The following is a 57671-nucleotide window of genomic DNA, read 5'->3' on the forward strand; positions in this document are numbered from 1 at the left end:
TTGTGACGCACCAGTAACAGGAGCCCGCTATGGGAATGGAAAACTACAATCCGCCGCAGGATCCGTGGCTGGTGATTCTCTATCAGGACGAGCACATTATGGTGGTCAACAAGCCGAGCGGCTTGTTGTCCGTGCCAGGCCGTCAGGAAGAGCATAAAGATAGCGTGATGCTGCGTGTGCAGCGCGACTATCCGCAGGCCGAATCCGTCCATCGCCTGGATATGGCGACCAGCGGTGTGATTGTGGTGGCCCTGACCAAAGCGGCTGAGCGCGAGCTTAAACGTCAGTTCCGCGAACGCGAACCGAAAAAACAGTACGTGGCGCGCGTTTGGGGGCACCCAAAACCGGCAGAGGGTCTGGTGGATTTACCGCTGATTTGCGACTGGCCGAACCGACCTAAGCAGAAAGTGTGTTACGAAACCGGCAAAGCGGCGCAGACGGAGTATGAAGTGCTGGAGTACGCGGATGATAACACCGCCCGCGTGTTGCTAAAGCCGATTACCGGGCGCTCGCACCAGTTGCGCGTGCACATGCTGGCGTTAGGGCATCCGATTCTGGGCGATCGCTTTTACGCGACGCCCGAAGCGCTGGCGATGGCCCCGCGTCTGCTGCTGCACGCGCAGACGCTGACCATCACGCATCCGGAGTTTGGCAACAGTATGACGTTTAAAGCACCGGTGGATTTTTGAAGCCTCTGCGGCCTGATGCCCTCACCCCGGCCTTCTCCCACAGGGAGAGGGAGCAAACAGCACCGTCTGTCCCCTCTCCCTGTGGGAGAGGGTTAGGGTGAGGGGCCCCACAGTACAATCCTACTTAAACCCTTTCTGTTCCTTAATCAGCTCGTACGCACGCTGAATTTCCTGCGCCTTCTGCTTCGCCATCTCCATCATTTCAGGTGGTAAACCTTTTGCCACCAGCTTATCCGGGTGATGTTCGCTCATCAGCTTGCGGTACGCGCGTTTGATTGTTGTCGCATCGTCGGTGCTTTTCACGCCGAGCACGTTGCAGGCATCTTCCAGCGTCGGGCCGCGCTGCGCCTGTTGCCAGCCGCCTGCGCCTTGCGACTGCTGCTGATAACCGCCGCCAAATTGCGCCCCGCCCTGCATCATGCGCAGGAACTGATCGAACTGTGCGCGTGAAATCCCGAGTTCTTCGGCAATCACATACAGCACGTCACGTTCATTCGGATGCAGTGAACCGTCCGCAAACGCCGCCTGAATCTGAATTTCAAGAAACATCCTAATCAGATCAAAACGACCAAAGCAGACGCTACGGAACAGACGCATTTTTTCACGCAGCGGATAGTTATCTGATTTGCCCACGCGAAACGCCTGCTGCGCCGCAGTGCGAGAAGCGCCGTGCAGGTTCATTCGGTCCATTAACAGACTGGCGATATGAATATCCGCTTCCGTGACACGCCCTTTCGATTTGGTCAGGTGTCCCATGACTTCAAAGGTGGTGGCAAAAAAGAGAGACTGACGCTCCTGTTGATTCGCAAACCAGTTCATCCGGCGGCTGCGCGCCTTGTCAAACATGTGGCCCACGAGCAATCCGAGGACCACGCCCCAGAACCCGCCACCCATCATTAAGGCGATGGCCACACCAATCACTTTTCCCCAATACTGCATATACTCCCCAAATCGTCATGCCAGCGGCTAAAATATGCATTATCATACCCGTCATTCAATGCCGTGCCTAACACCTCTGGCCGGGACGGGCAGGATAAATACTAGCGTCAAGCCGTTGAGTACGTTAGTCTCTGACCGTTTGCAAGCCGCAATGCTATAGATGACGGAACAACAAATACAACGTATGAAAAAACGTATTCCCACCCTCCTGGCGACTATGATTGCCAGTGCCTTGTACAGCCAGCAGGGCATGGCTGCCGATCTCGCTTCGCAATGTATGCTGGGCGTGCCGAGCTACGACCGTCCTTTAGTGAAAGGCGAGACCAACGAGCTGCCTGTCACGATTAACGCCGATCACGCAAAAGGGAACTACCCTGATGACGCGGTGTTTACCGGCAATGTCGATATCAACCAGGGAAATAGCCGCTTGCAGGCCGATGAAGTTCAGCTTCATCAAAAACAGCCTGAAGGCCAGACTGCGCCCGTGCGCACGGTTGATGCCCTCGGTAATGTACACTATGACGATAACCAGGTGATCCTGAAAGGTCCGAAAGCCTGGTCGAATCTCAATACGAAAGATACCAACGTCTGGGAAGGTGATTACCAGATGGTGGGTCGTCAGGGCCGCGGGACGGCGGATCTGATGAAACAGCGTGGCGAAAACCGTTATACCATTCTGGAAAACGGCACCTTCACGTCGTGTCTGCCGGGTTCAAACACCTGGAGCGTTGTCGGTTCTGAAGTTATCCAGGACCGTGAAGAAGAAGTCGCGGAAATCTGGAACGCCCGTTTTAAAGTGGGTCCGGTTCCGGTCTTTTATAGCCCTTATTTACAGTTACCGATCGGCGATAAGCGTCGGTCTGGTTTCCTGATCCCCAATGCCCGGTACAGCACCAAGAACTATTTTGAGTTCTATTTGCCTTACTACTGGAACATCGCGCCAAACATGGATGCGACCATCACGCCGCACTATATGCACCGACGTGGCGGCATTATGTGGGAGAACGAATTCCGTTACCTGACCAAAGCGGGCGCAGGTTTAATGGAACTCGATTACCTGCCATCGGATAAAGTCTATAGCGATGAGCACCCGGATGACGATAACAGCCGTCGCTGGATGTTCTACTGGCGTCATGCGGGCGTGCTGGATCAGGTGTGGCGCTTCAACGTCGACTACACCAAAGTCAGCGACCCGAACTACTTCAACGACTTTGACTCCAAATACGGTTCCAGTACCGACGGCTACGCCACGCAAAAATTCAGCGTCGGCTATGCGGTGCAGAACTTCGATGCCACCGTGTCAACGAAACAGTTCCAGGTCTTCGACCGTAGCAACAGTAACTCCTACTCTGCCGAACCGCAGTTGGATGTGAACTTCTATCAGAACGATGTTGGGCCGTTCGATACCCGTATCTACGGCCAGGCGGTGAATTTTGTTAACACCAACAGCGATCGTCCTGAAGCGACGCGTCTGCACCTTGAGCCGACAATCAACCTGCCGCTCTCTAACGGCTGGGGGAGTCTGAACACTGAAGCGAAGCTGTTAGCGACGCACTATCAGCAGAAGAACGTTGAAAATACCCGGTACGATGACTCGGTCAACCGCACGATGCCGCAGTTTAAAGTCGACGGTAAGATGGTGTTTGAGCGCGATATGGACTGGTCCGCGGGCTATACCCAGACGCTGGAGCCGCGCGCGCAGTACCTGTACGTGCCTTATCGCGATCAGAGCAACATCTACAACTACGACTCCTCACTGCTGCAATCTGACTACAGCGGGCTGTTCCGTGACCGTACCTACGGCGGCCTTGACCGCATTGCGTCAGCCAACCAGGTAACGACCGGCCTCACATCTCGTGTATATGATGAATCGGCGATTGAACGTTTTAACGTTTCTATTGGTCAAATCTACTATTTCACCGAGTCTCGTACCGGTGATGATACAACGACCTGGCAAAATGATGACAACACCGGTTCGTTGGTGTGGGCGGGAGACACCTATTTACGTCTGACCGACCGTTGGGGCCTGCGTGGCGGCATCCAGTACGATAAACGTCTGGATAACATCTCCACCAGTAGCACCACCCTTGAGTATCGCCGTGACCAGGACCGTTTAGTCCAGTTGAGTTACCGTTACGCCAGCCCGGAATATATCCAGGCGACATTGCCGTCTAACTACTCGACATCAGAGCAGTATAAGAACGGGATTTCGCAGGTGGGCGGCGTAGCGAGTTGGCCTATTGCCGATCGCTGGTCTGTTGTTGGCGCATACTACTTCGACACCAACAGCCATAAACCGGCCGATCAAATGCTGGGCGTGCAGTATAACTCCTGCTGCTATGCCATCCGTGTCGGCTACGAACGTAAGCTGAATGGCTGGGATAACGAAGGGGCGAAAGATCACGCCGTCTACGATAACGTAATCGGCTTTAATATTGAGCTTCGTGGATTGAGTTCGAACTATGGTCTGGGTACCCAGCAAATGCTGCGTTCGAACATACTGCCGTACCAGAACTCATTGTAACGACACTGACAGAAACTTAAGCCGCCGAGCGGTTTGTTAATTGAAATGGAAAAAGTATGAAGAACTGGAAAACGCTGCTTCTTGGTATCGCGTTAGTCGCGAATACCAGTTTCGCCGCCCCACAGGTTGTCGATAAAGTAGCAGCCGTCGTAAACAATGGTGTCGTACTTGAGAGCGACGTCAACGGTCTGATGCAATCCGTCAAGCTCAACGCGGGCCAGGCGGGGCAACAACTGCCGGACGACGCGACTCTGCGCCACCAGATTCTGGAACGTCTGATCATGGACCAGATCCTGCTGCAGATGGGTCAGAAAATGGGCGTCAAAATCTCTGACGATCAACTGGATCAGGCTATCGCGAATATCGCGAAGCAGAACAACATGACGCTGGATCAAATGCGCAGCCGTCTGGCTTACGATGGTCTGAACTACAGCACCTATCGCAGCCAGATCCGCAAAGAGATGATCATCTCTGAAGTGCGTAACAACGAAGTGCGTCGTCGCGTTTCCGTCCTGCCGCAGGAAGTGGACGCACTGGCAAGCCAGATTGGCGACCAGAACGATGCCAGCACCGAACTGAATCTGAGCCACATCCTGATTCCGCTGCCGGAAAACCCGTCTTCTGACCAGGTGAACGAAGCGCAGAGCCAGGCGGAGTCTATCGTTGAGCAGGCGCGCGGCGGGGCTGACTTTGGCAAACTCGCTATTTCCTACTCTGCTGACCAGCAGGCGCTGAAAGGCGGCCAGATGGGCTGGGGCCGTATTCAGGAACTGCCGGGCATCTTTGCGCAGGCGCTGACGACCGCCAAAAAAGGCGATATCGTTGGCCCGATCCGCTCCGGTGTCGGCTTCCATATCCTGAAAATCAACGATATGCGCGGCGGCTCTCAGAGCATCTCCGTGACCGAAGTTCACTCTCGCCACATTCTGCTGAAACCGTCGCCGATCATGACCGACGAGCAGGCGCGCGTGAAGCTTGAGCAGGTTGCTGCGGATATTCGTAGCGGTAAAACCACCTTCGATAAAGCAGCAAGAGAGCTCTCTCAGGACCCAGGTTCTGCTAACCAGGGCGGTGATTTAGGTTGGGCAACGCCGGATATGTACGATCCTGCGTTCCGCGATGCGCTGATGAAACTGAACAAAGGTCAGATGAGCGCCCCGGTTCACTCTTCCTTCGGCTGGCACCTGATCGAGCTGCTGGATACCCGCAAGGTTGACCGCACCGATGCAGCGCAGAAAGACAAAGCCTACCGCATGCTGATGAACCGTAAGTTCTCTGAAGAAGCGGCAACCTGGATGCAGGAACAACGCGCCAGCGCTTATGTCAAAATTCTGAGCAACTAATGACAACAACCCATCGTGTGGTGATCACGCCCGGCGAACCCGCCGGGATTGGTCCGGATCTGGTTATCCAGTTCGCCCAGCGCGATTGGCCCGTTGAACTGGTGGTGTGCGCCGATGGCGCACTCCTCAGTGAGCGAGCCACGCTCCTCGGCCTTCCGCTTTCTCTCCTGCCCTACTCCCCTGACGAATCCGCCCTACCGCAACGCGCCGGTACGCTCACCCTGCTCTCTGTGCCGCTACGCGCGCCAGTGACGCCAGGCGAGCTTAACACGCTGAATGGTCACTATGTGGTAGATACGCTGGCACGTGCCTGTGACGGCTGTCTGAGTGGCGAATTTGCCGCCCTGATTACCGGGCCGGTGCACAAGGGCATCATTAACGACGCAGGCGTGCCCTTTACCGGGCATACGGAGTTCTTTGAAGAGCGCTCGCACGCGGCGAAAGTGGTGATGATGCTGGCGACGGAAGAACTGCGCGTGGCGCTGGCGACGACGCATTTGCCGTTAAAGGACGTGAGCGATGCAATCACGGTCGAATTACTCGACGAAGTGATCACCATCCTGCATCACGATCTGCAAACCAAATTTGGTATCGCCCAACCGCATATTCTGGTGTGTGGCCTCAACCCGCACGCGGGCGAAGGCGGCCATATGGGCACGGAAGAGATCGACACCATTATTCCGGTGCTGAATACGCTGCGCGCGAAAGGAATGAATTTGAGCGGGCCGCTGCCTGCCGATACCCTTTTCCAGCCTAAGTATCTCGATAATGCCGATGCGGTGCTCGCAATGTACCACGATCAGGGCCTACCCGTGCTAAAATACCAGGGCTTTGGCCGTGGCGTGAATATCACCCTCGGTTTACCCTTTATTCGAACCTCTGTTGATCACGGCACTGCCCTTGAACTGGCTGGTCACGGAAAAGCAGAGGTCGGCAGTTTTATTACGGCGCTTAATCTCGCCATCAAAATGATTGTTAACTCTAAATGAATAATCGAGTCCATCAGGGCCACTTAGCCCGTAAACGTTTCGGGCAAAACTTCCTTAACGATCAGTTCGTTATTGACAGCATCGTTTCGGCGATCAATCCGCAGAAAGGCCAGGCGATGGTTGAAATCGGCCCGGGTCTTGCCGCATTGACCGAGCCGGTTGGCGAACGTCTTGACGAACTGACCGTCATCGAACTTGACCGTGACCTCGCCGCACGTCTGAAAACGCACCCGTTCCTGGGGCCGAAGCTGACCATTTATCAGCAGGACGCCATGACCATGAACTTTGGTGAGCTTTCGCAAACGCTGGGCCAGCCGCTGCGCGTATTCGGCAACCTGCCGTATAACATCTCGACGCCGCTGATGTTCCATCTGTTTAGCTATACTAATGCGATCGCCGACATGCACTTCATGTTGCAAAAAGAGGTGGTTAACCGTCTGGTTGCAGGTCCGAACAGCAAGGCGTATGGTCGTTTAACGGTGATGGCGCAGTATTACTGCCAGGTTATCCCGGTACTCGAAGTGCCGCCGAGCGCCTTTACGCCACCGCCAAAAGTCGATTCCGCCGTCGTGCGTCTGGTGCCGCACAGCACCATGCCGTATCCGGTGAAAGACGTGCGCGTGCTGAGCCGCATCACCACAGAGGCGTTTAACCAGCGTCGTAAAACGATCCGCAACAGTCTCGGCAACCTGTTCAGCGTTGAAGTTCTGACAGAACTTGGCGTTGACCCGACGATGCGGGCAGAAAATATCTCTGTTGCGCAGTACTGCAAGATGGCCAACTATCTGGCAGAGAATGCGCCGCCGAAGGAGAGCTAGACCATGATTGATTCGCCGCGAGTTTGCGTCCAGGTTCAAAGTGTCTACATTGAATCGCAGTCTCTACCGGACGAAGAGCGTTATGTCTTCGCCTACACGGTAACCATCCGCAATCTCGGGCGAACTCAGGTTCAGCTACTGGGCCGCTACTGGCTCATCACCAACGGCCATGGTCGTGAAACCGAAGTACAGGGCGAGGGCGTCGTTGGCGTCCAGCCGCATATCGCACCCGGTGACGAATATCAGTACACCAGCGGTGCGGTGCTCGAAACCCCGCTTGGCACCATGCAGGGCCGCTATGAAATGGTCGATATCGACGGCAAACCGTTCTCTGTCGACATTCCCGTATTCCGTCTCTTTGTCCCGACACTAATCCATTAAAAACACATGGCTACATACCTTATTGGCGACATTCACGGTTGCTTTGATGAGTTGATCGCATTGCTCGATCAGGTGGAGTTTACCCCAGGGACAGACACGTTGTGGCTGACCGGCGACCTGGTCGCGCGCGGCCCTGGCTCTCTGGACGTGCTGCGCTATGTTAAATCGATGGGCGACGACGTGCGTATCGTCCTCGGTAACCACGATCTGCATTTGCTGGCAGTCTTTGCCGGGATCAGCCGTAATAAACCCAAAGACCGGCTAAACGCGCTGCTGGAAGCCCCGGACGCCGACGAACTCCTGAACTGGTTGCGTCGTCAGCCTCTGATGCAGGTGGATGAAGAGAAAAAGCTGGTGATGGCCCACGCAGGGATTACCCCGCAATGGGACATGGAAACAGCAAAACAGTGCGCACGCGACGTTGAAGCGGTGCTGTCGAGCGACTCCTATCCCTTTTTCCTGGACGCCATGTATGGCGATATGCCGAATAACTGGTCGCCGCAGTTAACGGGCCTGGCACGTCTGCGTTTTATCACTAACGCGTTCACCCGCATGCGCTACTGTTTCCCAAACGGGCAACTGGATATGTACACCAAAGAAGCGCCGGAAAACGCTCCTGCGCCGCTGAAACCGTGGTTTGCCATCCCCGGTCCGGTAACGGATGAGTACAGCGTAGTGTTTGGCCACTGGGCGTCTCTGGAAGGTCGCGGTACGCCAGAAGGCGTGTACGCGCTGGATACGGGCTGCTGCTGGGGCGGAGAGTTAACCTGCCTGCGCTGGGAAGATAAGCAGTATTTCACTCAGGCTTCGAATCGACATATCGATCCCGGAATGGGTGAGGCTGTGGCGTCGTAACGCCCCCTCACCCTAACCCTCTCCCACAGGGAGAGGGAAACGTCTCTGCTCAATATTGAACCCGGCACCGATTTTCTCCCTCTCCCTGTGGGAGAGGGTCGGGGTGAGGGCCCCTATCGACGCTCTAAAATCTCAAAGCAGTAACTGTGCGAATTCTGCTCATCCGCATCGTGGAATTCGCTGAACACAGATTCCCACTGGTCCGGATCGTAATCCGGGAAGTGCGTGTCGCCTTCCACTTCCGCATCAATATGCGTCAGATACAGCTTGTGCGCTTTCGGCAGGAACTGCTCGTAAACGCGGCCGCCGCCAATCACCATAATTTCTTCGACATCGCCGCAGGCGGCAATGGCTTCATCCACAGATTTAACCCACTGAACACGATCGTCTGTGCCCGGCTGGCTGCTGATGACAATGTTTTTACGGCCCGGCAACGGGCGACCGATCGATTCCCAGGTCAGACGCCCCATCACGACAGGTTTGTTAAGGGTATTGCGTTTAAACCACGCCAGATCGGCGGGCAGATTCCAGGGCATGGCGTTTTCCATGCCGATGACGCGATCTACCGCTAGCGCAGCAATCAGACTGATCATTGAGTGTTTCCCGGATACAAAAAAAATTGTCGCCACTATACGGAAAGCATAATCTTTCGTCGACTGGGCGCAGAGTAAAGAATACGAAAATTTTCAGAATTGCTGGCGAGCCCACGGGTGTGAAGTGGACCGCCAGCATTACAGGTAAATAGAAACAGCGAGTTAGACGTAAAGCCTGCGTAACATCACATTTTTACCTTCAGGCAGAGGGCTTAACCTCTGGTTCATCAGCGGGGTTGCCACTGTGTTTGCCCTCTTCCGTTCCCTGCCAGCCGTGACGCTGAATCACCGACAGATGATTTCGGTCTTCGTTAATGATTTCCGTCAGCATCGCGCTGGTGCGTTTAAACACGGCCGCACGCGAGGAGGCATCGTTCTCAGCCATTTCCACCATCTCTTCCACCATACGGGTATTAAAACGGCGGAACAGATCAGCGCGTTCCCGCGCCTCATAAGCGCCCAACCCTAACGATTCCAGCGCCATGCGACCCGACTTCAGCGCACCCTCGAAGGTTTCACGTTCCGGCGATTCTACCCCCGCCTGACGCAACTGAATGTAATGCTCTACATCGCGCGCACGAGCAATGACGGTCAGGTTCGGGAAGTGCTCTTTCACCAGTTCAGTCAGCTGTAAGCTGGTTTGTGGATCGTCGATAGCATTAATCAGCACTTCCGCTTTCGCCGCTCCCGCCGATTCCAGCATATCGACGCGCGTCGCATCGCCGTAAAAGACCTTCATGTCGAATTTACGCAGGGTATCGACGTGATCCGGATCGTGATCGAGGATAACCATTTTCACGCCGCTGGAGAGCAGCAGACGACCGGTTATCTGACCGTAACGACCAAAGCCGGCGATAATCACGCGCGGCTGCTCTTCATCAATCTGATCCGCTTCTCGCTGTTCACCGCCGCTTTTACGTGCTTCCATGCGGGTCAGCAGCACCAGCAAAATCGGGGTCGCCGCCATCGACAAGGCCACAGCCAGCGTTAGAGCTTTCGCCCAGTCAGCGTCCAGCACGTTTGCCATCTGCGCCGCGCCAAAGACGACGAACGCGAATTCACTCCCCTGCCCCAGCAATACCGCAAACCAGGCGCGCTGCGAGCGCGGTACCTGCAACGGTTTCGCGATAAGCCACAGCATGACCGATTTAATAATCAGGAAGCCAAACAGCAGCGTCACAATACGCAGCGGGTGATCGATAAGCGTGCCGAAGTCGATAGACATACCGACGCCAATGAAGAACAACCCCAGCAACAAACCTTTAAACGGTTCAATATCGCTTTCCAGCGCGTGTCGGTATTCCGAACTCGCCAGCAATACGCCCGCCAGAAACGCGCCCATCGCCATCGACAGGCCCACTTCTTCCAGCAGGAAACCAAAACCGAAGACCAGGAACAGCGCCACGGCACTGAACACTTCTCGCAGGCCGGAACGCGCCACAAAACGCAGTACGGGCCGCGTGACGTAGCGCCCCAGCAGGACCACCAGCACCAGTGCTCCTGCCACCTTAAGCGCAGAAAAGGCAAATGCGCCCAACGTGGTGGATGCCCCGCTGGTCGCCAGCAGCGGGATCATCGCCACCAGCGGGATTGCCGCGATATCCTGGAACAACAGCACTGCAAATGCGCTACGTCCGACCTGAGAGACGGTCAAATTACGTTCGTTCATTGCCTGCATGGCAATCGCCGTTGAGGAGAGCGCCAGCGTCATACCGATCAGTTCCGCCACCTGCCAGCGCAGGCCGAGGAACATACAGAACAAGCCAATTAAGGCACCGCACACCACCATCTGCAGCAGGCCGCCGCCAAATACCGAGGCGCGCAGTTTCCACAAACGTTTCGGGTCCAGCTCAAGGCCAATGACGAACAGCATCAATACCACGCCAATTTCGGCGAAGTGCAGAATCGACTCCGCGTCAGTCACCAGGCGCAGGCCCCACGGGCCGATAATACAACCGGCAATCAGATAACCGAGCACCGAGCCCAGCCCGAGACGAACGGCGATCGGTACAATCAGCGCGGCGGAGCCCAGATAAATCAGCGCCTGAATCAGAGTATGGTTATCCACGGCTATCCTCCTGCCAGGCCAGCAAACGCTGTTTGTAATGACGGGCCTTCGCCTGCAGCGTTTCTTCGTCGCAGATAAAGGTGCTGTGAAGAGTAAACGGCGGCAGCCACTTCAGGCCGCAGTAAATCGCCGTAGCCTCCAGCGGCTGCGCCAGCACGTCAAACCCAGGGTGTGAGCCAATTTCAAAGTGGCTTTCTGCCCCACCGGTCGTGACCGCCCACAGCATACTTTTACCGTGCAGCGCGGTTCCGCCGTGACCATACGCCCAGCCATGCGACAGCACTTTGTCCATCCACAGCTTAAGCAGCGGCGGCGTGCTGTACCATTGCATAGGGTGTTGAAGGATGATGAGGTCAGCGCGGCTCAGCGCGTCCTGCTCCGCGGCGATATCGATATTGAAATCTGGATAGAGGCTGTAGAGGGAGCGAACCTCTACATCGTCCAGCGTCCTTACCTGATCAAGCATCCGCTTATTCGCATGCGAGTGCTGCGGATAAGGATGCGCATAAATAATGAGAATCATGTTTAGCCTGTTTTCACTGCATTATTGTTATGTAACAAACACAGTGTAGACCGCCAGAGGCCTGGCTAACAGTACAATTAGGGGGGAGTTGCGCGACAGGTACGTGGGTGGCGCGGCCACCCATCATCAAAATCAAAAATCAGTTGTTGAGCTCGTTCATGGATTTAACCTGGTCACGGTTAATCTGCTCAGTTTTGCCGGTTTCAGCATTTTCGTAAGAGACCAGCCCGGTGTCATCGTCCACCTGCGGCTTGCCGTCGGTCACAATCGTCCGGCCATCGGTGGTTTTCACAGACTGATTCGATGAACAGCCCACGACGGTAAACAGTGCTGCGGCAGTTAAAATAGAGGTGATTACGATATGTTTTTGCATGGTGTTCTCCCTGTTCTCAGACATCTTTTGTCAATTAATTGTTAACTATAGACTAACGTGCTGATGTACGTGTAAGAACCAGAACACTCCTAAGGTGACTTTTTCAGGGCACTGGCTTGCCGCGAATCGTCATATTTGCCGTCTGCGTCAACGACATCCCTCGCGTTTCAGGCGCAAACATCACGGAAATGGCCAATCCAACAAAAGAGATGCCCGCGCCGATCAGCATCACATTATTAATCCCATAACGGGTAATAAATACCGGCAGCGCCCAGGTCGAGATTATCGTCCCCACCCGGCTCAGCGACATGATCACCCCCACGGCAGACGCGCGGATATCCGTTGGGAAAAGCTCATTAGGATAGAGCCATTGCAGAATACCCGGCCCACCGGAGAAAAATGCGTACACCGCAAACGCGAACACCACCAGCCCAATCCCCAGGTTAGACACCACGCCGAGCAAGGCCAACGCCAGGGTCATCATCAAAAAACTGCCGATGAGCAACATTCGCCTTCCAACGCTGTTAAGCCAGAACATCGCCGGCACGCAGCCCAGCATAAAGAAGAGGCTGATCACCACGTTACCGAGCGCCGCGCTTCTGCCCTGCTCCCAGCCCAACAGGCCGACGATTTGCGGCCCGAAGGTGTAGATAGCGAACATGGGGATCACCTGGCAGGTCCAGATGGCGGCGACAAACAGCACAAACGGGAAATGGCGGCGATTGAAGAGTTGCAGGAAGCGCGTCTCTTTCGGTGGTTCATCATCGAATGTGACGGGTTCGCCAAACAGTTTGATCATCATCTGCTGGCACTCTTCTACCCTTCCCTTGCGCAGCAGCCAGCGCGGCGATTCCGGCAGGTCGAAACGACCAATCAGAATGATCAGGCAAGGAATAAAAGCGCTGCCCAGCATCCAGCGCCAGCCGCCCTCAACGTCATACAGGCAGTATCCCACCAGGTTGGCGCAGGTCGCACCGACGTACCACATCGCGGCGATAAAACCGATGGAGAACGCACGCTGACGGGTATTGGAAAATTCGGTGATCATGGAGGTAGCGATGGGGTAATCCGCACCAATCACAATGCCAATCAGTACGCGCATTACCAGCAGCTCAACGGGCGAAGAGACAAACATGGTGGCGACCGATATCACCCCAATAGCGATGATATCGATGAGAAACATTTTACGCCGCCCGACCTTATCGGAAATGTAGCCAAACAGCGTGGTGCCCACGAATAACCCGGCCAGCGTCGCCGCACCGAGCAAACCAATCCATTCTGCGTCCAGTTTCAGGAAAGGCGTGAGCTGCTCGAGCGCAACGCCGATTATCACCAGCACATAGCCATCCAGAAACGGCCCGCCGCTTCCCCACAGCATGATCCTGCGGTGAATCGAGGAGAATTTGATGTCATCAAAGTTTCTGGGCTGCGGCATGGTGGTGTCCTGTTTGTTCCTTTTGCCGGATGGCGCTAACGCTTATCCGGCCTACATATTCCTGAAGAGCATTCGATAGTTTTTCCCGGTCGGATAAGGCGTCGCCGCCATCCGGCGCAAACCTCACCCATACCGAAATTCCACGCCAAATGTGCCGCGCGGGTATTCCCATTTTTCCAGCGCCGTATCCAGGCCAAGAATGCGGCAGGTCCCACACTCCAGACACCCGGCGTAATCGAACCGCACGCTGCCGTCATCCTGCTTTTTATACAGCCCGGCGGGGCAGGCTTTTACCAGCACGTCCAGCGCCGCTTTATCAGGGTCTGTTTTCAAAATGATGTGCGGGTTTTCTTCATCGACATTGAATTTATTGACGCCCAGTTTGACGTCGACATTCACAGGGGAAGTCATAATACGGTCACTCCTTTAATGCCGTCCTTCATCAGATTGATAAAGCCCACTTTCTTCGCATGCTGAAGGATTTTTTTGCGCATCGGCACCGGCGCGCTGCCATCAACAGTGAACAGGTCGCGGGCGACACCCACCACCATTTCCGGGTAACGCGTAAACATCCGTGGGTTATCGAGGAACGCGGGCAGGCGCTGATACATGCGCATATCGCGCATCGGGCCGTTATCCAGATGCTGGCGATAAGATGCCAGGCCGTTGCGGCTGAAGTCATTATTTTGCTTCGCGGATAACACCGCTTTCGCCGCCGCTTCACCCGCGGCCACCGCCAGGTCCATACCGCGAATGGTAAAGCCAAGGTTCATACACATCCCGGCAGCGTCACCGGCGATTAACACGCCATCGCCGATCAGTTCCGGCTGCATATTGATGCCCGCTTCAGGCACCACGTGCGCCGAATACTCCACCATTTTTCCACCGGCAATCAGCGGTACGACCGCCGGGTGCTGTTTAAAATCTTCCAGCATCTGCGGTACGGATTTCTTTGCATCTTTCAGATGGTGCAAGCCACAGACCAGCCCCAGTGAAAGCGTGTCTTCATTGGTATAAAGGAACCCGCCGCCCATCAGGCCATCGGTCGGCGATCCGGCAAACAGGCAGGCCGCGCCTTCGTTGCCCTGAAGCTGGAAGCGATCTTCAATCACCGATTTCGGCAGTTCGATCAGTTCTTTCACCCCGACGGCCACGTTGGCGGCATCCACGCGCTTCGCCATACCGAGTTTTTCCGCCAGCAGAGAATTCACACCGTCAGCGAGGATAACCACCTTCGCTTCGAGGATATCGCCATCCGCTTCCACGCCGACCACTTTGCCGTCGCGCTGTACCACGTTATCGACGCGGATCCCGGTGATCAACTGCGCGCCCGCCTCTTCCGCCTGCGCCATTAGCCAGGCATCAAATTTACTGCGTAGTACCGAATAAGAGACCTGCGATGCACCGGCCTCTTCACCGTTGAGGTAGTCCATGGTCATCGCCCCTTTTTCGGTCATAAAGGCGAGTTTTTCATGGGTGATACGCCGCTCAACGGGCGCGGTGTCGGCAAAGCCAGGAATGATGCGCTCCAGGCTGTGCGCATAAATACGCCCACCGGTGACATTTTTCGCGCCCGCAGAGTTACCGCGTTCGATAACCAGCACATCGGCGCCTTCACGGGCCAGCACCAGCGCCGCCACCGAACCCGCAAGCCCGGCGCCGACGATAATGGCATCAAAGATATCTTCAGACATAACCACTCCAGAAGTCAGAAGACAGGGCGCGAAACGCCCTGTAGATGGACGTTATCGGGCTAACGCGCGGGTCAGCTCAGGCAGGATCTTCATCAGATCGCCCACGATGCCGTAATCGGCATACTGGAAGATCGGCGCGTTTTTATCTTTATTGATCGCGCAGATCGTCTGTGCGCCGTTCGCGCCGACCATATGCTGGATCTGTCCGGAAATACCGACTGCCAGATAGAGCTCCGGTTTCAGCATCAGATTGGAGATACCGACATAGCGCTCATGCTCCATCCATTTTTCGTTTTCCGCCACCGGGCGAGAACAGGCCAGTTCAGCGCCGATCGCCTGACACAGCGCCTCGGCAAGCGGGATATTCTCTTTGCTGCCGATACCGCGACCCACGCTGACCACCAGACGTGCTTTGTCCAGATCAACATTGCTGCTCTGGCGCGGCTTTGTCGCCGTACGGGCGATCGCTACCGCAGGGGCTTGCCACTCGACTTTCTGCGCCTCGCCGCTGAGCGATCCATTCGGCAGTACGGCATCAAACGTTCCGCTGCTGATCGTCATTACTGCAAACGGCGAGCGGATCGTCTCTTCGCCAATCGCCAGGCCGCCATACACCATATGTTTAACCGCAACACTACCCTCTTGCGCCACAACCGCGCTGGCATCGTTAGAGACCGCTGCCGACAAGCGGAAACCGAGTTTCGCCGCCAGCAATTTGCCGCGACGGCTGTTTGGCAGCAGTACGAGGCCGTTCGCCCCCTGCTGGCGAATGGTATCAGCCATCACGCCCGCATAATCTTCCATCATGCGATCGTCCGGCTTGCCACACAGTTGCCATACCTGATTGGCCCTCAACTGGAACGCCAGCGCGCTATCCGCGTCGCTAAGGGTGAACGTATGGATTTTTTCGCCTAATACCTGTGCACCACTCATCAGTTCCGGCAGGCGAGAAGGGGTATCGCTGAATACCCAGACACTGGAAAACTTGCTCATAACATCCCCTATTAGTTAATGATTTTGCGCAGATGATCGACAAATTTGGCGACCTGTTCTTCGCCATCACCTTCAATGATGATGCGCTGACGCTCGCGCTGTTTCGGCGCGGCAACCTGCTGTGAAGAGGTACTTTCCTGTGCGGTGAAGCCAATATCCGCGGGCGACCACACCTGAACCGGTTTTTTCGCCGCGCCCAGAATGGCTTTCATTGAAGGAATCTGTGGGGTATTGATATCGGTTGAGACAGCCACCACCGCCGGCAACGGGATGGCCAGCGTTTCGGTTTCATCTTCCAGTTCGCGCTCAACGGTGAGGGTGTTGTCGGTAAGTGACAGGATCTTGCTGACGCCGTTTACCGCCGGGATACCCAGGGTTTCGCCCACCAGCAGGCTCACCTGCTGCGCATAAAGATCAGAGGAGCCGTCACCGCACACAATCAGATCAAAGCCAGACTTCTGTGCCGCAGCGGCCAGCGCGGCGGCCGTGTGCTGCGGCAACGCGTGTTCGAATTGATCGTCAATCACCACAACCAGTTCATCCGGCCCGCGAGAGAGCACATCTTTGCGGCCTTTGACGTTGGTCAGCGCCTTACCGCCCACGCTCATGGCAATCACCTGAGCGTCTGCGGCCTGTTGTTTTAACTGGCAAGCGGCTTCGATGGCGTTGAGATCGTACTGGCTGATCTTCGCATCCGCTTTGCTGAAATCTAATGAACCATCAGCGTTATTGATCGCAATATCCTGTTCATCAGGCACGCACTTGTAGCAAGTAATTATCTTCATTGCATCTCCAGAAATCATGAAGGGATCATCGTCCATATCGGCGGTGGTAAATATAGATATCACGCACTTTAATTCGGAAATAAAACAATAATCACCAATATTGAAAATGTCACACGCTGAAAAATACAACTTTCAATAATGTTATCTATCTCAACAATATTGAACACACGGTTCTCATTTGTGAGATTTTCAATATTGTTTGGCGGATCACCAATATTGAAAGATAACGGTCTCAATTAGCCATTTGAAAACCAATATCCATATGATTAATAAAGATAATTTATCTTATTCCTCGCAATTATCCTCACGCAAAAAAGTGTGACAAATATCACGGAATGCCTGAATTCGAATACCCATTATGAATTACTTTCCAACGCCACTTTAAGGTTAAATAGTTATTAATAAATTATTAACAATAATAGACAAAAAATGGAACAACCGGGAACGCTAAATAATTTTAGTCTTCACAGTGGAATTCACTCATGAAAAATGAAAAGAGAAAGTCAGGAATAGAGCCGAAGGTTTTTTTCCCGCCGTTAATTATTGTGGGAATACTTTGCTGGCTAACCGTTCGCGATCTTGACGCGGCGAACGTCGTTATTAATGCCGTATTTAGCTATGTTACCAATGTCTGGGGTTGGGCATTTGAATGGTACATGGTCGTCATGCTGTTTGGTTGGTTCTGGCTGGTGTTTGGCCCGTACGCTAAAAAGAAACTCGGTAACGAACCACCGGAATTCAGTACCGCCAGTTGGATCTTTATGATGTTCGCCTCCTGTACGTCAGCGGCCGTGCTGTTCTGGGGGTCCATCGAAATCTACTACTACATCTCCACACCGCCGTTCGCGCTTGCACCTAACTCGACCGGAGCGAAAGAGATTGGCCTGGCGTATAGCCTGTTCCACTGGGGGCCGCTGCCGTGGGCAACCTACAGTTTCCTCTCCGTGGCGTTTGCATACTTCTTCTTTGTTCGCAAGATGGATGTGATTCGCCCCAGCTCCACCCTGGTGCCGCTGGTTGGCGAAAAACACGCGAGAGGTCTGTTCGGTACCATCGTCGATAACTTCTACCTGGTGGCGTTAATCTTCGCGATGGGCACCAGTCTGGGTCTGGCGACACCGCTGGTCACCGAGTGTATGTAGTGGCTGTTTGGCATTCCGCATACGCTGCAACTCGACGCCATCATCATCACCTGCTGGATTATCCTGAACGCCATCTGCGTCGCCTGCGGCCTGCAAAAAGGGGTCAGGATCGCCAGTGATGTGCGCAGCTACTTAAGCTTCCTGATGCTGGGCTGGGTATTTATCGTCAGCGGCGCCAGCTTCATCATGAACTACTTCACCGACTCCGTCGGGATGTTGCTGATGTATCTGCCGCGCATGCTGTTCTATACCGATGCGATCGGTAAAGGCGGCTTCCCGCAGGGCTGGACAGTCTTCTACTGGGCATGGTGGGTGATTTACGCCATCCAGATGAGTATCTTCCTGGCGCGTATTTCCCGTGGTCGTACCGTGCGTGAACTCTGCTTCGGCATGGTGCTGGGCCTGACCGCATCAACCTGGATTTTGTGGACCGTCCTTGGCAGCAACACTCTGCTGCTGATGGATAAAAATATCCTCAACATTCCGCAACTGATTGAACAACACGGTGTGGCGCGCGCCATCATTGAAACCTGGGCCGCATTACCGCTCAGCACCGCCACCATGTGGGGATTCTTCATCCTCTGCTTTATTGCCACCGTCACGCTGATTAACGCCTGCTCCTACACCCTGGCGATGTCCACCTGTCGCGAAGTGCGCGATGGCGAAGAGCCGCCGCTGCTGGTTCGCATCGGCTGGTCAATCCTGGTCGGCATTATCGGCATTGTCCTGCTGGCGCTCGGCGGCCTGAAACCGATACAAACGGCGATCATCGCCGGCGGCTGCCCGCTGTTCTTCGTCAATATCATGGTGACGCTCTCCTTTATCAAAGACGCGAAGCAGAACTGGAAAGACTAATTAAACCCAACACGATTAAGAGGTTAGAAGATGGATTTCAATTTGAATGATGAGCAGGAACTGTTTGTCGCCGGTATTCGTGAACTGATGGCCAGTGAAAACTGGGAAGCCTATTTTGCCGAGTGCGATCGCGACAGCGTCTATCCGGAACGTTTTGTGAAAGCGCTGGCCGATATGGGGATCGACAGCCTGCTGCTGCCGGAAGAACACGGTGGACTGGATGCCGGGTTTGTCACCGTGGCGGCGGTATGGATGGAGCTGGGCCGCCTCGGTGCGCCAACGTACGTGCTCTATCAATTGCCAGGCGGCTTCAACACCTTCCTGCGCGAAGGTACCCAGGAGCAGATCGACAAGATAATGGCCTTCCAGGGCACCGGTAAACAGATGTGGAACTCGGCGATTACCGAACCCGGCGCGGGCTCTGACGTCGGCAGCCTGAAAACCACCTACACCCGCAAAAACGGCAAGGTTTACCTCAACGGCAGCAAATGCTTCATCACCAGTAGCGCTTACACCCCATACGTGGTGGTGATGGCGCGCGATGGCGCATCACCGGACAAAGCGATTTACACCGAATGGTGCGTCGATATGAGCAAACCAGGTATCAAGATCAACAAGCTGGAAAAACTCGGCCTGCGTATGGATAGCTGCTGCGAGCTGACCTTCGACGACGTTGAGCTGGAAGAAAAAGACATGTTTGGCCGTGAAGGCAACGGCTTCAACCGCGTGAAAGAGGAGTTTGACCACGAACGTTTCCTGGTGGCGCTGACCAACTACGGCACCGCGATGTGCGCCTTCGAAGACGCCGCCCGTTACGCTAACCAGCGCGTGCAGTTTGGCGAAACCATTGGCCGCTTCCAGTTGATTCAGGAGAAGTTCGCGCACATGGCTATCAAACTTAACTCCATGAAAAACATGTTGTTTGAAGCAGCCTGGAAAGCCGATAACGGCACCATCACCTCTGGCGACGCGGCGATGTGCAAATACTTCTGCGCCAATGCGGCATTTGACGTTGTAGATACCGCGATGCAGGTGCTGGGCGGCGTGGGGATTGCGGGTAACCACCGTATCACTCGCTTCTGGCGTGACCTGCGCGTAGACCGCGTCTCCGGTGGCTCTGATGAAATGCAGATCCTGACGCTGGGCCGTGCCGTGCTGAAACAATATCGCTAAACAGGCAACATGCCCGGTGCGGTTTCGATGTCGGATGGCGGCTACGCCTTATCCGACCTACCCCGGGCCTGTGATTTTGTAGGCCGGATAAGGCGCAGCCGCCATCCGGCAACAGGAGCTATATCATGACCACTCATTTACCGATGCCTGCTTTTGGCCCTCTCGCCGGGCTACGCGTGGTTTTCTCCGGTATTGAAATTGCCGGGCCTTTTGCCGGGCAGATGTTTGCCGAATGGGGCGCGGAAGTTATCTGGATTGAAAACGTCGCCTGGGCCGACACCATTCGCGTGCAACCCAACTACCCGCAACTGTCGCGCCGCAACCTGCGCGCGCTATCGCTCAATATTTTCAAAGATGAAGGCCGCGAAGCGTTTCTGAAGTTAATGGAAACCACCGATATCTTTATCGAAGCCAGTAAAGGCCCGGCCTTTGCGCGTCGTGGGATTACCGACGAAGTTCTGTGGCAGCACAACCCGAAACTGGTTATCGCCCACCTCTCCGGCTTTGGTCAGTACGGCACGGAGGAGTACACCAATCTTCCGGCTTATAACACTATCGCTCAGGCCTTTAGCGGCTATCTGATTCAGAACGGCGATGTCGACCAACCCATGCCCGCGTTCCCCTACACCGCAGACTATTTCTCGGGGATGACCGCCACCACCTCCGCCCTCGCGGCACTGTATAAAGTGCGCGAAACGGGTAAAGGCGAAAGCATTGATATCGCGATGTATGAAGTCATGCTCCGTATGGGCCAGTACTTCATGATGGACTATTTCAACGGCGGCGAAATCTGCCCACGCATGACCAAAGGGAAAGACCCCTACTACGCCGGTTGCGGGCTCTATAAGTGCGCCGATGGCTACATCGTGATGGAACTCGTAGGCATCACTCAAATCAATGAATGCTTTAAAGATATTGGCCTCGCGCACATTCTGGGTACGCCAGAAGTACCAGAAGGCACACAGTTGATCCATCGCATTGAGTGCCCCTATGGTCCACTGGTAGAAGAGAAGCTTGATGAATGGTTGGCGGCGCACACCATCGCCGAGGTACAGGCCCGTTTTGCCGAGCTGCATATTGCCTGCGCCAAAGTGCTGACCATCCCTGAACTGGAAGGCAACCCACAGTACGTCGCTCGAGAATCCATCACCGAATGGCAAACCATGGACGGTCGCACCTGCAAAGGCCCGAACGTAATGCCCAAATTTAAAAACAACCCAGGGAAAATCTGGCGTGGTATGCCGTCGCACGGCATGGACACCGCCGCCATTCTGAAAAATATCGGCTACAGCGAGAGCGATATTCAGGCACTGGTCGGCAAAGGGCTGGCCAAAGTTGAGGATTAACAGGATGCGTTAGCCGGGCTTCCCGGCTAACCACCAGGACTATTTTGTGGGTGAATGCGCAATGGATATGGTTGGCGGGCAACACTTGCGTCAGATGTGGGACTGTCTGGCGGAAGTTTACGGAGAGAAAACGGCGCTGATAGTGGAATCCTGCGCGGGCGACGTGCAGCAATTCAGTTATGCATCGCTCAATGCGGAAATCACGCGCACAGCAAATCTGTTTCACGCGTTGGGCGTGCGTAAAGGCGACAAGGTTGCCCTGCATCTTGATAACTGCCCGGAGTTTATTTTCTGCTGGTTTGGGCTGGCCAAAATCGGCGCGATTATGGTGCCGATTAACGCGCGGCTGTTACAGGAAGAGAGCGCATGGATTTTACATCACTGCCAGGCACGCCTGCTGGTGACCACCACCCGTTTTTACCCGATGTACCGCCAGATTCGCGCGGCGCACACCACCCAACTGGAAACGATCTGTCTGATAGATGGCGAAGACGAAGAGCTTGATTTTCAACGTCTGAAAGCGGAACAGCCCGCCACACTGCGCTATACACCACCGTTAAGCCTTGAAGATACCGCCGAAATTCTGTTTACCTCTGGCACCACGTCACGCCCCAAAGGCGTGGTGATCACCCATTATAATCTGCGTTTCGCAGGCTATTACTCCTCCTGGCAGTGCGCGTTGCGCGCGGACGATGTTTATCTGACGGTGATGCCCGCGTTTCATATCGACTGCCAGTGTACCGCGGCGATGGCGGCCTTTTCCGCCGGGGCGACGTTTGTGCTGATTGAAAAATACAGCGCCCGCGCCTTCTGGGGGCAGGTTCGTCACTATGGCGCGACCGTCACAGAATGCATTCCGATGATGATCCGCACGCTGATGGTGCAGCCGCCTGCGCCGACCGACAATCAGCACCGGCTACGCGAAGTGATGTATTACCTGAATCTTTCGGTCGCGGAGAAAGACGCGTTTATCGAGCGCTTTGGCGTCCGGCTACTTACCTCCTACGGCATGACTGAAACTATCGTCGGCATTATTGGCGACAGGCCCGGTGATAAACGGCGCTGGCCGTCGATTGGTCGCCCTGGTTTTTGCTATCAGGCGGAAATTCGCGATGACCATAACCGGCCGCTCCCCCCGGGTGAAATCGGTGAAATTTGCATCAAGGGCGAGCCCGGGAAAACGCTTTTTAAAGAGTACTATCTGCGCCCGGATGCCACCGCCAGCACATTGCAGGCGGATGGCTGGCTGCACACGGGTGATTCGGGCTACTGCGACGACGAAGGCTTTTTCTATTTTATTGATCGCCGCTGCAACATGATTAAACGCGGGGGAGAAAACGTCTCCTGCGTCGAGCTGGAAAATATTATCGCTGCGCATCCCAAAATTCAGGACATCGTGGTGATTGGTATTAAAGACGATATTCGCGACGAAGCCATAAAAGCCTTTGTGGTACTCAATGACGGTGAAACCTTGAGTCAGGAAGAGTTTTTCCACTTCTGCGAAACGCATATGGCGAAATTTAAAGTGCCGTCTTATATGGAGATCAGAACTGACCTGCCCCGGAACTGCTCAGGGAAAATAATTAAGAAGAACCTGAAGTAACAACCATAGCGGCAGTCATGCCGCTGAATATTCTCTGAAAACAAAAACGCATCTGTTTTTGCGGGTCAGGTATTGTCCGCTGAAAACAGAATAAGGAGTGGAAAAATGAGTGATTCATTACATCTGACCCGTAACGGCGCGATTCTGGAAATAACCCTCGACCGCCCAAAAGCCAATGCCATCGATGCAAAAACCAGCTTCGAAATGGGCGAAGTCTTTCTTAATTTTCGCGATGACCCGGAACTGCGCGTCGCCATTATTACCGGTGCGGGCGAGAAATTTTTCTCTGCGGGATGGGATTTGAAAGCCGCCGCCGAAGGGGAAGCGCCAGATGCCGACTTCGGCCCGGGCGGGTTCGCCGGGTTAACCGAAATTTTTGACCTCGATAAACCGGTCATTGCCGCAGTGAACGGCTACGCCTTTGGCGGCGGCTTCGAACTGGCGCTGGCCGCTGATTTTATCCTGTGTGCAGATAACGCCAGCTTCGCCCTGCCGGAAGCGAAACTCGGTATCGTCCCGGACAGCGGCGGCGTGTTGCGTCTGCCGAAATATCTGCCTCCGGCAATCCTCAACGAAATGGTGATGACCGGGCGTCGCATGACGGCGGAAGAAGCACAGCGCTGGGGCATCGTGAACCGCGTAGTGTCGCAGCCAGAACTGATGGCAAGCGCCCGCGAACTGGCTCAGCAGTTAGTGCAAAGCGCCCCGCTGGCACTGGCCGCGCTGAAAGAAATTTACCGCACCACCAGCGAAATGACGGTTGAAGAGGGTTACCGTTTCATGCGCAGCGGTGCGTTAAAACATTACCCGGCAGTGCTGCATTCCGAGGATGCCATCGAAGGCCCATTAGCCTTCGCCGAAAAACGCGAACCGGTGTGGAAGGGGCGTTAACCCGGCAATGTACCCGTAGGCCGGATAAGGCGTTCACGCCGCCATCCGGCAATGTACCCGTAGGCCGGATAAGGCGTTTTACGCCGCCATCCGGCAAATCCCGGCACAGGAGCCAACATGAGCATATACGCCTTTGAAGACCTGATCCCCGTCGTTCACCCGCAGGCTTACGTCCACCCTAGCGCGGTGCTGATTGGCGATGTCATTATCGGCGCCGGTGTCTACGTCGGCCCGCACGCTTCGCTGCGCGGCGATTACGGACGATTAATCCTCGAGGCCGGCTCTAACCTCCAGGATGGCTGCATCATGCACGGCTATTGCGATACGGATACCATCGTGCGCGAAAACGGCCATATCGGCCATGGCGCGATTCTTCACGGCTGTGTGATTGGCCGCGACGCGTTAGTCGGCATGAACAGCGTCATCATGGACGGCGCGGTGATTGGCGACGAGAGCATTGTCGCCGCCATGAGCTTTGTGAAAGCCGGATTCGCCGGTATGCCCCGGCAAATGCTGGTCGGTTCCCCCGCGCGAATTTTGCGTGACGTGACCGATGAAGAGATGCGCTGGAAGCGACTGAATACCCGCGAGTATCAGGATCTTGCGGTGCGCTGCAAAACCGGATTACAACCCACCGAACCTTTAACGATGATGGAAGAAAACCGCCCGCGTCTAAAAGGGACGACAGAGGTAAAACCGAAACGCTGAGGTTGCCGGATGGCGGCGCTACGCCCTCCGGCAAACGTGATTACCGACGCATACTTTTCGACAGCATCATCTGCCATTTTTGCTCACGATTAAGCCCGGCTGGCGGTACCGCAGGTATATGCGGCGTTTTCCTTACACCCGCCATTTTTTCCCGTACATGTTGATTGACTCGCTCATACAGCTGAGAATCAATGGCCACCACTTTTACCAACCGCTGACACTGACACCCTCGCCCTTCCAGCTTATTGGGGATCATTTTGACTTCACAGCTAATTTCTCCCACTTCAGAGAGAATATAGGAAAGTGTATTAATTGCTTTGCTGTGCTCAATATCGAAATGAATGGAGATCTCTCTTGCGGTTACCCAACGATCTTCTGCCATGATCCATTCGGCAATTAACAAGTAGAGTGGCTTACCAACACATTGTTCACTCATATTCACACCATTTTTACGAATTAAAAATCTGTTATGGCCTGCTCACATTAAGCCACATAAAAATAAGGGTTATATGAAATGGTATGCGAGTTAAATGTTGAGGGATGTGATCTAAATCGTGGTTGTCACAATGAAAAGAGATTAAGGGCACCAGGAATGAACTGAAGGCGAAAAAAAACGGTTCCTGTAAAGGAACCGTTTCATCAGACGATGAGAAATGCGATTACTTCGTGATTTGCGCGTGCATTTCCTGCACCGAAATCACTTTCTCTTTCGCGTCCGCATTCAGCGCCATGGACGTTGCGAAACCGCCGTTCAGGGTGGTGTCGTAATGCACCTTATACTGCAGCGCGCTGCGACGAATCAGCTTGGAATCTTCAATCGCCTGGCGACCCGCAGTGGTGTTGATGATGTAGGTGTATTCGCCATTCTTGATACGGTCCTGAATGTGCGGACGACCTTCATGCACCTTGTTCACCAGACGTGGGTTGATACCTGCTTCGCCCAGCACAATCGCCGTGCCGTGCGTCGCGTCCAGCTCGAAGCCATGCTTCAGCAGTTTCGCCGCCAGGTCGACAACGCGCTCTTTATCACCTTCACGAACAGAGAGCAGTGCGCGGCCCTGTTTCTTCATGGTGGAATTACTGCCCAGTTGCGCTTTCGCAAAGGCTTCTGCGAACGTGCGGCCTACGCCCATGACTTCCCCGGTAGAGCGCATTTCTGGCCCTAACAGCGGGTCAACGCCCGGGAATTTGTTGAACGGCAGCACCACTTCTTTCACCGAGTAGTACGGCGGGATGATTTCTTTGGTCACGCCCTGCTCGGCCAGCGTTTTGCCTGCCATCACGCGCGCCGCCACTTTCGCCAGCGGAACACCGGTCGCTTTGGAGACAAACGGTACGGTACGCGCTGCTCGCGGGTTAACTTCAATCAGGTAGACTTCGTTGTTTTTAACGGCAAACTGCACGTTCATCAGACCGCGCACCTGCAATTCGAAGGCCAGTTTCTGCACCTGCTGGCGCATCTCATCCTGAATTTCCTGGCTTAAAGTGTACGCAGGCAGAGAACATGCGGAGTCACCGGAGTGTACGCCCGCCTGCTCGATGTGCTCCATAATGCCGCCAATCAGCACCCTTTCGCCGTCGCAGATAGCGTCCACATCCACTTCTACCGCATCGTCGAGGAAGCGGTCGAGCAGAACCGGTGCGTCGTTAGAGACGCTGACGGCGGTCTGGAAGTAGCGTTTCAGGTCAGCTTCGTCGTAGACGATTTCCATCGCGCGGCCGCCAAGGACATAGGACGGACGCACCACCAGCGGGTAGCCAATCTCTTTCGCTTTCTCAACCGCCATTTCGATAGCGGTAACAGTGGCGTTGGCCGGTTGTTTCAGTTTCAGACGGTCAACCGCATGCTGGAAACGTTCACGGTCTTCCGCACGGTCGATGGCATCCGGGCTGGTACCGATAACCGGTACGCCAGCGGCTTCCAGTGCGCGCGCCAGTTTCAGCGGGGTCTGGCCGCCGTACTGGACGATAACGCCTTTCGGCTTTTCGATACGCACAATTTCCAGCACATCTTCCAGGGTAACCGGCTCGAAGTAGAGACGGTCGGAGGTGTCGTAGTCGGTGGAGACGGTTTCCGGGTTACAGTTCACCATGATGGTCTCGTAACCGTCTTCGCGCAGCGCCAGCGAGGCGTGTACGCAGCAGTAGTCAAATTCGATACCCTGACCGATACGGTTCGGGCCGCCGCCGAGAACCATAATTTTGTCGCGCGTAGATGGGTTGGATTCGCACTCATCTTCATAGGTGGAGTACATGTACGCGGTGTCGGTCGCGAATTCTGCCGCGCAGGTATCCACACGCTTGTAGACCGGGTGCAGGTTGTACTGGTCGCGCAGTTTACGGATTTCCGCTTCGCGTACGCCTGCCAGTTTAGCCAGACGCGCGTCGGCAAAGCCTTTACGTTTCAGGCTACGCAGGAAGTCTGCGTCGAGGCCGTTGATGCCCACTTCCGCCACTTTCTCTTCCAGACGCACCAGTTCTTCAATCTGTACCAGGAACCAGCGGTCGATGTTGGTCAGGTTGAAGACGCCGTCTACGGACAGGCCCGCACGGAACGCATCCGCGATGTACCAGATACGCTCTGCGCCAGCGTCTTTCAGCTCGCGACGAATTTTGGTCAGCGCTTCCGGGTCATCCAGGCTCACTTTCGGGTCAAACCCTGTTGCGCCCACTTCCAGGCCACGCAGTGCTTTTTGCAGAGATTCCTGCTGCGTGCGACCAATCGCCATCACTTCCCCGACGGATTTCATCTGGGTGGTCAGACGGTCATTCGCACCGACGAATTTTTCAAAGTTAAAGCGCGGGATTTTGGTCACAACGTAGTCGATGGACGGTTCGAAGGAAGCCGGAGTACGGCCACCGGTGATGTCGTTCATCAGCTCATCAAGGGTGTAACCGACCGCCAGTTTCGCCGCCACTTTAGCAATCGGGAAGCCAGTCGCTTTTGATGCCAGTGCAGAGGAGCGAGACACGCGCGGGTTCATTTCGATAACAATCAGACGACCATTTTTCGGGTTAACTGAGAACTGGACGTTAGAACCGCCGGTTTCAACGCCGATTTCACGCAGTACCGCCATCGAGGCGTTACGCATGATTTGGTATTCTTTATCGGTCAGGGTTTGCGCTGGCGCCACGGTGATGGAGTCACCGGTGTGGATGCCCATCGCATCGAAGTTTTCGATAGAGCAGACGATGATGCAGTTGTCGTTTTTATCACGCACCACTTCCATCTCGTACTCTTTCCAGCCGATCAATGATTCATCAATCAGCAGTTCATTGGTTGGGGAGAGATCCAGACCGCGTTCGCAAATCTCTTCAAACTCTTCGCGGTTGTAGGCGATACCGCCGCCGGTGCCGCCCATGGTAAAGGAAGGACGGATGATGCACGGGAAGCCGACGTCAGCGGCAACCGCCAGCGCTTCTTCCATAGTGTGCGCGATACCGGAACGCGCGGTATCGAGGCCGATTTTCTTCATCGCCACGTCGAAGCGACGGCGATCTTCTGCTTTATCAATCGCGTCGGCGGTGGCACCAATCATGGTGACGCCGAACTCTTCCAGCACGCCCTGACGCTCCAGTTCCAGCGCGCAGTTCAGCGCCGTCTGGCCGCCCATGGTTGGCAGCACCGCATCCGGGCGCTCTTTTTCAATAATCTTGCGTACCACTTCCCACTGAATCGGCTCGATGTAGGTCGCATCGGCCATTTCCGGGTCGGTCATGATGGTTGCCGGGTTGGAGTTCACCAGAATAACGCGGTAACCCTCTTCGCGCAGCGCTTTACACGCCTGGGCGCCGGAGTAGTCAAACTCACACGCCTGGCCGATAACAATCGGGCCCGCACCCAGAATCAGGATACTTTTTATGTCTGTACGTTTTGGCATGGCTTTTATAACTCCTGATTATTTCGCGGACTGACGGTATTGCTCAATAAGCTCGATAAAGTGGTCGAACAGCGGTGCGGCATCGTGCGGGCCCGGGCTCGCTTCCGGGTGACCCTGGAAACTGAACGCTGGCTTATCGGTACGGTGAATACCTTGCAGCGTGCCGTCGAACAGAGATTTATGCGTCACGCGCAGGTTTGCCGGGAGTGTCGCTTCATCCACTGCAAAACCGTGGTTCTGCGCGGTGATCATCACCACGTTCTTATCGATATCTTTAACCGGATGGTTGCCGCCGTGATGGCCGAACTTCATCTTGATGGTCTTCGCACCGCTCGCCAGCGCCAGCAGCTGATGGCCCAGGCAGATGCCGAATACCGGAATGTCGGTTTCGAGGAATGTCTGAATCGCGGTAATCGCGTAATCACACGGTGCCGGGTCGCCGGGGCCGTTGGAGAGGAACACGCCGTCCGGGTTCATCTTCAGCACATCTTCCGCAGACGTTTGCGCCGGAACGATGGTCAGGCGACAGCCACGGTCAACCAGCATACGCAGAATATTGCGTTTCGCGCCAAAATCGTAGGCAACGACGTGGAATGGCAGCTCTTCTTCTTTTTTGGCTTCCGGCAGCTCTTCTGCCAGTGTCCAGCTACCCTGCGTCCAGCTGTAGGATTCGCGGGTGGTGACTTCTTTCGCCAGGTCCATTCCGTTCAGGCCCGGGAACGCACGGGCTTTTTCCAGCGCCAGCGCCGCATCCAGGTTATCCCCTGCGATGATGCAACCGTTCTGTGCGCCCTTCTCGCGCAGCAGACGCGTCAGCTTACGGGTATCGATATCGGCAATCGCCACGATGTTATGGCGTTTCAGGTAGGAAGAGAGATCTTCAGTATTGCGGAAGTTGCTGGCAATCAGCGGCAGGTCACGGATAACCAGACCCTGCGCATGAACCTGAGAAGACTCTTCGTCAGCAGCATTGGTGCCGACATTGCCGATATGGGGATAAGTAAGAGTAACGATTTGGCGGGAATAGGAAGGATCAGTGAGGATTTCTTGATAACCGGTCATTGAAGTATTGAAAACGACTTCCCCAACCGCCGAACCTGTTGCCCCTATGGCCCGACCGTGAAACTGGGTTCCGTCTTCCAGAACCAATAGCGCTGACTTAATCAAAACACCCTCCAGAGAATATTCACTCACTTTATTTGCATATTAATTCACAATGGTGACATAAATCAATGCAAATCTGCTTACCTTTGAATTTCTGGCAAACGGCGGCATTCTAGAGAGAGCCCAGACAAAAGTCTACCTTAAAGGGCATTTTTTATTATTATTTTGCGCCACTGGCCTTAACTGATGCTTTTAACAGGCAAAAAGATCATCTAACTTGCACTGGAAAACGCTTGCGGGGCATGAAGAATGTTAAAAATGGACTCAGGCGTGAAAAAAGTAGACCGGATGGTCAAAATTTACATTTAAACAACCACAAACACGAAGATAACTTATTATTTTACTGATTTCATATATAAAACCATCAGTAACAAATAAAATAAAGGGCGATAAAATATCGCCCTATGCAATCAATGCCTTACCGACTGCAATACCACATCACGATGGGTAATAAATACTATAATTCATTAAGATTAAGCACATCACGCATATCAAAAAGACCATTTTGTTTCGATTTCAGCCACAAAGCCGAACGCACCGCGCCATTGGCAAACGTCATGCGGCTGGATGCTTTATGCGTAATCTCCACACGTTCACCAATATCGGCGAACATTGCCGTATGTTCGCCGACGATATCGCCCGCACGCACGGTCGCAAAACCGATCGTGCCCGGCACGCGCTCACCGGTATAACCTTCACGGCTGTATACCGCGCACTCTTTCAGATCTTTATCCAGCGCCCCGGCAATCGCCTCGCCCATCGCCAGCGCCGTGCCTGATGGCGCGTCCACTTTGTGACGGTGGTGCGCTTCAATAATTTCGATGTCGGTATAGTCGCCCATCACTTTGGCCGCTTTCTCCAGCAACTTCAGCATGACGTTCACGCCTACGCTGAAGTTGGCGGCAAAGACAATCGCTATCTCCTGAGAGGCATCGCAAATAGCCTGCTTGCCGGCATCATCAAAACCGGTGGTCCCGATAACCATTCCCTTCCCGTGTTCACGACAGAACGCCAGATGCGTCAGCGTGCCTTCCGGACGGGTAAAATCGATAAACACATCAAAATCATCTTTAACCGCGTCGAGGCTGCTCTGAACGGTTACGCCCGTTTTCCCCGCACCCGCCAGTTCGCCCGCATCACTGCCCAGCAGGCTGGAACCTTCGCGCTCCAGCGCTGCGCCCAACTGAACGCCGTCCATTGCCATTGCCGCCTGAATTAACTGGCGCCCCATACGTCCACCGGCCCCGGCAATGGCGACACGGATTTGTGCATCATGCATAGCTATTCTCTTTTGTTAATTTTGCGTAAACCGTTCTCAGAGTAACCAGCCCGCCCGGAGGCCGCCAGCCGAAAACGCCCATAATTAGAATTAAATGATAAACAGAGGGGAATATCAGTAAAAGCCATGATTCATCGGGAAGGACGAATCATGGCTAAAAAGAGGAGTCAGTAGCAGAATTTAGTTCTTAAAAAGCATTCCAGCCGGAAAATGGCTTAAAAACCAGGTCACCGCCAGCAGATCGGCGCTGCCGCCAGGGCTAAGACGGCGGGCAATCAACGCATCATCAAGCTGCTGCATAGCTTCAATTCCACCGGGATGTAATACTCCACCTTCCCACAGCAATTTCTGCGCTTGCTGTTGCACGTAATAAAGCCCCGATAATCCCCCGCGCGCCACCAGATTGGTGTCATCGTTCCAGGCCATGAGATGCAATAAGGTTTGCAGGAGTGCAAGATTCGTATCTCCCAGTTCTGCCATCACCCGGTTATAGACCGGCAGCGCCTGCGTACGCACGGTGCGAAAACCGCTTTCCGCTTCGCCACGGGCGCCGGCCAGACCAAACTGTAGAAAGTGAGACTCACTTTTACTGAGTTTTCCGCCCTTTGGCACCGACAACTCTTTTGCCACCAGGTGATGGCAAAACTGCGCGACTACATCACACATCAGATTTTGTTCCAGTGGAACATTCTGCGCATTCAAACGACCTATCGCCGCACTAAGCAGACCGAACGCAAAAATTGCACCGCGGTGAGTATTCACGCCCCCCGTGACCTGCAACATATCGCATTCGCAGGCAACGCCAATTGGCCGGATCATAGGCAACACCCACTCGGCGTTTCCCGTCGCTGACTCATAACCTATTTGATAAAACCGGGCCATCCACGGCGCAATCGCCGCCGTGCTTCTTTCAAAAGCGGCCAGGTCCATGTCCTTGTGCGCGCCCGTATTACGAATGTCTACCAGACCGGGCTTAGGCGTTAAGCGTACCTCGGTGAGAAGGGCCAGACGAACCCGCTTTACCAGGCTCTCCTCATCAAAAGCACAGACTTTGTTTACGGGCGATTCAGTCATCAGTATTTCGCTCATAGCTCTCAATCCTTCGGGCAACGTCGTCCAGCAGCATCGCCAGCGAATGCGTTCTGGCACGTGCGCACAGATGCGCGTCCTTCTCACAAATCAGGCAACGGCGCGCCGGAAGACCAAGCTCTCGTCGCGAAATTGCCGTGCCAACTTCATTAATGACGTCCAGATCCCACAGTCGCCCCAGCGGATGCATTCGCTCAAGTTCGACCAGTACCTCTTTCAACCTTATCGACGGCGCGCAGATCGCTATCATCCATTCAGGCCCGCTATTCGCGAAACACTCCACGTTACCTTCAATACGCCAGTCGTAGCGCTGGCACAGTGTTAACACGGCCTTACGCGCGGCTTCGGCAACATCGCGCCAGGCGGGGCTATTTTTGATAGGCCCGGGCGCAACAAGTGTGAAAGAGACCAGCGGCTGGCAATAAAGCCCCAGCATTCGATGCTGCCGAATAACGCGCTGCTCGCGCGCCTGAAGCATCTCTGTGAGCGTAACGGGCTGCCCTTCAAAGAGCAGATCTGCGCGTTTCATCAGGCTTTAACCTGCCGGATAACGTCTATCACCGAGCCATCGCGATAGCGCACGACTGCCACGACACGGTCAGTGAATTCAATCGGTTGAGGTTTACCCGTTAGCAGCTCCGCACGCTGCTGCAACTGCTCAATGGTCATCATGGGAATACCCGCCTCACGCAGGTTATCGATCAAGTCCTGACGCGCCGGGTTAACGGCGATACCGTGATCGGTGACCAGCACATCGACGCTGGCGCCCGGCGTTACGGTGGTGAGCACTTTCTCCACCACGCACGGAATGCGCCCGCGTACCAGCGGCGCGGTAATAATGGTGAGATCCGCCCCCGCCGCCGTATCGCTGTGGCCGCCGGATGCGCCGCGCAGTACGCCATTCGAGCCCGTCATAACGTTTACGTTGAAATTGACGTCAATTTCCAGCGCGCTGAGCATCACCACGTTGAGCCTTTCGCAGGATGCGCCTTTAGAGGTCGGGCTGGCATATTGATTCGTCGAGATTTCGATATGATGCGGGTTCTGCGCCAGAGAACGGGCTGCATCGCCATCAAAAGATTGGGTATCCAGCAGCGCTTTAATCAGCCCTTTTTCATGCAGATCGACCATCGTGCCAGTGATCCCGCCCAGACCGAAACTGGCGGTAATATGATGGCGACGCATTTTATCTTCCAGGAAACGCGTCACCGCCAGCGATGCGCCACCGGTACCGGTTTGCAGCGAAAAGCCCTCTTTGAAATACCCGGAGTGCTCAATCACATTTGCCGCCTGGCGGGCTATCAACAGTTCGCGCGGATTGCTGGAAAGACGGATCGCCCCGGCGGTAATTTTTGCCGGATCGCCCACCTCTTCGACCTGAACGATCAGATCAACCTGATCCTGCTCAATGCTGGCCGGATAATTGGGATAGGCGACCCACTCTTCAGTCAGCAATACCACCGTCTTCGCGTATTGCGCATCAACTTTGGCGTAACCCAGCGAACCACAGCGCGATTTGCCGCTAAACCCGTTAGCGTTGCCGAATTCATCGCAGCAAGGCACGCCGAGGAAGGCGACATCAATGTTTAACTCGCCCGATTGAAGTAGATTCACGCGACCGCCGTGGGAATGGATCTGCACCGGATTTTCCATCAGTCCAGCGGAGATCTCTTCACCTAATTTACCGCGCAATCCCGAGGTGTAAATCTGGCGGATGACGCCATTTTTGATGTGTTCAATAAGCGGCCAGTGCGCGTCAATCAGTGAACTAGACGCCAGCGTGAGATCGCGAAAACCCATCTGCGCCAATGTCTCTACCACCATATTGACGACCTTGTCGCCGCCACGAAACGCGTGATGGAAGGAGATGGTCATCCCATTCTGTAGCCCGGAGCGGCGAATCGCGTCTTCTAACGATGCGCAGATTTTGCGTGAGCGTTTCTCTTTTTCACAGGCCAGCCAGGGACTATGGGCGCTAACGCCAGCGTAGGGCTTAAGCCCTTCGGGCACAATGTACTGCTGATGCAACATTTCCACGGTATCTTTCATCATCCCTTCCCCTTAATCGCGTACGCCGGAGGTAGACAGCGCCACCACTTTGCGGGCGTGATCGATAATCGGCCCGTCAATCATTTTGCCGTTTAATGAAACGACGCCCAGCCCGCGAGACTCCGCCTCTTCCGCTGCCGCAATGACTTCAAATGCATGAGTGACTTCACCGCGCGTTGGCGCATAGGCCTGATGCAGAAGCTCAATCTGCCGCGGATTCACCAATGATTTACCGTTGAAACCCAATCCTTTGGCGAGCTGCACTTCCTTCAGGAAGCCTTCTTCATTGTTGATATCAGACCAGACCACATCGTAGGCCGCGATCCCGGCGACACGCGCGGCGTGCAATACCGCACAGCGCGCATAAAACAGCTCGCTACCATCGCCACGGCAGGTGCCCATGTCCATCACGTAGTCGAACGCCGCCAGCGCAATCGCCACCATGCGCGGGCTGGAACGGGCGATCTCCACCGCGTTGACCACACCAGTCGCTGACTCAATCGCCGCCATCAGTTTGGTGCTGCCCACCTCACGGCCACACGCGCGCTCGATGCGCTCTACGTGTGCTTCCAGCTCCAGCACATCTTCTTTACTGTCCGTTTTCGGCAAACGCACGATGTCCACACCGCCGCGCACAACGGCTTCCAGATCGGCCAGACCGAATGGAGTATTCAACGGGTTAATACGTACGACCTTCTCCACATCCTGGTAAAACGGATGCTGTAATGCGTGATGCACCAACAACCGCGCACTGTCCTTTTCGCGCAGGGAAACCGCATCCTCAAGGTCGAACATGACCGCATCCGCGCCATAGACAAAAGAGGTACTTAACATGGCGGCATTCGCGCCGGGAATGAACAACATACTGCGACGTGGCTTCATAATGCCTCCCATACAATCTCAGCTTGCCCCGCAGCACGCATGGCTGCCGCCTGCACGCGAGCACGCAGCACGCACTCCAGCGCGCCTTTGTCATCGACTGCAACGGCGGCGTTGGTCACGCCTAACTTTGCCAGCGTTTCACGGGTAACCTGTTCTATCGCCGCGCCAAACTGCTGTTTCACCAGGCTCTCCAGCTCAAGCTGGATACCCGGCTCGCTGGATGGGCCGATCCTGACCATCACATCGCTGGATTCCAGCGTGCCGGCCAGGGCATCTTTTATGATTTCCATGAAGTCGTTCCTTATTAATAAAAATCGTATCAGGCGGTTTGCGGACTCTCCGCCGCCAGACGCGTCAGAAAATCGAGTGTTGTGGGCGGCACCAGTTGAGCAATCGCACGCCAGTTGCGCTCGGCATAAAGTTTGCGCACACGCGAAGCAGAAATTGCGCCCCCCTGTTGTTCCAGCCGTGGAAGCTCCACAACCTCAACCGTCGGCGCCAGTAACGTTTTCATTCGCTGGTTATAGGCGCGGGTTAACGGGCAGAAAGGTTCCGTGCCAACGAAACGGTGAGTGATACCCAGAGCGGGGGCGAAGCGTTCGCGAAAGAGCTGTAGATCGATCTGGCTGTGGCAATCATCAACCACGCCCTTATCTTTTAAGAAATACCCCGGGAAGGTGGCGCGCGAAATTAACCACGCCGATCCTGGATGAAGGGTAACGTTATGGATCCCCGCGATACCTTGCTCGATCAATTGCCAGCGATCGGCATAGCTAAAAAAGGAGGCGTCTTCTTTAACCATCAGCAGATGCAGCCAGTCGCACTGCGCGGCGGCCTGCGCCACTAACCAGAGATGCCCCAGCGTGAAAGGGTTGGCGTTCATCACGATGGCACCCACTTTCTTCCCGGGACGACGATACAGCGAGAGCTGTCGGCAGTAGCGCGCCAGCCGCTCACGGCTGTTTTCCATCAGCACCGCCTGCTCTTCAGCCTGCGCAATCGGCCAAAACCCTGCTCCGGAAAAAAGCGCGACATTTTCAGGTTTCGTGAACAGAAATAGTTCACTGTGGCCACGTTCAAACGCCAGCGTCACCAGTTCCGTTAATAATTTCAGGCTTAAGCCACTACCCTGAAGCGCGGGATCTACCGCGATGCATTTAATGACATTTCCGGCAATCGCCCCGCATCCCACCAGCCGCCCCTGAGACTTCGCCATTACCAGCACGTCGCAATCGGCTTCAAGTTTTAGGTGCGCGTTAGCAAGAAAGGCCTCGACGGCCTGACGGCTAGCGATGTCATGATGCGGGTCGCAGCAGTGATAAATAAGATCCATAACTCAATGTCCGTCGGGAATAACGGCGGCTATTTCGCCACTATTCACTCACCGCGTCCTGATGTTAAATCACACTTTTGCGTCTGGTTTTATTGTCCTTATGGTTTTTATGTTGTTAATTAATTCGGAAAGATAAAATAATTAAATTAATTAAAAACACTACCGGAAAGTGAAGATTATCACAATCAACAGCAGGCCTCATTTATTACCATCCGCAGCGTATTACCACTCCCTTTATCAAAGACAGGATGCCCTATGAGTAACATCAGCACATCTCCTGAGACGGAGAAGAAAGACGTGCGTGACCTGCTGAATTTTAAGATATTTGGTATGTCGCTGCCGCTTTACGCGTTTGCGTTAATCACTTTATTACTTTCCCACTTTAACGATAAGCTGCCGGGCGATGTTGTCGGCGGTTTTGCGCTAATGTTTATTATTGGTGCAGTATTTGGTGAGATTGGTAAACGCCTGCCGATATTTAATAAATATATTGGTGGCGCACCGGTAATGATTTTTCTTGTCGCCGCTTATTTTGTGTATGCCGGAATATTCACGCAGAAAGAGATCGACACTATTACTAAAGTCATGGATGAAACGAACTTCCTGAACTTATTCATTTCCGTATTGATCACCGGGGCAATCTTATCGGTTAACCGTAAATTATTGCTGAAATCACTGTTGGGATATATTCCAACGATTCTTCTGGGGATTCTGGGCGCGTCCGTTTTTGGGATTCTTATTGGCCTGTGCTTTGGCATTCCGGTCGATCGCATCATGATGCTGTACGTACTGCCGATTATGGGCGGCGGTAATGGCGCAGGCGCGGTTCCGTTGTCAGAAATTTATCACTCTGTCACCGGTCGCTCACGTGAAGAGTACTACTCTACCGCGATTGCGATTCTGACTATCGCGAACATTTTCGCCATCGTCTATGCCGCTTTCCTCGACATCATCGGCAAGAAATACCCGGTATTAAGCGGCGAAGGCGAACTGGTGCGTAAAGCCTCTTTCAAAGCGGAAGAAGATGAAAAAGCAGGCCCAATTACTCATCGTGAAACCGCGGTTGGCCTGGTGCTCTCCACCACCTGCTTCGTACTGGCCTATGTCATGGCGAAAGCCATTCTGCCGAACATCGGCGGCGTAGAAATTCATACTTTTGCCTGGATGGTACTGATTGTCGCAGCGCTGAATGCCTCAGGCCTTTGCTCACCGGAAATCAAAGCGGGGGCTAAACGCCTGTCCGATTTCTTCTCTAAACAGATGCTGTGGGTGCTGATGGTCGGCGTCGGCGTTTGCTACACCGACCTCCAGGAAATCATTGATGCACTGACCTTCGCCAACGTCATTATCGCCGCCGTTATCGTTATCGGTGCCGTGGTCGGCGCAGCGCTGGGCGGCTGGCTGATTGGCTTCTTCCCGGTCGAATCCGCGATTACCGCAGGCCTGTGTATGGCGAACCGTGGTGGTTCCGGTGACCTGGAAGTGCTCTCCGCCTGTAACCGTATGAACCTGATCTCTTATGCACAAATCTCCTCTCGTCTGGGCGGCGGTATTGTGCTGGTCATCGCCAGCATCGTGTTCGGCATGATGGTGTAACGCATTCGCACAACGGTACGCGCAGAGGGTAAGTGGCGATAGCGATAAGAGCCTGAGCCGGGGCGGCTGGGGAAATCCACTCTTTACCGTCGCACTTTACCTTCCAACGTACCGTTGTGCTCTTACCTGAGAATCTCATCATGAATGATGCCGCACTATTGGGCGAAGGGATCACCCTGATGCTCCTGGGAATGGGGTTTGTCCTCACCTTCCTTTTTTTACTCATCCTGGCTATCCGGGGTATGTCCACCCTCATCAACCGCTTCTTTCCTGAACCCGAACCGGTTGCTGCGCCACGCCCTGTTCCTGCTCCCGTCGATGACTTTAGCCAGCTTAAGCCGGTTATCGCGGCGGCTATTCACCATCATCGTCGCCTTAATGCTTAATTCACGGAGGAATTTATGACCGTTGCTATTACCGATGTCGTCCTGCGCGACGCTCACCAGTCTCTGTTTGCCACCCGTCTGCGTCTTGACGATATGCTGCCGATTGCCGCGGCGCTCGATGACGTGGGCTACTGGTCGCTTGAATGTTGGGGCGGCGCCACCTTTGACGCCTGCATTCGCTTTCTGGGCGAAGACCCGTGGGTACGCCTGCGTGAGCTGAAAAAAGCCCTGCCGAAAACCCCGCTGCAAATGCTGCTGCGCGGGCAGAATTTACTGGGCTATCGCCACTACGCCGATGACGTGGTGGAACGCTTTGTCGAGCGCGCCGTGAAAAACGGCATGGACGTGTTCCGCGTGTTTGACGCCATGAACGATCCGCGCAATATGAAGGCTTCCCTTGAAGCGGTGCGCAGCCACGGCGCGCATGCGCAGGGCACACTCTCTTACACCACCAGCCCGGCGCATAACCTGCAAACCTGGCTCGACCTGACGGAACAACTGCTGGAAATCGGCGTCGACTCTGTCGCCATCAAGGATATGTCCGGCATCCTGACGCCCGGAGCGGCGTATGAACTGGTCAGTGAAATCAAAAAACGCTATGACGTGCGTCTGCATCTGCACTGCCACGCCACCACCGGCATGGCGGAAATGGCGCTGCTCAAAGCGATTGACGCGGGCGTCGATGGCGTCGATACGGCGATTTCGTCGATGAGCGCCACCTACGGTCACCCGGCCACCGAAGCGCTGGTCGCCACTCTGGCGGACACGCCGCACGATACCGGTTTCTCGCTGCCGCAGATTGAGAAAATCGCCGCCTGTTTCCGCGACGTGCGTAAGAAATACCACAGCTTTGAAGGTCAACTGAAAGGCTATGACAGCCGCATTCTGGTGGCGCAGGTACCGGGCGGGATGCTCACCAACCTGGAAAGCCAGCTGAAGCAGCAGAACGCCGCCGACAAGCTTGATGCCGTGCTGGCCGAAATCCCACGCGTGCGCGAAGACCTCGGGTTTATTCCCCTGGTGACGCCCACGTCTCAGATTGTCGGCACTCAGGCGGTGCTCAACGTGCTGACCGGCGAGCGCTATAAATCCATCGCCAAAGAGACGGCGGGGATTTTGAAAGGCGAGTATGGCCGCACACCCGCACCGGTGAACGCCGCATTGCAGGCTAAGGTGCTGGAAGGCGGGCAGGCAATTACCTGTCGCCCGGCAGACCTGCTGAAACCTGAACTGGCGACGCTGGAAGCGGATATCAAACGTCAGGCGCAGGAAAAAGTCATTACGCTTGCCGATAACGCCATTGATGATGTCCTGACAGTGGCGCTCTTCCCGCAACCGGGCCTGAAGTTCCTTGAGAATCGCGATAACCCGGCGGCCTTTGAGCCGCGCCCTGAGCTGGCGTCCGCTAAGCCAGCCGCCCCGGTCAGCGCGCCAAAACCGGCGGCCTCCAGCGGTATTTATACTGTCGAAGTGGACGGCAAAGCCTGGGTGGTGAAAGTAAGCGATGGCGGCGATATCACGCCTGTCGCCGCATCATCGGCTCCGGCGCCACAGGCTCCTGCTCCGGCGGGCACAGGCACTCCGGTTGCCGCGCCGCTGGCCGGGAATATCTGGAAAGTCATCGCCAGCGAAGGCCAACAGGTGGCGGAAGGCGATGTGTTGCTGATCCTCGAAGCCATGAAGATGGAAACGGAGATCCGCGCCGCGCAGGCAGGCACGGTACGCGGCATCACGGTGAAAGCCGGGGATGCGGTTGCGGTGGGTGACACCCTGATGACGCTGGCGTAACGGGGGCGGATATGGAGAGTCTGAACGCCCTGCTTCAGGGCATGGGGCTGATGCACCTCAGCGCAGGCCAGGCGGTGATGCTGCTGGTCAGCCTGCTGCTGCTGTGGCTGGCTATCGCGAAAAAGTTTGAACCGCTGCTGCTGCTGCCCATTGGCTTCGGCGGCCTGCTGTCGAACATTCCGGAAGCCGGGATGGCAATGACCGCGCTGGAGAGCCTGCTGGCGCATCACGACGCCGGGCAATTGACAGTGATAGCCGCGAAGCTCAACTGCACGCCGGATGTTCACGCCATCAAGGAGGCGCTGGCGCTGGCGTTACCGTCGGTGCAAAACCAGATGGAAACGCTGGCAGTGGATATGGGTTACACGCCGGGCGTGCTGGCGCTGTTCTATAAAGTAGCGATTGGCTCTGGCGTCGCGCCGCTGGTGATTTTTATGGGCGTCGGGGCGATGACCGATTTCGGCCCGCTGCTGGCCAACCCGCGCACACTGCTGCTCGGGGCTGCGGCACAGTTCGGCATCTTCGCTACGGTACTGGGCGCGTTGGGGCTGAACTACCTTGGGTTCATCCACTTCACCCTGCCGCAGGCGGCAGCGATCGGCATTATCGGCGGCGCGGATGGCCCGACGGCTATCTACCTCGCCAGCAAACTGGCGCCGGAACTGCTCGGGGCGATTGCTGTAGCGGCCTACTCTTACATGGCGCTGGTGCCGTTGATCCAGCCGCCCATCATGAAGGCGCTGACGACCGAGCGCGAACGCAAAATCCGCATGGTGCAACTGCGGACCATCAGCAAGCGGGAAAAAATCATTTTTCCGGTGATCCTGCTGTTGCTGGTCGCGCTGCTGCTGCCGGACGCCGCGCCGCTGCTGGGGATGTTCTGCTTTGGCAACCTGATGCGTGAAAGCGGCGTGGTGGAGCGCCTGAGCGACACGGTGCAGAACGGGCTGATTAATATCGTGACCATTTTCCTTGGTCTGTCGGTGGGCGCGAAGCTGGTGGCGGATAAATTCCTGCAACCGCAGACGCTGGGCATTCTGGTGCTGGGGGTGATCGCCTTTGGTATCGGGACGGCGACGGGCGTGTTGATGGCAAAATTACTGAATAAATTCAGTAAGAATCCGATTAACCCGCTCATCGGCTCAGCAGGCGTTTCGGCGGTACCGATGGCGGCACGCGTGTCTAACAAGGTTGGTCTGGAAGCGGATGCGCAAAACTTCCTGCTGATGCACGCGATGGGGCCGAATGTGGCAGGCGTGATTGGCTCGGCGATCGCCGCAGGCGTGATGCTGAAGTATGTTCTGGCGATGTAAACAACCAGGCCCGGTCAGCGTCATGCTGACCGGGCTTTCTTTTCACTAAATGAATTCTGATTTCTGCAAAAGTATGAGGGCGGACAGCTCATCTTTTGCTGAGATCGTGAAAAATGCAGCTTTTGATATCAATATGGTAGCGAAAAGACTAACCCACTGGTTTGCCCGTCGTTCCTTTCAGAATCGCATCTTTTTGCTGATTCTTTTTACATCGACCGTCGTGATGCTGGCCATTACCTGGTATCTCACCAGCATCACCGAAGAACGTCTACATTATCAGGTAGGCCAGCGCGCATTAATTCAGGCAATGCAGATTTCGGCCATGCCGGAGCTGGTTAGCGCCGTCGAAAAGCGAGATATTCCACGAATTAAAGAACTGATTGATCCGATGCGTTCATTCTCTGATGCCACCTACATTACCGTTGGTGATGCGCAGGGTCGTCGGCTTTATCATGTTAATCCTGAAGAAATTGGCAAATTTATGGAAGGCGGCGATAGCCAGGACGCGCTAATAAATGCCAAAAGCTACGTCTCCGTTCGTCAAGGTTCGCTTGGCTCATCCTTGCGCGGGAAATCGCCCGTCCAGGATAGCACCGGCAAAGTCATCGGCATCGTATCCGTGGGCTACACCATTGAGCAACTGGAAAGCTGGCTCAGCCTACAACTTAGTTCTGTGTTATTACCGATGGTCGCGATGCTGGTACTACTGCTATTTTGTGCTCGCCGCTTCTCACTGCATATCAAAAGACAGATGCTCAATATGGAGCCCCAGCAGCTGGCGCAGCTCTTGATCCAGCAAAACGTATTGTTTGAATCAGTATTTGAAGGGTTAATCGCCATTGACTCAGGTTGGCGAATTACTGCCATCAATCAAACTGCACGCCGCTGGCTAAATCTGGTACAGCCGGAACATCTTCTAATTGGTAAAAGCATCTCTGATGTCGTTTCACCCAATGCCTTTTTTTACGACCGTCCGGAAGTGAATAAAAAAGATGAAATCGTCATCTTTAATCACATCAAGATGATCGCCAGTCGCATGGCCTTGATCCTCAATGATGAACCACAGGGGTGGGTGATCAGTTTTCGTAAAAAGGACGATATCAGCACACTGAGCTTACAGCTCAGCCAGGTTCAGCAGTATGCCGATAATCTGCGGGCCGTTCAGCATGAGCACCGAAATCTAATTTCTACCATTGCGGGACTGTTATTCCTTAAACGTTACGATAATGCCCTGGCACTGATTCAGCAGCAGTCGGAAAGTCACCAAAAGGTGCTCGATTTTATTGCTCAGCGCTTTAACAATAACCACCTTGCCGGGCTTCTGATTGGTAAATATTACCGGGCTAAAGAGCTGGGGCTGGAACTGGTGTTTGATCCCGGTTGCTATGTTGATGCCCTCCCCGAAACGCTGACGCCTAACGAGTGGATTTCGATCGTCGGTAATTTGCTGGATAACGCCTATAACGCAACGCTGCGCCATCCCGAAGGGGCAACACAGATTGAATGCTTAATTAACAGCGAAGGTGCGGAGTTTTTGATCGAGGTCGCCGATCAGGGATGCGGGATCGATGAATCCCTGCGCGATCATATTTTCGAGCGCGGTGTCACCAGCAGCAATAACCGCGATCACGGTATTGGCCTGTGGCTGGTGCGTAGCTACGTTGCGCAAGCTGGCGGTACCATTGTTGTGGATAATAACCTTCCAGGCGGCACCATTTTTACACTCTATATTCCCCTGACCAGAGAAAAACATCATGGATAGTATTACTACCCTTATTGTCGAAGACGAGCCGATGCTGGCAGAGATTTTGGTCGAAACCCTAAAACCCTTCCACGGTTACAAAGTCGTGGGCATCGCGGATAAACTGGAAAGCGCTAAGAAAATGATCAGGCTTTATCAGCCGCAGCTCATATTACTTGATAATTTTTTACCTGATGGCAAAGGCATCGATCTGATTCGCTATACCGTCAATAACCATTTCAGCGGACGAATTATCTTTATTACCGCGGATAATCATATGGATACGATTAGCGAGGCCCTGCAACTGGGCGTCTTTGATTACCTGATTAAACCTGTGCACTACCAGCGACTTCAGCATACGCTTGAGAGGTTTTCCCGCTACCGCAGCTCGTTGCGATCCAGTGAGCAAGCCAGTCAGAATCATGTGGATGCCCTCTTCAATATGCAGGCAAAGGAAGACATCACGCCCCCACCCTCTGCGCTACGCGGCATCGACGAAAATACGCTAGGTAAAGTACGCGAAGTTTTCAGCGACCTTAGCGCCGTCCACACCGCCGACAGTCTGGCCCGCCTGCTCGGTAGCAGCAAGACGACGGCCAGACGGTATCTTGAGCAAGGCGTCAAAGAAGACTTTCTGGTGGCTGAAATTCACTATGGGAAAGTGGGCCGCCCGGAGCGGATTTATCGGGGGAAACGGTTACCGATTGCGTAAACCCGCATGATTCCCGGATGACCAACGCAGGCGGAAGAATAATCCGCTTCGGTGGTTCATCATTGCCCTGAATGCGACTAAAAAGTAACTCACCCGCTTTGCGGCCAATTTCTTTGGCCGCGACGGACACCGTGGTTAACGCCGGCTGCACCAGCGCCGCTTCGGTAATATCATCAAAGCCCACCAGCGCAAAATCCTGGCCGGGTTCGCGCCCCATCTTACGCAGCGTTAGCATCACGCCCAGCGCCACGATATCCTGGTAACAAACTGCGGCAGTAATTTGCGGATAGCGACGTAACAGTTCTTCCGCCGCCCGCGCGCCGTCGCTTTGGCTGGCCTGCGAGGTGACGATCCATTCCGCATTTGGCGAGATCCCCTTTTCCAGTAATTTACTGGTAAAACCGCCAATACGTTGGGCACGCGTACCGGAGTTCTGGCTACCGCCGATAAAAGCGATATGTCGATGTCCCAGCTTAAGCAAATGCGCCGTCGCCATTTGCGTGCCGAGGAAATTATCGGTGCCGACAAAATCGAAATCGGGATCGCTAAGCGGCCTGACAACCATAATTGCCGGAATATTACGCCGTTTCAGCCCATCAAAAAAAGATTGCGGCGTTTCTCGCGCGGCGCATAGCACCATCCCGCAGGCGTTGTTACGCATCAGCGAATCTACAAATCGTTGCTGCCGTTCACCGGATTCTTCACTGTTGGCAAGGAAAAGTAGCAGGTCATGACGCTCCATCTCATGGCTTAACCCGGCAGTCATCTCGCCGTAAAACGGGTTAGTGATGTCATGTAACAGCAGCCCGACCTGATTGCTGCTTCGGTTGCGCAGATTCGCCGCCGTTTGGTTATAGACGTAGCCCGTTTCGTCAAGTGCCTTGAGAACCCGCTCGCGAGTTGCCTGTGAAATTCGCCCCCGGTTTCGCAAGACCATAGATACCGTCGCAGTTGAAACACCCGCGCGCTCTGCGACATTCGCCAGGGTTATCGTGGTCATTATCACCTCCATTTTGTTTAGATTAATCGAATAACCTCTTTTTTGCACTACTGCGTGTGAGTCGCTTCACACTCTCTTGCGAGATAAGCGGTGAATTAGCAAAACTTGCAGGTTAATCGCGTTAACCACTCTTTTCATAAACGGTTAATCGATTAATCTTAAATCAAAGATTAAGGAGATTAACGATGAATCATTCCGTTTACGATAAGTACCCTGAAGTTGCCGTTGCCGGGTACGATCATGAAGCCTGGCAAGGGTGGGAGCCCATTATTACGGCTCTGCGCAACCGTCTATCACAACGTAATAATGTGACGCTGGTTGTGGATTGCTATCCAGGTGTCAATTTGCGAGAACTGGAGCAGAACGTTTTTCCCGCTCTACAACCCAGCCAAACCCTGAACGTGGAAAATGCACGCCTGGACGAAACGGCATTGCATCATTTGCTGGCGCGCAACCTGACCGATGACCGCGTGTTCGGCGTGCTCTCCTGTCATCACTTAACTGAATTTTTCGACGCGCGGAAAATGGCACACCTGCGTGACCAGGCAGAAAGCGTACCCGGTTTAACCATCATCTATGGACCCGGCGCGGCGCTGGTGCATCCGGGCGATGTGCTGGTCTACGCAGATCTGCCAAGATGGGAAATCCAGCAGCGGATGCGCCACGAAGGATTAAGTAATTGGGGAGCCAATAACGCCGATGAAGATATGCTTCGCCGTTATAAACGCGCTTTCTTTATTGAATGGCGCGTGTTTGACCGGCACAAAACCCCGTTACTCAACCGCACCGATTTTCTACTGGATACCACGCAACCCGGTAAACCCGCCATGATCAGCGGCGATGCCTTACGTGCGGGTCTGCAACACACCACACAACGCCCCTTCCGCGTGATGCCTTTTTTTGATCCCGGTGTCTGGGGCGGTCAGTGGATGAAAAACAAATTCGATCTCGATCCCACGGCCCCCAATTACGCATGGTGTTTTGATTGCGTGCCCGAGGAAAACAGCCTGTTGCTGCGTTTTGGTAACGTGCGGATCGAGATCCCCTCACAAGATCTGATTCTTTTACAACCCCGGGCGTTGCTCGGTGAACGCGTTCACGCCCGCTTTGGCGCGGAATTCCCGATCCGTTTTGATTTCCTCGATACCATGCAGGGACAAAACCTGAGCTTCCAGGTTCATCCTCTGACTGAATACATTCAGCAGCAGTTTGGAATGCACTACACCCAGGATGAAAGCTATTACATTCTGGATGCAGAACCCGGCGCGCACGTTTATCTGGGCACGAAAAACGGCACACATCCGCAGGCGATGCTGGACGATTTATATGCCGCCGCCAGGGGCGAAAGAGCGTTTGATGATGCCAGATTTGTTAATCGCTTCCCGGCGAAAAAGCACGATCACTTTTTGATTCCCGCAGGCACGGTTCACTGCTCTGGTGCAGGCACGATGGTGCTGGAAATCAGCGCAACGCCTTACATTTTCACCTTCAAGCTCTGGGACTGGGGTCGTCTGGGCATGGATGGGTTGCCGCGTCCGGTCCATCTGGAACATGGTGAGCAAGTGATTGACTGGCAACGTAATACTGACTGGGTAATGAAGAATCTGGTCAATCGGATAGACCCTATCGCACAAGGCGATGGCTGGCATGAAGAGCGCACTGGTTTGCACGAACGCGAGTTTATCGAAACGCGTCGCCATTGGTTTACCGCGCCGGTTACTCATCATACGGGGGGCGGCGTTAATGTTCTTAATCTGGTGGAAGGTGACGAAGCTGTGGTTGAAAGCCCCACTCAGGCTTTTTGCCCGTTCATTGTGCGCTATGCGGAAACCTTTATTGTTCCGGCAAGCGTCGGCGAATATCGCATCTCGCCTACCCGCACAAGCCAGGGCCAGCGTCTCGCGACCATTAAAGCCTGGGTAAGGGGGGAGTGATGATTCATTTTATTGTTGCCTCACATGGCCCTCTGGCGACCGCGCTGCTTGAAAGCAGTCGCATGGTCTATGGCGAACTTCCTCATGTTCACGCCGTCACGCTCACCGAAGAAGGCGGAATTGAAGGCTTCAAACAGGACTTCGCTCGCGTTCTGGGTTTAGCGAGCCAAGGAGCCTGCGGCGTGGTCGTGCTATGTGATATGCAAAGCGGCACGCCGTGGAATGTCGCGTGCCAGCATGGTTTTTCTCCGCAAACGCAACCGCCTGTCGCCGTGGTGGCCGGTGTCAATTTCCCCATGTTGCTGCAAACCGACGAGGTCGCTCATCTCAACGACGTCCATGCAGCAGCGCAACACCTGATTGCATTAACCCAACCGACGATTACCCAGGCTGTTCTGACAACGTCAGCGCAGTCGGATGATTTTTAAGGAGCCAAATATGAGTATTTCGTTTGTTCGCATTGATGACCGCGTCATCCATGGGCAACTCGTCACGCGGTGGGCAAAAGAGCTGCCCTGTGACGGTATTGTCGCCATTGATGACGCAGTCGCTGCCGATCCCCTGCTCTCCTCCGTCATGAAGGGCGCGGTTCCGGATACCAAAGTCTGGCTCTTCGACACGGCGACCGCCATAGAAAAGCTGCCGAAAGTGATTGCCAGCGAAAAGCGTTACTTTGTGATTGGAAAATCTCCTCTCACGCTACAGCGCATTGAGCAAGCCGGTATCAGCCTGAAAAATGCCAATGGCAAAATCAACGTTGGCCCAATGAGCGCTCGTGCGAATACCACCACGATCGGCCCCAATCAGTCCGTAAATAGCGATGAAATCGCAGCCTTCAACTGGCTAACGGAGCAAGGCCACTCTATCGAATTTCGCCTGGTCCCCGATGCCAGTTTTTATAGCTGGCAGGACGCCTGGCAAAAGCTGAAATAAGGAGCGCGCGATGATTTTCGAAGCCACATTAATTGGCATTCTCTGTTACCTGGGCGCATTGAGTAGCCCCTGGCTGCTGGGCCTGACCGGCGGCTGGTATATGATAACGAGGCCGCTGGTCTCCGGCTTACTGGTTGGCTTAATTCTCGGCGACGTGAAAACCGGTATTATGATCGGCGTCGCCGTGCAGGCCGTCTACATTGCAATGGTCACTCCTGGCGGGTCGATGCCCGCAGATTTAAACTTTGTCGCCTACCCCGCCATTGCGCTGGGGATCCTGTCAGGCCAGGGGCCAGAAGTGGCCGTCGCGCTGGCGGCGACCATTGGGATCGCCGGGACTATCCTCTTTAACACGATGATGGTCGTTAACTCATTCTGGAATCATCGTGCCGATACGGCTATCGATCAGGATGATGCTCGGGGGATTTACCTCAATAGCGTTATTTTCCCTCAGGCCACCAACTTTGTTCTGCGCTTCGTTCCCACATTTATCGCGGTCTATTTTGGTGCGCAATACATCAGCGGCTTTATGGAAAGTCTGCCCAAAATCGTGCTGTCCACCATGAACGTACTGGGCGGCATACTCCCGGCAGTGGGGATCGCGATTCTACTCAAACAGATCATCAAAAATTACACCATGTTGATCTACTTTCTTGTCGGCTTTGTGTGCATCGTTTTCCTGAAGCTGAACATGGTGGCGCTGGTGATTGTCGGCGCGCTGCTGGCGCTGATTCATTACAACTACAAACCTGAAGCGCCAGTCACGACATCACCGGTCGCCAGAGTTGAAGATGAGGATGAATTCTGATGGAACAACGTAAACTTACACGCACGGATTTGCGCCGCTGCTGGCGGGCATGGATGATGCATAACCTCTCCTCCATGAGTTTTGAGCGTCTGGAATCTTTTGGCTTTTGTCTGAGTATGCTACCGGTTGCGAAGAAGCTTTATCCGGACGCTGTTGAGCGAAAAGAAATGCTGCGCCGTCATGCTTCTTTCTACAATACGGAGCCGCAGCTTGGCGCGATTGTTAACGGTATGGTGCTGGGACTGGAGGAGAAAAAAGCTAACGGCGAGCCTATCGATGGCGAAACGATTAACACGCTCAAAGTGGGTTTAATGGGGCCGATTGCGGGCATTGGCGATTCAATGATCCCGGGTATGTTGATCCCCATTTTGCTCAGTATTGGGATGGCGCTGGCCGCTGGCGGCAACGTGCTGGGGCCACTCTTTTATATCATTGCCTGGCTGGCGATCATTATTCCCGGATCGTGGTTCCTGTTCTTGAAAGGCTACAAGATGGGATCGGGATCGGTTGAAATGCTGGTCAGCAGTAAATCGACACGCCTGCGTGAAGCGCTCTCTTTGTTAGGGGTCTTTGTAATGGGCGGCGTGGCGGCCAGCTACGTCAAGCTGGGTACCGGGCTGGAGTTCATCACCAAAGATGGCGTAAATATTCATCTCCAGCAGATGCTGGATGGTATTTTCCCGCAGCTCTTACCTCTGATTGTGGTTCTGGGCACCTGGTATGTGATGGCGAAACGCGGCGTCTCACCGGTGAAAGCGATGCTGCTGCTTTTAGTGGTGGCAGCAATCGGTGTGGCAACGGGCTTGTTTGCAGGGTGAGTGTTACAGATGTTGAAGCCGGGGCTTTCGCCCCGGTTTTTTTATGGGTGGAAATTACGCCAGAGATCAGCCACTTTATCCGGACGGGAAATAAACTGAAAGCGAGCCGGATCGTCGATAAACTGCTGATAGATAGGTTCATCAGAGAGACCAAATTCACGGTACTGACGCGGGGTAATGACCTGCAAGCGCCCCGGCATGTAATGAGTATTATGCTGCCAGACGATTTGCTTTTCCTGTACCAGCGGATACCAGGCTAATCCTTTATGCGCCCGCACGGCATCATATTCAAAACCATATTCACGGTCACACCATGCGCCAAAAGTGAGGGCTTCATCCGGGCTCGCCGATATGGTCGCATGTCCCCATCCTGGCGGAACGAGTACCTTATCACCCGGCCCCGCCAGTACGGCGAAACAACGGCCAGGATCGTCATCCACATACTCCTGCATGTAGATAATGGCTTTCCCCTGCCAGATTTCATACAGTTCTGGCGGCGACCAGCCGCTGTGAAGACTGATGCGATGAACGTGCCCCTGACTGCGTATCGGCTCTTCGCCTAAGGTTCCGGCAGCATAAGTTACAACGCCAAAAAGCAGCATTCGCTTTTCCAGCTCTGCGCGATCCTGCATTCGCGCAACATCCATCGCGATGGCATACACCTCTTCCGGCCCTTCACATTGCGGATCGCGCAATGAAGGACGGATTTGATCGAGTGTGCGGATCTCAGGCATTGGCCCGGTGACATCATTACCGTAACTAAATCCCAGGGGCGATGAGTGGACGGCCATATCCACGCCAAAATTAGTCATGGTTCACCTCCATAACCCGCACGCTGCCCGCATCATCAACCACACGTAACGCAAAACCGTTTTTCAGCGCTGAATAGTCATGGCCCGCAGAGCAAGGCCAGACGGCTAATGCACTCAAAATTTCATTCCCGGTATTGATTAACCGATGCGCTGTAAAGCCGGGGATAGTATGAACGGAGCCAGGATAAACCCGCTCAAGGCGAGTGCTATTCTGCTCATCCTGCAAAAGTAAGAGTCCTTCGCCACGCAGACCGATATAAACCTCTCCTTGCTCACGCCGCGCATGAAAATGCCCGCGCGTCATAAAAAACTCTTCGCCAACTTTACCCGGCATAAGATGCGTAACGCCCGTGTAAAGCTCACCGGGTCTGTCAGGAGTGGCAAACATTTCAACGTGATAAACAGGTTTTGACCCTGCGAGCGATTGCCAGCATGTATGATCGGCAAACACGCCGGGAAGATCCTGAAGCGTCGTGGATTTAGTGAGAAGCGGCGCACCAGAAAGCGCGCCGCTACACCACGCCAGGTGCAGCGGCTGAATAATAGTAGAATCCATAATTGTCTCCGGCCCAAGGAGAACAGCCAGAAAACAATAGCAGATTAATCGATTAACCTCACGGCAAGCTGTACCGTTTCGCAATCTGGTTCACAACTTTATTTTTCAGGACCCTATTCACCCTTAACTTTTTTTAAAATATGCATGGTTAATCATATTAATCAGCTTACGGCCTCTTGATAAAGAGATTAACCTAAGGATGCAACCTTTCGATAATGAAGGTTCTTTTCTCCTTTCTCCCTGTTACGATAAGGATAGTCGCCATGAATACATTATCCCGTTCAGAACGGATAATTTATGAATATATACTTTGCAATGCGCATCGATTATCTACATTATCGGCAAAAACAATCGCCAACGTCACATTTACAACAACAACGTCAGTAAATCGCGTCAGTAAAAAGATGGGGTTTTCCAGCTATACGGAACTTCGATATAAATATCAGTCAACGCACAGTTTTCAAAGTCAGCACGACGGCGTGAATTATTCCATAGCGGAAAATGAGCTTAATGCGCTCTGTAACGAGTTTAAAAGCGGTCAGCATATCTATTTGTATGCCCGTGGCGCCACTTTAACCAGCCTCAATTATCTCTCACGCTTTCTCTCAATCGCTGGCATTCCACACTTAACGTTAGTGGATATCCACCAGCTTGCATTAATCAACCGGGGCATACTGCTCCTGGTCAGTAAATCCGGTGAAACAGCGGACATTCTCGACATGGCACGTAACGCAAAACGCAAGAACTTACGCGTGATTGCCATTACGCAGGCGAACTCCTCGCTGTGTAAACTCGCTTCGCGGGCATGGCATGTTGAATCCAACGAGAACGTGACCACCCTCTATAAAAGAGAAACGCAAATTACTATTTTGAATTTTATCGATGGTATTGGCTATCAGCTTTTGGATACCGCTATTAGCTAACATGAATTCCCCCCACACATTTTACCCGTCAAAAAAAGCCCCTGCGCAAAAAAACATAAAACAGTTTTATCATACATTCGTTGTACCGCCATACACTTGACTAAAAAAACCGTTCTCTTAAATATACTGTCAGTAAACTAAACCAACACCCGATAATGATTCTATTAATATCGTTTTATAAAGAACGATTATGTTAGCCACCATGAATAATTAACTCAAATAACATAACAAATCGCACCATTTTGGGGGATATATGTTGTTAAGTGATGTAACATCTCAGGAATTAATCCTTCTTGACCAGGAGTGGTCCAACCGCGAAACCATTCTTGATAACCTCACCACCCTGCTGTTTGAAAAGGGAAAGATCGGCGATAAAACCGCATTTCTGCACGCCGTCTGGGAACGAGAGAATATATCCGAAACCGGATTCGAACATGGTATCGCCATACCTCATGGAAAATCCCCTACAGTTAAAGAGCCCGCCTTTGCCGTCGCTCGCCTGAAGCAACCCATTGCGGATTGGCCCACCATGGATGGCGAAGACAACGTCTCATTAGTCTTTCTGTTAGCCGTTCCACAAGGAGATGATGATGGGCATTTGCGTTTGCTCTCAACGCTAAGCCTGGCGCTGATGGATGAAAACAATGTTCGCGCGTTAAAGGCCGCTCCCACGATTGAAGCATTTCTGAGCCTACTCGATAACCATCACGCTGGCACAGAAAAGCCTCTCGTTAATGATACGGGCCAGAGCATTATTGTGATCACGTCCTGCTCCGCCGGGATCGCCCACACCTATATGGCAGCGGAAGCGCTGGAAAAAGCCGGAGCTGCCCGCGGGATCCGCGTATTTAGTGAAAAACAGGGCGCAAACGGTATTGAAGATGCCGTGAATGCCGGGCAAATAGCCCAGGCAAGTGGCGTTATTTTTGCCGCCGCGCTGCCGCCAAAAGGGAAAGCCCGGTTTAACGGGAAAGCCTTCATCAACACGTCGGTTTCAGAACCATTAAAGGATGCCGACGGGCTAATTGATCGCTTACTCACTCACCCGGATGGCATGGTCAACGAAGCCGAAAACGGCGATCGCCAGGCAAGCCCGAATACACTCTCTTTTGGCAGACAAATTTATCAGGGGATCTCTACCGGGATCTCTTACATGATTCCGGTGATTGTCGCCGCGGGTTTGATGATGGGGATCGGTCAGTTACTTGCCAGCACGCTGGGCATCACAGATATCGGCAACAATAGCTATGCCAGCAACGACAATACCTTACTGATTATTTGCCACTTTTTAACGCTCTATGGCGCCATGATCATGAAGTTCATGTATCCGGTTTTCGCCGCCTACATGGCCTATAGCATTGCCGACAGACCAGGCCTGGTTCCGGGATTTGTCGGGGGCGCTTTCGCTGGCGGGTTGCATTACACCTTCTGGTCTGTGACTGGCGGCATTCCCTCTGGTTTTCTCGGTGCTCTGATTCTGGGTGCGCTGGCGGGATTTATCGCTAACTATCTCAACCACCATATTCGTCTGCATAAGCACCTGCAGGCGATGAAACCGATGTTGATAGTACCGGGGCTTTCCGTCCTGATTCTCTTCTTTATCAATTTCTATTTTGTCGATCCTGTTTTCGGTGGCCTTAACCGCTTCCTTCAGCAGTTTATTACCGAGCACGGCACCTCCAGCACGTTGACACTGGCCGTCATCATCGCCTCGCTCACCGCTTTCGACCTGGGCGGCCCGGTCAATAAATCCGCCGGTGCGATTGCCATTGGGCTGGCAGCAGATCACATTTTCCCCCTCACTGCCAGAGTGTTGGGGATCGTTATCCCCCCCATTGGTATTGGCCTGGCCACGCTTATCGATCGTTTTATCGTTCGCCAGCGCGTGTTTGACGATAACCTGCGCGTCACAGGCACCACATCATTAATTCTGGGATTTCTGGCCATTGGCGAAGGTGCGATTCCCTTTATGCTGAAAAACCCAATCATTACGATTTCAATCAATATCATTGGCGCTGTAATAGGCGCGTTAATCGCCATTAGCCTGGGTTCCGTGCAATGGCTTCCCCTCCCCGCCGTATGGGGTTGGCCGTTAGTGCAAAACCTTCCGGCGTATCTTTGCGGCATGGGCGCCGGGATTGTCTTCATTGCTTTCGCCAATGTTCTGATTCGCTACTACTTCATCAAAGTTGGCAAGATAACACTGAATTGACCAGGAGATTTACGCAAATGACGTCAAAACACGTCTATGTTGTTCCGCACTGCCATTGGGATGCTGAGTGGTATTTTACCTGCGAGGACTCGCATATTCTGCTCATCGAGAATATTGATTATCTGCTGGATTTGCTGGAAGGCGATGCAACCTTTCCCAGCTATTCCTTTGATGGTCTCGCTATCGTTCTCGACGATTATTTGCAGGTGCGCCCTGAGAACGCCTCACGTATCGCCGAACTGGTCCGTCAGAAACGGCTTTACGTCGGCCCCTGGTACACCCAGTGTGATTCGTTGTTAATTCGTACAGAGTCGCTAATCCGTAATCTGCAATACGGTATTCGCACCGCGAAACAGTTTGGGCATAGCATGAATGTCGGCTATTTACCGGATATTTTCGGCCAGCACGCCTATCTTCCGGCGATATTCACCGATGCGGGTATTGATTATTGCGTTCTGCAACGCGGCATTTATACCGATCAAATCCGCGGCGATTTGAATTTCCTCTGGCAGGCGCCGAATCATAGAACCGTAGCGACTAACTATATGTATTACGGCTACGGTCCGGGAAAATTCCTCTCCACTGATACCGATTATCTCAATCATCGCCTGCTGCCTATTCTTGAACGGCTAAGCGCCATGAATAGCCACACCGATAACCTGCTCCTGCCTTGCGGCGGCGATCAGGTTTTGCCGAATGCGCAATTCCCGCAAACGGTCAAGGCGTTGAATCAACGGGATACGCCTTACCACTTTACAATGTCCAGCTATGAAGAGTACATGCAGGAGACCTGGAAAGAGCGCTCTTTTAATAACGTCATTGAGGGCGAACTTTTTGCCTGCCAGAAATCGCGTATCCACCGCACGTGTCACTCAACGCGCGCGGATATAAAACGCCAGACGTGGCAAACCGAACATCTGCTGCTCGATCAACTGGAACCGCTCACCGTGATCGCGTCCCAGCTCGGCATACATTGGCCGCAGCCGATGATGGATGCGTTATGGAAAAAGGTTTTCTCTGCTCATGCGCATAACGGCATTGAAGCCACAAATGCTGATCCGGTAAACCACAATATTAAACATCGTCTTATCAGCGTGGAGCGTTCGGCTCTCAGTCTTATTAACCTGCTGAAAAAGAAAATCAGCCACGCAATCAGCCAGCAAATGGCGCAGGACAATATTCTTGTCGTGTTTAACGGCGACGTCAGCCCATTAAATCGGTTGGTCCATGCCGTCGTCTTCACTAAAGATAAAGGCATCGCCCTTAAGCGGGGGAGTAAACCCGTTGAATGTACGGTGCTCAATCAACAGGAGCTGGATGGTGGTCAGCGGGTGATTGTCACCGCGGCAGGCGAGAAGCTGGAGCAGGTCGATAATTACTATCGCAGTGAAATTCTCTTTCCTGCGCAAGGCATTAACGGGCTTGGCTATCAAACCTACGAGATAACAGAGGCGAGTGCAGCGATGATGCTGACGCAGACGGCGCGTCAGACCATTGAGAGCGATCGTTATCGCGTGAGCCTGAACGACGGCAAATTAGCACTGGAAAATCGCATTACCCGGCAGTGCGTAGAAGATTTCTTAACCTTCGTTGACTGTGGCGACAACGGTGACGAGTTCGATTTCGCACCGCTTGAAACGGAACAGCCGATCATCAGTAGGGCATTTACCCTTCTCGCCAGCGAGGTCAGCCCGATGGTCAGCCGAATGACGCTGGAATCGACGCTGAAGTTACCACAGGATATCCCACAGCGACTGGAGGGGCACTGTACTTCAGCGCTTCTGATCCATACCACCATCGAACTGCGTCAGCATGAAAATTATGTTCGCGTAACCCATAGTCTGGTGAATCAGGCGGATAATCATCGCCTGCGCGTATACCTTAAAACCCCCGTCAAAACCCCCCTTGATTCTTATGCCGATCAAGGCTTCTCGTTGCTGCGTCGCGACAACATTAGCCCCTATGTCACTGACTGGCGCGAGCAGGGTTTTGTCGAAAAACCGATGCCTATCTACACGATGGAAAACTGTGTTGCATTGCGTAATGACGACCACTTCTTCGGCGTAATCACTAAAGGGATTAAGGAATATGAAGTCTTCCCTGCCGAAGACACGCTGGCGTTAACGCTGTTTCGTAGCGTCGGGCTATTGGGTAAAGATGATACGCTGTGGCGACCAGGGCGTGCGTCAGGCATTAACAACAAGGTTGTTGAGACACCCGACGCGCAAATGCATCAGGCCATGACGTTCGATTATGCGCTCGTCATGGATAGCCAGGTTGATGACGCGACGCTCATGCTCTCCTGCCATCACTATCGTGAACACTATCTGACGTATCAACTCCAGCAGTTGAATACCTTTGAGGAACGTCTTGAGCGCTTCACCATTCCGCTCCCGACAACAAAAATTCCCCCATCAGCGGCATGGCTCTCTCAGGATAATCCTCGGATCATGATAAGCATGTGCAGGCCTGGAGAATGCGCTGGAGAGTTTATCCTTCGCCTGTTTAACCCAGGCGAAACCCCACAGCCGCTATTTTTCTCCTCTTCCTGTGATTATCAACTCTCAATGCTGACCTTACAGGAGGAACGCCGCGAGCCCGTAAATAGCCCCCTTACCCTTGCCGCCAGAGATTACATTACGCTTGCCGTGAGAATGATTGACGGGCCCGAGCATGCGCCGGGTGCATGAATAACAGATAAGGGGCGCACCGGTAGTGCGCCTCAGAACACAAGCATTCTCCACAGGACCTGTTTATGACCCCAACATCCATTACCGCCCTTCGCCCTCAGATCGTCTCGCTTATTGAGGCACTATATCCAGGACAAGAGTCTCCGCGAATTGCTGAGGCGATCCTGTCCTGCGCGCAAAAGTGGCATACAGAGGCCCGGCACTTTTCGCCACTCGATGAAAAAACCGTTTATTTCATTACCTATGGCGATGCGATTTCCGCCGCAACGGGTACGCCACTACAGGCGCTGCATACCTTTGCCCGCCGGTTCCTGGCTCCGACCGTGAGTGATATTCACCTGCTTCCGATGTTCCCTTACAGTTCGGATGACGGATTCAGCGTGATTGATTATTACGGCGTCGATCCTGCATTGGGTTCATGGTCGGATATTCAGGCGTTATCTGGCGACTTTTCTCTGATGTTTGACTGTGTCATCAATCATATTTCCCAACACAGCGAATGGTTTACTGAATATCTGAAGGGTAACCCTGACTATCAACACTTCTTTATTGAAGCGGATAAAAACGCCAATTATCAAAATGTGGTTCGCCCCAGAACATCACCGCTATTTAGTGCGTTTACGCGTCGTGATGGGAAGTGCGTACAAATCTGGACAACATTCAGCGACGATCAGATCGATCTTAATTTCAATGAACCTGACGTCTTACTCGAAAGCATTAATATCCTGCTTTATTACGCCGCACATGGCGCGACATCTATCCGCCTTGATGCGATTGGCTTTATCTGGAAAGCGTCTGGCACAACCTGTATTCATCTTCCGCAAGCGCACCAGATTATTCGCCTGTGGCGATTGCTGTTGGATGCCATATTTCCGGGCTGCCGCATTATTACTGAAACCAACGTGCCTCATCAGGAGAATATTGCCTATTTTGGTCAGGGCGACGAAGCGCAGATGGTGTATCAGTTCCCTTTACCACCACTCACGCTACACGCCTTTTTGCGCGGCAATGCACGCTGGCTGCGTCAATGGTCGACATCGCTGGATAACGAG

The 57671-nt window shown here is 53.9% G+C and carries 50 protein-coding genes and 2 pseudogenes (2 of these 52 running past the window's edge); 29 read left to right on the forward strand and 23 right to left on the reverse strand.

What is annotated here, in order from left to right:
* Together rapA and rluA are read left to right on the forward strand one after the other, a co-directional pair.
* Window positions 1-17, forward strand: the end of a protein-coding gene (rapA, locus tag NMC31_RS06630) for an RNA polymerase-associated protein RapA (RefSeq protein ID WP_149463077.1). Its footprint begins 2890 nt before the window's first position; 17 of the gene's 2907 nt are visible here — the last part of the coding sequence; its start codon lies off the left edge, out of view; it ends in the stop codon at window positions 15-17.
* Window positions 18-29: 12 nt separating this feature from the next.
* On the forward strand, window positions 30-689 hold the full coding sequence (gene rluA, locus NMC31_RS06635) for a bifunctional tRNA pseudouridine(32) synthase/23S rRNA pseudouridine(746) synthase RluA (RefSeq protein WP_149463076.1): 660 nt from the start codon (window positions 30-32) through the stop codon (window positions 687-689).
* Between the two features lie 120 nt (window positions 690-809).
* Here the strand turns inward: rluA and djlA are convergent, their stop codons facing one another.
* A complete protein-coding gene (gene djlA, locus NMC31_RS06640) occupies window positions 810-1628 on the reverse strand; it encodes a co-chaperone DjlA (protein ID WP_253897366.1) in 819 nt (272 codons plus the stop codon).
* Window positions 1629-1812: 184 nt separating this feature from the next.
* On the opposite strand from djlA, the gene lptD reads away from it, so the two are divergent.
* The 6 genes from lptD to apaH are packed head-to-tail and all read left to right on the forward strand — an operon-like array spanning window position 1813 to window position 8538.
* Window positions 1813-4152 (forward strand): LPS assembly protein LptD, encoded by a 2340-nt coding sequence (gene lptD / locus NMC31_RS06645; RefSeq protein WP_253897367.1) that lies wholly within the window; start codon window positions 1813-1815, stop codon window positions 4150-4152.
* 56 nt (window positions 4153-4208) lie between these two features.
* A complete protein-coding gene (surA, locus tag NMC31_RS06650; RefSeq protein ID WP_253897368.1) occupies window positions 4209-5495 on the forward strand; it encodes a peptidylprolyl isomerase SurA in 1287 nt (428 codons plus the stop codon).
* Window positions 5495-6484, forward strand: a complete 990-nt coding sequence (gene pdxA / locus NMC31_RS06655) for a 4-hydroxythreonine-4-phosphate dehydrogenase PdxA (RefSeq protein WP_253897369.1) — start codon at window positions 5495-5497, stop codon at window positions 6482-6484. The genes surA and pdxA overlap by 1 nt, the downstream gene beginning before the upstream one ends.
* Entirely contained in the window at window positions 6481-7302 is an 822-nt protein-coding gene (gene rsmA, locus NMC31_RS06660) for a 16S rRNA (adenine(1518)-N(6)/adenine(1519)-N(6))-dimethyltransferase RsmA (protein WP_108475510.1), read from the forward strand. Before pdxA ends, rsmA begins: the two co-directional genes overlap by 4 nt.
* 3 nt (window positions 7303-7305) lie before the next feature.
* Complete coding sequence (apaG, locus tag NMC31_RS06665; RefSeq protein ID WP_149463071.1) at window positions 7306-7683, forward strand: Co2+/Mg2+ efflux facilitator ApaG/CorD; 378 nt, start codon at window positions 7306-7308, stop codon at window positions 7681-7683.
* A gap of 6 nt (window positions 7684-7689) precedes the next feature.
* Window positions 7690-8538, forward strand: a complete 849-nt coding sequence (gene apaH / locus NMC31_RS06670) for a bis(5'-nucleosyl)-tetraphosphatase (symmetrical) ApaH (protein ID WP_253897370.1) — start codon at window positions 7690-7692, stop codon at window positions 8536-8538.
* 113 nt (window positions 8539-8651) lie between these two features.
* On the opposite strand, the gene folA is transcribed toward apaH, so the two are convergent.
* The 9 genes from folA to NMC31_RS06715 form a co-directional block, all read right to left on the reverse strand.
* Window positions 8652-9131: a type 3 dihydrofolate reductase gene (gene folA, locus NMC31_RS06675; RefSeq protein WP_041686321.1), complete on the reverse strand. Its 480-nt coding sequence runs from the start codon at window positions 9129-9131 to the stop codon at window positions 8652-8654.
* Window positions 9132-9330: 199 nt separating this feature from the next.
* Window positions 9331-11199, reverse strand: coding sequence for a glutathione-regulated potassium-efflux system protein KefC (gene kefC / locus NMC31_RS06680; RefSeq protein WP_149463069.1), 1869 nt, complete (start codon window positions 11197-11199; stop codon window positions 9331-9333).
* Window positions 11192-11722 (reverse strand): glutathione-regulated potassium-efflux system oxidoreductase KefF, encoded by a 531-nt coding sequence (gene kefF, locus NMC31_RS06685; protein ID WP_253897371.1) that lies wholly within the window; start codon window positions 11720-11722, stop codon window positions 11192-11194. Before kefF ends, kefC begins: the two co-directional genes overlap by 8 nt.
* 139 nt (window positions 11723-11861) lie before the next feature.
* Complete coding sequence (locus NMC31_RS06690; RefSeq protein ID WP_253897372.1) at window positions 11862-12095, reverse strand: YgdI/YgdR family lipoprotein; 234 nt, start codon at window positions 12093-12095, stop codon at window positions 11862-11864.
* Window positions 12096-12198: 103 nt separating this feature from the next.
* Entirely contained in the window at window positions 12199-13530 is a 1332-nt protein-coding gene (locus NMC31_RS06695; RefSeq protein ID WP_253897373.1) for an MFS transporter, read from the reverse strand.
* A 123-nt stretch (window positions 13531-13653) separates the two neighbouring features.
* On the reverse strand, window positions 13654-13941 hold the full coding sequence (gene fixX / locus NMC31_RS06700; RefSeq protein ID WP_253897374.1) for a ferredoxin-like protein FixX: 288 nt from the start codon (window positions 13939-13941) through the stop codon (window positions 13654-13656).
* The gene (locus NMC31_RS06705; protein ID WP_253897375.1) at window positions 13938-15224 is read right to left on the reverse strand and encodes an FAD-dependent oxidoreductase; all 1287 of its coding nucleotides are present in this window, start codon (window positions 15222-15224) and stop codon (window positions 13938-13940) included. The genes fixX and NMC31_RS06705 overlap by 4 nt, the downstream gene beginning before the upstream one ends.
* Window positions 15225-15275: 51 nt before the next feature.
* Window positions 15276-16217, reverse strand: a complete 942-nt coding sequence (locus NMC31_RS06710) for an electron transfer flavoprotein subunit alpha/FixB family protein (protein ID WP_253897376.1) — start codon at window positions 16215-16217, stop codon at window positions 15276-15278.
* Window positions 16218-16228: 11 nt separating this feature from the next.
* Window positions 16229-17002, reverse strand: a complete 774-nt coding sequence (locus NMC31_RS06715; protein WP_253897377.1) for an electron transfer flavoprotein FixA — start codon at window positions 17000-17002, stop codon at window positions 16229-16231.
* Between the two features lie 482 nt (window positions 17003-17484).
* Between NMC31_RS06715 and caiT the strand changes: the two are divergent.
* The 6 genes and pseudogenes from caiT to caiE all read left to right on the forward strand — a co-directional run bounded on the left by caiT (window position 17485) and on the right by caiE (window position 24720).
* A pseudogene (gene caiT / locus NMC31_RS06720) lies at window positions 17485-18999 on the forward strand (L-carnitine/gamma-butyrobetaine antiporter).
* Window positions 19000-19029: 30 nt separating this feature from the next.
* Window positions 19030-20172, forward strand: coding sequence for a crotonobetainyl-CoA dehydrogenase (caiA, locus tag NMC31_RS06725; RefSeq protein WP_149463061.1), 1143 nt, complete (start codon window positions 19030-19032; stop codon window positions 20170-20172).
* A 125-nt stretch (window positions 20173-20297) separates the two neighbouring features.
* Window positions 20298-21518, forward strand: a complete 1221-nt coding sequence (gene caiB / locus NMC31_RS06730) for an L-carnitine CoA-transferase (protein ID WP_231825411.1) — start codon at window positions 20298-20300, stop codon at window positions 21516-21518.
* 61 nt (window positions 21519-21579) lie between these two features.
* The gene (gene caiC / locus NMC31_RS06735) at window positions 21580-23121 is read left to right on the forward strand and encodes a crotonobetaine/carnitine-CoA ligase (protein WP_253897444.1); all 1542 of its coding nucleotides are present in this window, start codon (window positions 21580-21582) and stop codon (window positions 23119-23121) included.
* Window positions 23122-23226: 105 nt separating this feature from the next.
* A complete protein-coding gene (gene caiD / locus NMC31_RS06740) occupies window positions 23227-24012 on the forward strand; it encodes a crotonobetainyl-CoA hydratase (protein ID WP_253897378.1) in 786 nt (261 codons plus the stop codon).
* Window positions 24013-24129: 117 nt separating this feature from the next.
* A complete protein-coding gene (gene caiE, locus NMC31_RS06745) occupies window positions 24130-24720 on the forward strand; it encodes a carnitine operon protein CaiE (RefSeq protein WP_253897379.1) in 591 nt (196 codons plus the stop codon).
* A gap of 40 nt (window positions 24721-24760) precedes the next feature.
* Here caiE and caiF read toward each other — a convergent pair whose 3' ends face one another.
* The 10 genes from caiF to citC all read right to left on the reverse strand — a co-directional run bounded on the left by caiF (window position 24761) and on the right by citC (window position 36397).
* Entirely contained in the window at window positions 24761-25156 is a 396-nt protein-coding gene (gene caiF, locus NMC31_RS06750; RefSeq protein ID WP_149463058.1) for a carnitine metabolism transcriptional regulator CaiF, read from the reverse strand.
* Between the two features lie 223 nt (window positions 25157-25379).
* Complete coding sequence (gene carB, locus NMC31_RS06755) at window positions 25380-28601, reverse strand: carbamoyl-phosphate synthase large subunit (protein WP_253897380.1); 3222 nt, start codon at window positions 28599-28601, stop codon at window positions 25380-25382.
* 18 nt (window positions 28602-28619) lie between these two features.
* A complete protein-coding gene (carA, locus tag NMC31_RS06760) occupies window positions 28620-29768 on the reverse strand; it encodes a glutamine-hydrolyzing carbamoyl-phosphate synthase small subunit (protein WP_149463056.1) in 1149 nt (382 codons plus the stop codon).
* 454 nt (window positions 29769-30222) lie between these two features.
* Entirely contained in the window at window positions 30223-31044 is an 822-nt protein-coding gene (gene dapB, locus NMC31_RS06765) for a 4-hydroxy-tetrahydrodipicolinate reductase (RefSeq protein WP_253897381.1), read from the reverse strand.
* A 180-nt stretch (window positions 31045-31224) separates the two neighbouring features.
* Entirely contained in the window at window positions 31225-32118 is an 894-nt protein-coding gene (gene citG / locus NMC31_RS06770) for a triphosphoribosyl-dephospho-CoA synthase CitG (protein ID WP_436649819.1), read from the reverse strand.
* Entirely contained in the window at window positions 32111-32662 is a 552-nt protein-coding gene (gene citX / locus NMC31_RS06775; RefSeq protein ID WP_253897383.1) for a citrate lyase holo-[acyl-carrier protein] synthase, read from the reverse strand. Before citX ends, citG begins: the two co-directional genes overlap by 8 nt.
* Window positions 32662-34182, reverse strand: coding sequence for a citrate lyase subunit alpha (gene citF / locus NMC31_RS06780; RefSeq protein ID WP_253897445.1), 1521 nt, complete (start codon window positions 34180-34182; stop codon window positions 32662-32664). Before citF ends, citX begins: the two co-directional genes overlap by 1 nt.
* A gap of 12 nt (window positions 34183-34194) precedes the next feature.
* Window positions 34195-35064, reverse strand: coding sequence for a citrate (pro-3S)-lyase subunit beta (gene citE, locus NMC31_RS06785; RefSeq protein ID WP_253897384.1), 870 nt, complete (start codon window positions 35062-35064; stop codon window positions 34195-34197).
* Window positions 35061-35354: a citrate lyase acyl carrier protein gene (citD, locus tag NMC31_RS06790; protein WP_149463051.1), complete on the reverse strand. Its 294-nt coding sequence runs from the start codon at window positions 35352-35354 to the stop codon at window positions 35061-35063. Before citD ends, citE begins: the two co-directional genes overlap by 4 nt.
* A 29-nt stretch (window positions 35355-35383) precedes the next feature.
* Window positions 35384-36397: a [citrate (pro-3S)-lyase] ligase gene (gene citC, locus NMC31_RS06795; protein ID WP_253897385.1), complete on the reverse strand. Its 1014-nt coding sequence runs from the start codon at window positions 36395-36397 to the stop codon at window positions 35384-35386.
* A 255-nt stretch (window positions 36398-36652) separates the two neighbouring features.
* On the opposite strand from citC, the gene citS reads away from it, so the two are divergent.
* From citS to citB, 6 genes are all read left to right on the forward strand, one after another.
* Window positions 36653-37993 carry a citrate/sodium symporter CitS gene (gene citS, locus NMC31_RS06800; RefSeq protein ID WP_253897386.1) on the forward strand — a complete coding sequence of 447 codons (1341 nt, stop codon included), beginning with the start codon at window positions 36653-36655 and terminating at the stop codon, window positions 37991-37993.
* A 140-nt stretch (window positions 37994-38133) separates the two neighbouring features.
* Complete coding sequence (locus tag NMC31_RS06805) at window positions 38134-38379, forward strand: oxaloacetate decarboxylase subunit gamma (protein ID WP_253897387.1); 246 nt, start codon at window positions 38134-38136, stop codon at window positions 38377-38379.
* Between the two features lie 15 nt (window positions 38380-38394).
* Window positions 38395-40167 (forward strand): sodium-extruding oxaloacetate decarboxylase subunit alpha, encoded by a 1773-nt coding sequence (gene oadA, locus NMC31_RS06810; RefSeq protein WP_253897388.1) that lies wholly within the window; start codon window positions 38395-38397, stop codon window positions 40165-40167.
* Between the two features lie 11 nt (window positions 40168-40178).
* A complete protein-coding gene (locus NMC31_RS06815; RefSeq protein WP_253897389.1) occupies window positions 40179-41480 on the forward strand; it encodes an oxaloacetate decarboxylase subunit beta in 1302 nt (433 codons plus the stop codon).
* A gap of 133 nt (window positions 41481-41613) precedes the next feature.
* Window positions 41614-43242: a citrate sensor histidine kinase CitA gene (citA, locus tag NMC31_RS06820; protein ID WP_253897446.1), complete on the forward strand. Its 1629-nt coding sequence runs from the start codon at window positions 41614-41616 to the stop codon at window positions 43240-43242.
* Complete coding sequence (gene citB / locus NMC31_RS06825) at window positions 43235-43933, forward strand: citrate response regulator transcription factor CitB (RefSeq protein WP_149463045.1); 699 nt, start codon at window positions 43235-43237, stop codon at window positions 43931-43933. The genes citA and citB overlap by 8 nt, the downstream gene beginning before the upstream one ends.
* Here citB and NMC31_RS06830 read toward each other — a convergent pair.
* Window positions 43932-44933 (reverse strand): annotated as a pseudogene (locus NMC31_RS06830) (LacI family DNA-binding transcriptional regulator); the annotation flags it as partial. The gene citB and the pseudogene NMC31_RS06830 sit on opposite strands and share 2 nt — an antisense overlap.
* Window positions 44934-45118: 185 nt before the next feature.
* Between NMC31_RS06830 and NMC31_RS06835 the strand changes: the two are divergent.
* From NMC31_RS06835 to NMC31_RS06855, 5 genes are read left to right on the forward strand one after another with little or no spacing between them, the layout of a single operon-like run.
* Entirely contained in the window at window positions 45119-46867 is a 1749-nt protein-coding gene (locus NMC31_RS06835; protein WP_253897390.1) for a class I mannose-6-phosphate isomerase, read from the forward strand.
* Window positions 46867-47295: a PTS sugar transporter subunit IIA gene (locus NMC31_RS06840; RefSeq protein ID WP_149463042.1), complete on the forward strand. Its 429-nt coding sequence runs from the start codon at window positions 46867-46869 to the stop codon at window positions 47293-47295. The genes NMC31_RS06835 and NMC31_RS06840 overlap by 1 nt, the downstream gene beginning before the upstream one ends.
* 10 nt (window positions 47296-47305) lie before the next feature.
* A complete protein-coding gene (locus NMC31_RS06845; RefSeq protein WP_149463041.1) occupies window positions 47306-47800 on the forward strand; it encodes a PTS sugar transporter subunit IIB in 495 nt (164 codons plus the stop codon).
* A gap of 10 nt (window positions 47801-47810) precedes the next feature.
* A complete protein-coding gene (locus NMC31_RS06850; protein WP_253897391.1) occupies window positions 47811-48608 on the forward strand; it encodes a PTS mannose/fructose/sorbose/N-acetylgalactosamine transporter subunit IIC in 798 nt (265 codons plus the stop codon).
* Entirely contained in the window at window positions 48608-49426 is an 819-nt protein-coding gene (locus NMC31_RS06855; RefSeq protein ID WP_253897392.1) for a PTS system mannose/fructose/sorbose family transporter subunit IID, read from the forward strand. Before NMC31_RS06850 ends, NMC31_RS06855 begins: the two co-directional genes overlap by 1 nt.
* A gap of 41 nt (window positions 49427-49467) precedes the next feature.
* Here NMC31_RS06855 and NMC31_RS06860 read toward each other — a convergent pair whose 3' ends face one another.
* Window positions 49468-50238: a glucose-6-phosphate isomerase family protein gene (locus NMC31_RS06860; RefSeq protein WP_253897393.1), complete on the reverse strand. Its 771-nt coding sequence runs from the start codon at window positions 50236-50238 to the stop codon at window positions 49468-49470.
* Entirely contained in the window at window positions 50231-50794 is a 564-nt protein-coding gene (locus NMC31_RS06865) for a glucose-6-phosphate isomerase family protein (protein ID WP_253897394.1), read from the reverse strand. The genes NMC31_RS06860 and NMC31_RS06865 overlap by 8 nt, the downstream gene beginning before the upstream one ends.
* Before the next feature lie 263 nt (window positions 50795-51057).
* Between NMC31_RS06865 and NMC31_RS06870 the strand changes: the two genes are divergently transcribed.
* The 4 genes from NMC31_RS06870 to NMC31_RS06885 form a co-directional block, all read left to right on the forward strand.
* Window positions 51058-51717 (forward strand): MurR/RpiR family transcriptional regulator, encoded by a 660-nt coding sequence (locus NMC31_RS06870; RefSeq protein WP_253897395.1) that lies wholly within the window; start codon window positions 51058-51060, stop codon window positions 51715-51717.
* A 253-nt stretch (window positions 51718-51970) separates the two neighbouring features.
* Window positions 51971-53929, forward strand: a complete 1959-nt coding sequence (locus NMC31_RS06875) for a fructose-specific PTS transporter subunit EIIC (protein ID WP_253897396.1) — start codon at window positions 51971-51973, stop codon at window positions 53927-53929.
* 17 nt (window positions 53930-53946) lie between these two features.
* Window positions 53947-56619, forward strand: a complete 2673-nt coding sequence (locus NMC31_RS06880; protein WP_253897397.1) for a glycoside hydrolase family 38 N-terminal domain-containing protein — start codon at window positions 53947-53949, stop codon at window positions 56617-56619.
* A 65-nt stretch (window positions 56620-56684) separates the two neighbouring features.
* Window positions 56685-57671: the 5' portion of an alpha-amylase family glycosyl hydrolase gene (locus NMC31_RS06885; protein WP_253897398.1), read on the forward strand. 720 nt of this gene lie beyond the right edge of the window; only the first 987 of its 1707 coding nucleotides appear in the window; the start codon lies at window positions 56685-56687; the stop codon falls past the right edge of the window.

This window comes from Pseudocitrobacter vendiensis (assembly GCF_943590815.1).
Lineage (GTDB): Bacteria > Pseudomonadota > Gammaproteobacteria > Enterobacterales > Enterobacteriaceae > Pseudocitrobacter > Pseudocitrobacter vendiensis.

What these genes read in the sequence shown, in the direction of transcription:
- NMC31_RS06835 (WP_253897390.1), top strand. Translation starts at nt 45,119, where the DNA reads ATGAATCATTCCGTTTACGATAAGTACCCTGAAGTTGCCGTTGCCGGG.
- NMC31_RS06710 (WP_253897376.1), bottom strand. Translation starts at nt 16,217, where the DNA reads ATGAGCAAGTTTTCCAGTGTCTGGGTATTCAGCGATACCCCTTCTCGC.
- lptD (WP_253897367.1), top strand. Translation starts at nt 1,813, where the DNA reads ATGAAAAAACGTATTCCCACCCTCCTGGCGACTATGATTGCCAGTGCC.
- NMC31_RS06805 (WP_253897387.1), top strand. Translation starts at nt 38,134, where the DNA reads ATGAATGATGCCGCACTATTGGGCGAAGGGATCACCCTGATGCTCCTG.
- NMC31_RS06875 (WP_253897396.1), top strand. Translation starts at nt 51,971, where the DNA reads ATGTTGTTAAGTGATGTAACATCTCAGGAATTAATCCTTCTTGACCAG.
- NMC31_RS06860 (WP_253897393.1), bottom strand. Translation starts at nt 50,238, where the DNA reads ATGACTAATTTTGGCGTGGATATGGCCGTCCACTCATCGCCCCTGGGA.
- NMC31_RS06695 (WP_253897373.1), bottom strand. Translation starts at nt 13,530, where the DNA reads ATGCCGCAGCCCAGAAACTTTGATGACATCAAATTCTCCTCGATTCAC.
- citF (WP_253897445.1), bottom strand. Translation starts at nt 34,182, where the DNA reads ATGAAAGATACCGTGGAAATGTTGCATCAGCAGTACATTGTGCCCGAA.
- NMC31_RS06705 (WP_253897375.1), bottom strand. Translation starts at nt 15,224, where the DNA reads ATGTCTGAAGATATCTTTGATGCCATTATCGTCGGCGCCGGGCTTGCG.
- rluA (WP_149463076.1), top strand. Translation starts at nt 30, where the DNA reads ATGGGAATGGAAAACTACAATCCGCCGCAGGATCCGTGGCTGGTGATT.
- caiD (WP_253897378.1), top strand. Translation starts at nt 23,227, where the DNA reads ATGAGTGATTCATTACATCTGACCCGTAACGGCGCGATTCTGGAAATA.
- NMC31_RS06865 (WP_253897394.1), bottom strand. Translation starts at nt 50,794, where the DNA reads ATGGATTCTACTATTATTCAGCCGCTGCACCTGGCGTGGTGTAGCGGC.
- citC (WP_253897385.1), bottom strand. Translation starts at nt 36,397, where the DNA reads ATGGATCTTATTTATCACTGCTGCGACCCGCATCATGACATCGCTAGC.
- rsmA (WP_108475510.1), top strand. Translation starts at nt 6,481, where the DNA reads ATGAATAATCGAGTCCATCAGGGCCACTTAGCCCGTAAACGTTTCGGG.
- NMC31_RS06880 (WP_253897397.1), top strand. Translation starts at nt 53,947, where the DNA reads ATGACGTCAAAACACGTCTATGTTGTTCCGCACTGCCATTGGGATGCT.
- caiF (WP_149463058.1), bottom strand. Translation starts at nt 25,156, where the DNA reads ATGAGTGAACAATGTGTTGGTAAGCCACTCTACTTGTTAATTGCCGAA.
- citB (WP_149463045.1), top strand. Translation starts at nt 43,235, where the DNA reads ATGGATAGTATTACTACCCTTATTGTCGAAGACGAGCCGATGCTGGCA.
- oadA (WP_253897388.1), top strand. Translation starts at nt 38,395, where the DNA reads ATGACCGTTGCTATTACCGATGTCGTCCTGCGCGACGCTCACCAGTCT.
- NMC31_RS06855 (WP_253897392.1), top strand. Translation starts at nt 48,608, where the DNA reads ATGGAACAACGTAAACTTACACGCACGGATTTGCGCCGCTGCTGGCGG.
- NMC31_RS06690 (WP_253897372.1), bottom strand. Translation starts at nt 12,095, where the DNA reads ATGCAAAAACATATCGTAATCACCTCTATTTTAACTGCCGCAGCACTG.
- fixX (WP_253897374.1), bottom strand. Translation starts at nt 13,941, where the DNA reads ATGACTTCCCCTGTGAATGTCGACGTCAAACTGGGCGTCAATAAATTC.
- folA (WP_041686321.1), bottom strand. Translation starts at nt 9,131, where the DNA reads ATGATCAGTCTGATTGCTGCGCTAGCGGTAGATCGCGTCATCGGCATG.
- citE (WP_253897384.1), bottom strand. Translation starts at nt 35,064, where the DNA reads ATGAAGCCACGTCGCAGTATGTTGTTCATTCCCGGCGCGAATGCCGCC.
- NMC31_RS06850 (WP_253897391.1), top strand. Translation starts at nt 47,811, where the DNA reads ATGATTTTCGAAGCCACATTAATTGGCATTCTCTGTTACCTGGGCGCA.
- NMC31_RS06715 (WP_253897377.1), bottom strand. Translation starts at nt 17,002, where the DNA reads ATGAAGATAATTACTTGCTACAAGTGCGTGCCTGATGAACAGGATATT.
- NMC31_RS06845 (WP_149463041.1), top strand. Translation starts at nt 47,306, where the DNA reads ATGAGTATTTCGTTTGTTCGCATTGATGACCGCGTCATCCATGGGCAA.
- apaG (WP_149463071.1), top strand. Translation starts at nt 7,306, where the DNA reads ATGATTGATTCGCCGCGAGTTTGCGTCCAGGTTCAAAGTGTCTACATT.
- dapB (WP_253897381.1), bottom strand. Translation starts at nt 31,044, where the DNA reads ATGCATGATGCACAAATCCGTGTCGCCATTGCCGGGGCCGGTGGACGT.
- kefF (WP_253897371.1), bottom strand. Translation starts at nt 11,722, where the DNA reads ATGATTCTCATTATTTATGCGCATCCTTATCCGCAGCACTCGCATGCG.
- caiB (WP_231825411.1), top strand. Translation starts at nt 20,298, where the DNA reads ATGACCACTCATTTACCGATGCCTGCTTTTGGCCCTCTCGCCGGGCTA.
- citG (WP_436649819.1), bottom strand. Translation starts at nt 32,118, where the DNA reads ATGACTGAATCGCCCGTAAACAAAGTCTGTGCTTTTGATGAGGAGAGC.
- NMC31_RS06815 (WP_253897389.1), top strand. Translation starts at nt 40,179, where the DNA reads ATGGAGAGTCTGAACGCCCTGCTTCAGGGCATGGGGCTGATGCACCTC.
- citD (WP_149463051.1), bottom strand. Translation starts at nt 35,354, where the DNA reads ATGGAAATCATAAAAGATGCCCTGGCCGGCACGCTGGAATCCAGCGAT.
- citA (WP_253897446.1), top strand. Translation starts at nt 41,614, where the DNA reads ATGGTAGCGAAAAGACTAACCCACTGGTTTGCCCGTCGTTCCTTTCAG.
- NMC31_RS06840 (WP_149463042.1), top strand. Translation starts at nt 46,867, where the DNA reads ATGATTCATTTTATTGTTGCCTCACATGGCCCTCTGGCGACCGCGCTG.
- apaH (WP_253897370.1), top strand. Translation starts at nt 7,690, where the DNA reads ATGGCTACATACCTTATTGGCGACATTCACGGTTGCTTTGATGAGTTG.
- citX (WP_253897383.1), bottom strand. Translation starts at nt 32,662, where the DNA reads ATGAAACGCGCAGATCTGCTCTTTGAAGGGCAGCCCGTTACGCTCACA.
- surA (WP_253897368.1), top strand. Translation starts at nt 4,209, where the DNA reads ATGAAGAACTGGAAAACGCTGCTTCTTGGTATCGCGTTAGTCGCGAAT.
- carB (WP_253897380.1), bottom strand. Translation starts at nt 28,601, where the DNA reads ATGCCAAAACGTACAGACATAAAAAGTATCCTGATTCTGGGTGCGGGC.
- caiE (WP_253897379.1), top strand. Translation starts at nt 24,130, where the DNA reads ATGAGCATATACGCCTTTGAAGACCTGATCCCCGTCGTTCACCCGCAG.
- caiA (WP_149463061.1), top strand. Translation starts at nt 19,030, where the DNA reads ATGGATTTCAATTTGAATGATGAGCAGGAACTGTTTGTCGCCGGTATT.
- NMC31_RS06870 (WP_253897395.1), top strand. Translation starts at nt 51,058, where the DNA reads ATGAATACATTATCCCGTTCAGAACGGATAATTTATGAATATATACTT.
- citS (WP_253897386.1), top strand. Translation starts at nt 36,653, where the DNA reads ATGAGTAACATCAGCACATCTCCTGAGACGGAGAAGAAAGACGTGCGT.
- djlA (WP_253897366.1), bottom strand. Translation starts at nt 1,628, where the DNA reads ATGCAGTATTGGGGAAAAGTGATTGGTGTGGCCATCGCCTTAATGATG.
- pdxA (WP_253897369.1), top strand. Translation starts at nt 5,495, where the DNA reads ATGACAACAACCCATCGTGTGGTGATCACGCCCGGCGAACCCGCCGGG.
- caiC (WP_253897444.1), top strand. Translation starts at nt 21,580, where the DNA reads ATGGATATGGTTGGCGGGCAACACTTGCGTCAGATGTGGGACTGTCTG.